This is a genomic window from uncultured Actinomyces sp., assembly GCF_963542285.1.
Lineage (GTDB): Bacteria > Actinomycetota > Actinomycetes > Actinomycetales > Actinomycetaceae > Pauljensenia.
Window position 1 is genome coordinate 1 of sequence record NZ_CAUTWQ010000002.1, and the last position, 57,671, is coordinate 57,671.

Annotated in this window: 52 protein-coding genes and 4 tRNA genes (1 of these 56 running past the window's edge); 9 read left to right on the forward strand and 47 right to left on the reverse strand. The window is 57.6% G+C overall.

Annotated elements, in window-relative coordinates; all coding sequences use genetic code 11:
- Nucleotides 1–97: 97 nt before the first annotated feature.
- From RW023_RS01175 to RW023_RS01200, 6 genes are all read right to left on the reverse strand, one after another.
- A complete protein-coding gene (locus RW023_RS01175; protein ID WP_315579507.1) occupies nucleotides 98–697 on the reverse strand; it encodes an MptD family putative ECF transporter S component in 600 nt (199 codons plus the stop codon).
- A 201-nt stretch (nucleotides 698–898) separates the two neighbouring features.
- The gene (gene rplA, locus RW023_RS01180) at nucleotides 899–1,615 is read right to left on the reverse strand and encodes a 50S ribosomal protein L1 (RefSeq protein WP_009408635.1); all 717 of its coding nucleotides are present in this window, start codon (nucleotides 1,613–1,615) and stop codon (nucleotides 899–901) included.
- A 65-nt stretch (nucleotides 1,616–1,680) separates the two neighbouring features.
- On the reverse strand, nucleotides 1,681–2,115 hold the full coding sequence (gene rplK / locus RW023_RS01185) for a 50S ribosomal protein L11 (RefSeq protein WP_009408634.1): 435 nt from the start codon (nucleotides 2,113–2,115) through the stop codon (nucleotides 1,681–1,683).
- 234 nt (nucleotides 2,116–2,349) lie between these two features.
- The gene (gene nusG / locus RW023_RS01190; RefSeq protein ID WP_315579508.1) at nucleotides 2,350–3,162 is read right to left on the reverse strand and encodes a transcription termination/antitermination protein NusG; all 813 of its coding nucleotides are present in this window, start codon (nucleotides 3,160–3,162) and stop codon (nucleotides 2,350–2,352) included.
- 91 nt (nucleotides 3,163–3,253) lie between these two features.
- Nucleotides 3,254–3,556 (reverse strand): preprotein translocase subunit SecE, encoded by a 303-nt coding sequence (secE, locus tag RW023_RS01195; RefSeq protein ID WP_315579509.1) that lies wholly within the window; start codon nucleotides 3,554–3,556, stop codon nucleotides 3,254–3,256.
- Between the two features lie 27 nt (nucleotides 3,557–3,583).
- Nucleotides 3,584–3,659: transfer RNA gene (locus RW023_RS01200), tRNA-Trp, on the reverse strand.
- Between the two features lie 144 nt (nucleotides 3,660–3,803).
- Between RW023_RS01200 and RW023_RS01205 the strand changes: the two genes are divergently transcribed.
- The 5 genes from RW023_RS01205 to RW023_RS01225 all read left to right on the forward strand — a co-directional run bounded on the left by RW023_RS01205 (nucleotide 3,804) and on the right by RW023_RS01225 (nucleotide 7,963).
- Nucleotides 3,804–5,018, forward strand: coding sequence for a pyridoxal phosphate-dependent aminotransferase (locus RW023_RS01205; protein WP_315579510.1), 1,215 nt, complete (start codon nucleotides 3,804–3,806; stop codon nucleotides 5,016–5,018).
- A 133-nt stretch (nucleotides 5,019–5,151) separates the two neighbouring features.
- Nucleotides 5,152–5,961 carry a lysophospholipase gene (locus RW023_RS01210; RefSeq protein ID WP_315579511.1) on the forward strand — a complete coding sequence of 270 codons (810 nt, stop codon included), beginning with the start codon at nucleotides 5,152–5,154 and terminating at the stop codon, nucleotides 5,959–5,961.
- On the forward strand, nucleotides 5,961–7,052 hold the full coding sequence (locus RW023_RS01215) for an adenosine deaminase (protein ID WP_315579512.1): 1,092 nt from the start codon (nucleotides 5,961–5,963) through the stop codon (nucleotides 7,050–7,052). Before RW023_RS01210 ends, RW023_RS01215 begins: the two co-directional genes overlap by 1 nt.
- Before the next feature lie 45 nt (nucleotides 7,053–7,097).
- A complete protein-coding gene (locus RW023_RS01220; protein ID WP_315579657.1) occupies nucleotides 7,098–7,568 on the forward strand; it encodes a helix-turn-helix domain-containing protein in 471 nt (156 codons plus the stop codon).
- Nucleotides 7,565–7,963, forward strand: a complete 399-nt coding sequence (locus tag RW023_RS01225; protein WP_315579513.1) for an antitoxin — start codon at nucleotides 7,565–7,567, stop codon at nucleotides 7,961–7,963. The genes RW023_RS01220 and RW023_RS01225 overlap by 4 nt, the downstream gene beginning before the upstream one ends.
- A 52-nt stretch (nucleotides 7,964–8,015) precedes the next feature.
- Here RW023_RS01225 and RW023_RS01230 read toward each other — a convergent pair whose 3' ends face one another.
- From RW023_RS01230 to RW023_RS01295, 14 genes are all read right to left on the reverse strand, one after another.
- On the reverse strand, nucleotides 8,016–9,104 hold the full coding sequence (locus RW023_RS01230) for a UDP-N-acetylmuramate dehydrogenase (RefSeq protein WP_315579514.1): 1,089 nt from the start codon (nucleotides 9,102–9,104) through the stop codon (nucleotides 8,016–8,018).
- A gap of 9 nt (nucleotides 9,105–9,113) precedes the next feature.
- Nucleotides 9,114–10,382, reverse strand: coding sequence for an MFS transporter (locus RW023_RS01235; RefSeq protein WP_315579515.1), 1,269 nt, complete (start codon nucleotides 10,380–10,382; stop codon nucleotides 9,114–9,116).
- Between the two features lie 106 nt (nucleotides 10,383–10,488).
- Entirely contained in the window at nucleotides 10,489–11,163 is a 675-nt protein-coding gene (locus tag RW023_RS01240) for an N-acetylmannosamine-6-phosphate 2-epimerase (protein WP_315579516.1), read from the reverse strand.
- A 9-nt stretch (nucleotides 11,164–11,172) separates the two neighbouring features.
- The gene (locus RW023_RS01245) at nucleotides 11,173–12,093 is read right to left on the reverse strand and encodes an ROK family protein (RefSeq protein ID WP_315579517.1); all 921 of its coding nucleotides are present in this window, start codon (nucleotides 12,091–12,093) and stop codon (nucleotides 11,173–11,175) included.
- A 105-nt stretch (nucleotides 12,094–12,198) separates the two neighbouring features.
- Nucleotides 12,199–13,116 carry a dihydrodipicolinate synthase family protein gene (locus tag RW023_RS01250; RefSeq protein ID WP_315579518.1) on the reverse strand — a complete coding sequence of 306 codons (918 nt, stop codon included), beginning with the start codon at nucleotides 13,114–13,116 and terminating at the stop codon, nucleotides 12,199–12,201.
- A complete protein-coding gene (locus tag RW023_RS01255; protein WP_315579519.1) occupies nucleotides 13,116–13,934 on the reverse strand; it encodes an ABC transporter ATP-binding protein in 819 nt (272 codons plus the stop codon). Before RW023_RS01255 ends, RW023_RS01250 begins: the two co-directional genes overlap by 1 nt.
- On the reverse strand, nucleotides 13,934–15,988 hold the full coding sequence (locus tag RW023_RS01260; RefSeq protein ID WP_315579520.1) for a dipeptide/oligopeptide/nickel ABC transporter permease/ATP-binding protein: 2,055 nt from the start codon (nucleotides 15,986–15,988) through the stop codon (nucleotides 13,934–13,936). The genes RW023_RS01255 and RW023_RS01260 overlap by 1 nt, the downstream gene beginning before the upstream one ends.
- 3 nt (nucleotides 15,989–15,991) lie before the next feature.
- Nucleotides 15,992–16,945 (reverse strand): ABC transporter permease, encoded by a 954-nt coding sequence (locus RW023_RS01265; RefSeq protein ID WP_315579521.1) that lies wholly within the window; start codon nucleotides 16,943–16,945, stop codon nucleotides 15,992–15,994.
- A gap of 118 nt (nucleotides 16,946–17,063) precedes the next feature.
- Nucleotides 17,064–18,635: an ABC transporter substrate-binding protein gene (locus RW023_RS01270; protein ID WP_315579522.1), complete on the reverse strand. Its 1,572-nt coding sequence runs from the start codon at nucleotides 18,633–18,635 to the stop codon at nucleotides 17,064–17,066.
- 150 nt (nucleotides 18,636–18,785) lie between these two features.
- Entirely contained in the window at nucleotides 18,786–19,835 is a 1,050-nt protein-coding gene (locus tag RW023_RS01275; RefSeq protein ID WP_315579523.1) for a sialidase family protein, read from the reverse strand.
- An 82-nt stretch (nucleotides 19,836–19,917) separates the two neighbouring features.
- The gene (gene rpmG, locus RW023_RS01280; RefSeq protein WP_019126956.1) at nucleotides 19,918–20,088 is read right to left on the reverse strand and encodes a 50S ribosomal protein L33; all 171 of its coding nucleotides are present in this window, start codon (nucleotides 20,086–20,088) and stop codon (nucleotides 19,918–19,920) included.
- A 54-nt stretch (nucleotides 20,089–20,142) separates the two neighbouring features.
- Nucleotides 20,143–20,219, reverse strand: a tRNA-Met gene (locus RW023_RS01285).
- A gap of 29 nt (nucleotides 20,220–20,248) precedes the next feature.
- Nucleotides 20,249–20,321: transfer RNA gene (locus RW023_RS01290), tRNA-Thr, on the reverse strand.
- An 85-nt stretch (nucleotides 20,322–20,406) separates the two neighbouring features.
- A tRNA-Tyr gene (locus RW023_RS01295) sits at nucleotides 20,407–20,488 on the reverse strand.
- A 103-nt stretch (nucleotides 20,489–20,591) separates the two neighbouring features.
- On the opposite strand from RW023_RS01295, the gene RW023_RS01300 reads away from it, so the two are divergent.
- A complete protein-coding gene (locus tag RW023_RS01300; RefSeq protein WP_026066683.1) occupies nucleotides 20,592–21,095 on the forward strand; it encodes a YajQ family cyclic di-GMP-binding protein in 504 nt (167 codons plus the stop codon).
- Between the two features lie 136 nt (nucleotides 21,096–21,231).
- Here the strand turns inward: RW023_RS01300 and htpX are convergent, their stop codons facing one another.
- The 22 genes from htpX to RW023_RS01410 form a co-directional block, all read right to left on the reverse strand.
- Nucleotides 21,232–22,113 carry a zinc metalloprotease HtpX gene (gene htpX, locus RW023_RS01305; RefSeq protein ID WP_315579524.1) on the reverse strand — a complete coding sequence of 294 codons (882 nt, stop codon included), beginning with the start codon at nucleotides 22,111–22,113 and terminating at the stop codon, nucleotides 21,232–21,234.
- A gap of 21 nt (nucleotides 22,114–22,134) precedes the next feature.
- Nucleotides 22,135–23,637 carry an FAD-dependent oxidoreductase gene (locus RW023_RS01310; protein ID WP_315579525.1) on the reverse strand — a complete coding sequence of 501 codons (1,503 nt, stop codon included), beginning with the start codon at nucleotides 23,635–23,637 and terminating at the stop codon, nucleotides 22,135–22,137.
- 121 nt (nucleotides 23,638–23,758) lie between these two features.
- Nucleotides 23,759–24,769, reverse strand: coding sequence for a polyprenyl synthetase family protein (locus RW023_RS01315; RefSeq protein WP_315579526.1), 1,011 nt, complete (start codon nucleotides 24,767–24,769; stop codon nucleotides 23,759–23,761).
- Nucleotides 24,766–26,337, reverse strand: a complete 1,572-nt coding sequence (nuoN, locus tag RW023_RS01320) for an NADH-quinone oxidoreductase subunit NuoN (RefSeq protein WP_315579527.1) — start codon at nucleotides 26,335–26,337, stop codon at nucleotides 24,766–24,768. Before nuoN ends, RW023_RS01315 begins: the two co-directional genes overlap by 4 nt.
- On the reverse strand, nucleotides 26,334–27,872 hold the full coding sequence (locus tag RW023_RS01325; RefSeq protein ID WP_315579658.1) for an NADH-quinone oxidoreductase subunit M: 1,539 nt from the start codon (nucleotides 27,870–27,872) through the stop codon (nucleotides 26,334–26,336). The genes nuoN and RW023_RS01325 overlap by 4 nt, the downstream gene beginning before the upstream one ends.
- A 29-nt stretch (nucleotides 27,873–27,901) precedes the next feature.
- A complete protein-coding gene (gene nuoL / locus RW023_RS01330; protein ID WP_315579528.1) occupies nucleotides 27,902–29,878 on the reverse strand; it encodes an NADH-quinone oxidoreductase subunit L in 1,977 nt (658 codons plus the stop codon).
- Nucleotides 29,879–29,891: 13 nt separating this feature from the next.
- A complete protein-coding gene (nuoK, locus tag RW023_RS01335) occupies nucleotides 29,892–30,191 on the reverse strand; it encodes an NADH-quinone oxidoreductase subunit NuoK (protein ID WP_009408608.1) in 300 nt (99 codons plus the stop codon).
- A complete protein-coding gene (locus RW023_RS01340) occupies nucleotides 30,188–31,135 on the reverse strand; it encodes an NADH-quinone oxidoreductase subunit J (protein WP_315579529.1) in 948 nt (315 codons plus the stop codon). The genes nuoK and RW023_RS01340 overlap by 4 nt, the downstream gene beginning before the upstream one ends.
- Entirely contained in the window at nucleotides 31,132–31,791 is a 660-nt protein-coding gene (gene nuoI, locus RW023_RS01345) for an NADH-quinone oxidoreductase subunit NuoI (RefSeq protein WP_178706034.1), read from the reverse strand. Before nuoI ends, RW023_RS01340 begins: the two co-directional genes overlap by 4 nt.
- Nucleotides 31,784–33,106: an NADH-quinone oxidoreductase subunit NuoH gene (gene nuoH, locus RW023_RS01350; protein ID WP_315579530.1), complete on the reverse strand. Its 1,323-nt coding sequence runs from the start codon at nucleotides 33,104–33,106 to the stop codon at nucleotides 31,784–31,786. The genes nuoI and nuoH overlap by 8 nt, the downstream gene beginning before the upstream one ends.
- On the reverse strand, nucleotides 33,103–35,667 hold the full coding sequence (locus RW023_RS01355) for an NADH-quinone oxidoreductase subunit G (protein WP_315579531.1): 2,565 nt from the start codon (nucleotides 35,665–35,667) through the stop codon (nucleotides 33,103–33,105). Before RW023_RS01355 ends, nuoH begins: the two co-directional genes overlap by 4 nt.
- Nucleotides 35,664–36,959, reverse strand: coding sequence for an NADH-quinone oxidoreductase subunit NuoF (gene nuoF / locus RW023_RS01360; protein WP_315579532.1), 1,296 nt, complete (start codon nucleotides 36,957–36,959; stop codon nucleotides 35,664–35,666). Before nuoF ends, RW023_RS01355 begins: the two co-directional genes overlap by 4 nt.
- Nucleotides 36,952–37,650: an NADH-quinone oxidoreductase subunit NuoE gene (gene nuoE, locus RW023_RS01365; RefSeq protein WP_315579533.1), complete on the reverse strand. Its 699-nt coding sequence runs from the start codon at nucleotides 37,648–37,650 to the stop codon at nucleotides 36,952–36,954. The genes nuoF and nuoE overlap by 8 nt, the downstream gene beginning before the upstream one ends.
- Nucleotides 37,647–38,996 carry an NADH-quinone oxidoreductase subunit D gene (locus RW023_RS01370; RefSeq protein WP_315579534.1) on the reverse strand — a complete coding sequence of 450 codons (1,350 nt, stop codon included), beginning with the start codon at nucleotides 38,994–38,996 and terminating at the stop codon, nucleotides 37,647–37,649. Before RW023_RS01370 ends, nuoE begins: the two co-directional genes overlap by 4 nt.
- Nucleotides 38,996–39,691 (reverse strand): NADH-quinone oxidoreductase subunit C, encoded by a 696-nt coding sequence (locus tag RW023_RS01375; protein WP_315579535.1) that lies wholly within the window; start codon nucleotides 39,689–39,691, stop codon nucleotides 38,996–38,998. The genes RW023_RS01370 and RW023_RS01375 overlap by 1 nt, the downstream gene beginning before the upstream one ends.
- The gene (locus RW023_RS01380) at nucleotides 39,688–40,242 is read right to left on the reverse strand and encodes an NADH-quinone oxidoreductase subunit B family protein (protein WP_315579536.1); all 555 of its coding nucleotides are present in this window, start codon (nucleotides 40,240–40,242) and stop codon (nucleotides 39,688–39,690) included. Before RW023_RS01380 ends, RW023_RS01375 begins: the two co-directional genes overlap by 4 nt.
- 15 nt (nucleotides 40,243–40,257) lie before the next feature.
- Nucleotides 40,258–40,617: an NADH-quinone oxidoreductase subunit A gene (gene ndhC, locus RW023_RS01385; protein ID WP_315579537.1), complete on the reverse strand. Its 360-nt coding sequence runs from the start codon at nucleotides 40,615–40,617 to the stop codon at nucleotides 40,258–40,260.
- A 34-nt stretch (nucleotides 40,618–40,651) separates the two neighbouring features.
- On the reverse strand, nucleotides 40,652–41,950 hold the full coding sequence (locus tag RW023_RS01390) for a geranylgeranyl reductase family protein (RefSeq protein ID WP_315579538.1): 1,299 nt from the start codon (nucleotides 41,948–41,950) through the stop codon (nucleotides 40,652–40,654).
- 167 nt (nucleotides 41,951–42,117) lie between these two features.
- On the reverse strand, nucleotides 42,118–43,614 hold the full coding sequence (locus tag RW023_RS01395) for an alpha-galactosidase (protein ID WP_315579539.1): 1,497 nt from the start codon (nucleotides 43,612–43,614) through the stop codon (nucleotides 42,118–42,120).
- Between the two features lie 130 nt (nucleotides 43,615–43,744).
- The gene (locus tag RW023_RS01400; protein WP_315579540.1) at nucleotides 43,745–45,100 is read right to left on the reverse strand and encodes a sugar ABC transporter substrate-binding protein; all 1,356 of its coding nucleotides are present in this window, start codon (nucleotides 45,098–45,100) and stop codon (nucleotides 43,745–43,747) included.
- Between the two features lie 31 nt (nucleotides 45,101–45,131).
- Complete coding sequence (locus RW023_RS01405; RefSeq protein WP_315579541.1) at nucleotides 45,132–46,010, reverse strand: carbohydrate ABC transporter permease; 879 nt, start codon at nucleotides 46,008–46,010, stop codon at nucleotides 45,132–45,134.
- 11 nt (nucleotides 46,011–46,021) lie between these two features.
- Nucleotides 46,022–47,029: a sugar ABC transporter permease gene (locus tag RW023_RS01410; RefSeq protein ID WP_315579542.1), complete on the reverse strand. Its 1,008-nt coding sequence runs from the start codon at nucleotides 47,027–47,029 to the stop codon at nucleotides 46,022–46,024.
- Nucleotides 47,030–47,176: 147 nt separating this feature from the next.
- On the opposite strand from RW023_RS01410, the gene RW023_RS01415 reads away from it, so the two are divergent.
- Both RW023_RS01415 and RW023_RS01420 read left to right on the forward strand, forming a co-directional pair.
- Entirely contained in the window at nucleotides 47,177–48,874 is a 1,698-nt protein-coding gene (locus RW023_RS01415; protein ID WP_315579543.1) for a DUF4832 domain-containing protein, read from the forward strand.
- A 116-nt stretch (nucleotides 48,875–48,990) separates the two neighbouring features.
- Nucleotides 48,991–50,151 carry an ROK family transcriptional regulator gene (locus tag RW023_RS01420; protein WP_315579544.1) on the forward strand — a complete coding sequence of 387 codons (1,161 nt, stop codon included), beginning with the start codon at nucleotides 48,991–48,993 and terminating at the stop codon, nucleotides 50,149–50,151.
- A 60-nt stretch (nucleotides 50,152–50,211) separates the two neighbouring features.
- Here the strand turns inward: RW023_RS01420 and RW023_RS01425 are convergent, their stop codons facing one another.
- Together RW023_RS01425 and RW023_RS01430 are read right to left on the reverse strand one after the other, a co-directional pair.
- Complete coding sequence (locus RW023_RS01425) at nucleotides 50,212–51,393, reverse strand: Gfo/Idh/MocA family oxidoreductase (protein WP_315579545.1); 1,182 nt, start codon at nucleotides 51,391–51,393, stop codon at nucleotides 50,212–50,214.
- Between the two features lie 131 nt (nucleotides 51,394–51,524).
- The gene (locus RW023_RS01430; protein ID WP_315579546.1) at nucleotides 51,525–52,241 is read right to left on the reverse strand and encodes a class I SAM-dependent methyltransferase; all 717 of its coding nucleotides are present in this window, start codon (nucleotides 52,239–52,241) and stop codon (nucleotides 51,525–51,527) included.
- A 74-nt stretch (nucleotides 52,242–52,315) separates the two neighbouring features.
- Between RW023_RS01430 and RW023_RS01435 the strand changes: the two genes are divergently transcribed.
- Nucleotides 52,316–53,608, forward strand: coding sequence for an isochorismate synthase (locus tag RW023_RS01435; RefSeq protein ID WP_315579547.1), 1,293 nt, complete (start codon nucleotides 52,316–52,318; stop codon nucleotides 53,606–53,608).
- A 1-nt stretch (nucleotide 53,609) separates the two neighbouring features.
- On the opposite strand, the gene RW023_RS01440 is transcribed toward RW023_RS01435, so the two are convergent.
- The 3 genes in view from RW023_RS01440 to RW023_RS01450 are tightly spaced (at most 44 nt apart) and all read right to left on the reverse strand, a layout consistent with a single transcriptional unit that may run on beyond the window.
- Nucleotides 53,610–55,043, reverse strand: coding sequence for a trypsin-like peptidase domain-containing protein (locus tag RW023_RS01440; protein WP_315579548.1), 1,434 nt, complete (start codon nucleotides 55,041–55,043; stop codon nucleotides 53,610–53,612).
- A gap of 44 nt (nucleotides 55,044–55,087) precedes the next feature.
- Complete coding sequence (gene menD, locus RW023_RS01445; RefSeq protein WP_315579549.1) at nucleotides 55,088–56,812, reverse strand: 2-succinyl-5-enolpyruvyl-6-hydroxy-3-cyclohexene-1-carboxylic-acid synthase; 1,725 nt, start codon at nucleotides 56,810–56,812, stop codon at nucleotides 55,088–55,090.
- 23 nt (nucleotides 56,813–56,835) lie between these two features.
- Nucleotides 56,836–57,671 carry the 3' portion of an o-succinylbenzoate synthase gene (locus tag RW023_RS01450; protein ID WP_315579550.1) on the reverse strand. Its footprint extends 226 nt past the window's final position, so only the last 836 of its 1,062 coding nucleotides appear in the window; the start codon falls outside the window, past its right edge; it ends in the stop codon at nucleotides 56,836–56,838.

Genomic DNA, 57,671 nt, shown 5'->3' on the forward strand with positions numbered 1-57,671 from the left:
CATAACGAGTGCATTGAGGATGAGGAGGGCTAGAAGCTTTGTGCGCGGGTCCAGCTTGCTTGCTGACTCGCCTGGGTTGGCCTCGACCAGCGAGATCTCAGGCAACGCCGGCCTTCGAGAAATGCTTGCGCAGCAAGAAACGACCAATAAGCCCGCCGAGGCACGCAAAGATCATCGCAACGACAACCCACCCGCTGATGACTGCGGGGCTAAAGAGCGCTCGCATGCCGTCAGCGTAGTCCTGCCCCATCTGGGACGCGACATCCGCGTAGTAGGAGTCAGGGGCAAAGAAAATTGGAGCGAGCGGGCCGATCATCCACAGGGAGAAGATCATGTATGCTGCGATGTTTCGAGGAGCACTCAGATAGCCACCACTGCGGGCGATAAGGTCAGCCAGGAAACCGAGAACAAAAGCGACCGGTACGGTCACCCACGAATGTCCGGTGACGACCATCAGGAAGGCAACGACGCCCGCCATGATCGTCATGGTCCCAAACATGCGCGAGCGCACCATCATGAGCATGACGACCGGCCCATTGAGGATCAGACCAACAATCCAACCGACGAACATGAACGCGGGGCCGAAGAAGCCGAGCATTCCCGAGCACCACATGAGAATGAAATAGACAGCAGTAAACGCGCCAATGGTGACAGCCGAGCGTGCCTTTGTTACACCCGAGCCTGAACCCTGAGTCATAATCGTGGCCTTTCACGATATAAGGTTTATTGAACAAAGCTAAGGTTAGCCTATCTTTTAAGATTATCGAAAGACTTTATACCCAGTGCGACGTGCGCTTTCTCGCAGAATGTGAAGAAACTGATAAAGCAAGTGGGTCCCCACGAGCAGCGCTCGTGGGGACCCACTTGAAACGACTATCTGCCGTTAACCTCTAGTGCTTCAGGAAGCGTCCTCGGAGGTCAGGGCGCGAGTCTTGGTGGCATCCAGCGGAATACCAGGGCCCATGGTCGTGGCGACCGTAGCCTTGAGGATGTAACGGCCCTTTGCGGAAGCCGGCTTCAGGCGCAGGATTTCTTCCAAGACGACAGCGTAGTTCTCGACCAGCTGCTCGGCGGTGAAGGAAGCCTTACCGACAATGAAAGCCAGGTTTGCGTGCTTGTCGACACGGAACTCGATACGACCGCCCTTGATTTCCTTAACGGCCTTGGCGACGTCCATGGTGACGGTGCCGGTCTTGGGGTTCGGCATGAGGCCACGGGGACCAAGCACGCGGCCCAGACGGCCAACCTTGCCCATGAGGTCGGGGGTTGCAACGGCGACATCGAAGTCGGTGTAGCCCTTAGCAACCTTCTCGATCAGCTCGTCGCCACCGACTTCGTCGGCTCCGGCGTCGATTGCTTCCTGTGCGCGCTCGCCAACGGCGAAGACCAAGACCCGGGAGGTCTTACCGGTGCCGTGCGGCAGGGAAACGGTGCCTCGGACCATCTGATCGGCCTTACGGGGATCAACACCCAGTCGCATAACAACCTCAACGGTTGAATCGAACTTGGTGACCGAGGTTTCCTTGGCCAAACGCATTGCGGCCAGGGGGCTGTACAGTTCGCCAGCGTGGATCTTCTCCGCCGCTGCGCGGTAGCTCTTAGAGCGCTTCGTCATTCTGCTTCTTCTCCTTGCAGGTGTGGGTGTCGGGCAGCGCCTGCCCTACCACGGAAATTAAAGGGTCAGTCCTGAACAGTGATGCCCATGGAACGTGCGGTGCCCGCGACGATCTTGGATGCAGCATCAATGTCGTTGGCGTTGAGGTCAACCATCTTGGCCTGGGCGATTTCGCGCACCTGATCCATGGTGATCGATCCAACCTTGGCGGTGTTCGGGGTGCCCGAACCCTTTGCAACACCTGCAGCCTTCTTGATCATCTCGGAGGCCGGAGGGGTCTTCAGAACGAAGGTGAAGGAACGATCTTCGTAAACGGTGATTTCAACCGGGACGATCGAACCGCGCTGCGACTCAGTTGCAGCGTTGTATGCCTTCGTGAATTCAACGATGTTAACGCCGTGCTGGCCCAGTGCAGGACCAACGGGCGGAGCCGGGGTCGCGGCGCCTGCAGCGATCTGCAGCTTGATGAGGCCGGTGACCTTCTTCTTCTTCGGTGCCATATTTCGGGTCTTTCTATTTCTTACTCATCCGCGGAGACTACCGCGGCATACGTCCACGTGGGATCTACAGGAAGAGCAACCTGTAGACAAAGTCCACCCAGACGCACGAATCTACATGATAACGCGATGTGGGTGACTCCCCAAGTCTAGGTGCTGCAGCTCACGCCGATCGAGAGATCAGCTGGCATTCACTGCACCAGCAGAAAGGGAGCACCCACTTGCGTTTCAGCGAATTTACTCTTCGATCTTCTCGACCTGATCGAAGGTGAGTTCCATGGGGGTCTCACGCTCGAAAATGGTCAGGAGGACCTTCAGACGCTGAGTTTCAGGCATGATCTCAGAGATCACTGCGCTCATGGAGGCGAATGCACCATCGGTAACGGTGACGACCTCGCCAACCTCGAACTGAGTGCGAACTTCCTGAACGGGAGCAGGAGCGCTCTTTTCCTCAGCGGCAGCAGCCTCGAGTACGTTCGGGGTCAGCAGCATAACGACCTCGTCGATCGACAGCGGCACGGGATTATGCTGATCACCAACGAAGCCGGTAACCGCGGGCGTTTCCTTCACCACGCGGTAGGAATCTTCGTTGAAGTCCATGCACACGATGACATATCCGGGGATGCGCACGCGACGAACGCGCTTCTTTGCGTTTCCGCGGTACTCCATCACATACTCATCGGGAACCTCGACCTGGAAAATCGAGTCTTCCATGTTCTGGTTGGTAATACGCTGCTCGAGGTTTGCCTTCACCTTGCGCTCGTGGCCGGAGTAGGTGTGGATGACGTACCAGTCGCCGGGAGACATGTAGAGCTCACGGCGCAGCTTTTCGATGGGATCATCCTCGCTCGAGGCCGCTTCCGCAGCTGCTTCCTCGACGCCAGCAATCGCTTCGCCTTCCTCAAGAGCTTCCTTGCGCTCTTCGGGGGCGTCTTCAAGGCGCTCTTCGCGCTCATCCTCGCGCTGTGCAGCGGTTTCCAGCTCACCTTCGGGGGCGATTCCACCGTCAAAAGTATCGGGTTCCTGGCCCTCGATCTTGTCCTGGCTCACGGGTTTTCCTCCTGTGGTTACCGCTTGCGCGGTGCTTCACGGCCGAGCCGTAGAAGAAACCCGCCTGCATTCCTGCGGGCGGGTCACGGTTTCAGCCAAATACGATGGAACTTAGTCTACCGAATAGGAAATCAAGAATTCCAGTGAAAGCCATAACTGCGGTAACAAACACAATCACGACAACGAAGTAGGTCCACGTCTCTGATCCGCTGGGATAAACAACTTTCTTCATCTCAGCGACAACCTGAGAGACGAAGATCACCATGCGCTTGAAGATATTTGGACGCTTTTCCTGGGTCTTCTCAGAGGAGGAGGCTTTACGAGAGCGCGTTGCACCGCTCTTTGTACGATCCGCCTTGGGCGATTCGTCACGGCGAGCCTGGGATTCGCTCATCGTTCCTCCAATAGTTCTGCACCTAAGTGGCAGGGCAGGCGGGACTCGAACCCACAACCGCCGGTTTTGGAGACCGGTGCGCTACCAATTGCGCCACTGCCCTACTGCAACTCTATAAAAAGTGTTGCCTGGTTGAGTTTAGGGGAGAACGCGTCCCATGTCCAACTCATCCGTGTAGCAATCCCACACAGAAGCTCAAATTGTGACTCAGACCAATAAATCACTGCGACCATGTCACAATACTGATGTGGACACTCAATCAGCTTCGCGTATCTCAACACGCTTCGCCAATATCACCCCATCTGCAACCCTTGCCGTCGACGCTAAGGCTAAAGCACTGAAGGCTCAGGGGCGCCCCGTCGTTGGTTTCGGTGCGGGCGAACCTGATTTCGCAACCCCTGATTACATTGTCGAGGCGGCGCTCGAAGCAGCACGCACCCCCGCAATGTACCGTTACACTCCGGCATCGGGTCTTCCTGCACTCAAGGAAGCAATCGCACACAAAACTCTGCGTGATTCAGGTTACGAGGTCAGCCCCGACCAAGTTTTGGTGACTAACGGTGGAAAGCAGGCGGTTTTTCAGGCATTCGCCTCGCTACTGAACCCCGGAGACGAGGCCATCCTCCCCACCCCCTACTGGACCACCTACCCCGAGGTGATCAAGCTCGCGGGCGCAACCCCGGTAGAAGTTTTCGCAGGCGCCGACCAGGACTACAAGGTCACCGTTGACCAGCTCGAGGCCGCGCGCACCCCTCGCACAAAGCTTCTTCTTCTATGCTCACCCTCGAACCCAACGGGTGCTGTTTACACTCCCGCTGAGCTGACGACCATCGGTCAGTGGGCACTCAAGCACGGCGTGTGGGTGATCACCGATGAGATCTACGAGCACCTACTCTACGACGGTGCACAAAGCGCACACATCGTCAAGCTTGTCCCCGAACTTGCCGACCAGACCATCGTGTTGAACGGTGTCGCAAAGACCTATGCGATGACCGGTTGGCGTGTGGGTTGGATGATCGGTCCCCGCGACGTGATCCGTGCAGCAACCTCCTTCCAATCGCACCTGACATCGAATGTCAACAACATTGCTCAGTGTGCAGCAATCGCCGCTCTCAATGGGCCACTGGATGTCGTTGAACATATGCGTCAGGCATTCGATCGGCGTCGCCAGACCATGGTGAAGATGCTTCGCGAAATCGACGGACTTCAGGTTCCCACACCGAGGGGTGCCTTCTACGCCTATCCGGCGGTCAAGGATCTTCTTGGGCGAGAGATTCGCGGGAAGGTCCCAACCACTTCCGCCGAATTGGCCGACCTGATCTTGGATGAGGTCGAGGTCGCAGTCGTTCCCGGCGAGGCCTTCGGCCCCTCTGGTTTCATTCGCCTGTCGTATGCCTTGGCAGACGAGGACCTCGTTGAGGGCGTGGGACGAATTCAGGAACTTCTGGCAGAAGCTCACTGACACACCTGAATCAAAATTTCAATACACCCGGGCGGTAGCGCCGCAGTGCCACCGCCCGGGTTTTCTTACTCCGCGTCAATAAATACCCCAATAGCGCTATCCAAAATGGAGCTTGAGCTGTCACAATTGACATATGGACCTTTCGACGCTGAGAACACACCTCGACCAACCCAATGGACACGTCCTTGTCGCCCACGGTTATGGTGAGCATTCGGGACGTTTTGAAGGGCTGGTCAATGCGCTTCTTCAGGCTGGCTACGATGTGTCAACCTACGACCACTACGGTCATGGCACTTCTCCCGGCCCTCGCGCCCAGGTCGATGTCGGTCTGCTAATCAAGGACCACATCAGTGCCCGTCAAGAGGCTCTTCACGATTCACGCTGCGATGAATTGATCCTCTTTGGGCACTCGATGGGTGGTTTAATTACCGCTGCCTCTGCACTGATCTACCGCAAGGATCTGCGCTGCATGGTCCTCACTGGGCCTGCTTTTATTCCACTCCCCCAGCTTCCTATGCCTGTGGTTGGCGGCCTCGGGAAACTGGCTCGCTATCTGCCGGGAGTACAGGTTCCAGCGGCACAGTCCACGCCCGAACACTCCTTGCTTTCGCGTGATCCCAGCGTCCAAGAAGCTTTCGACGCCGATCCCCTCAACTACCACGGCGCTCCCCCGCTTCTGACCGCCTCAACCATGGTGATTCAGGGCAAGAAGGCACTTGATCATGCGGATCGCCTGAGCTGCCCCACGCTAATTTTCCACGGCAGCGCCGATGAGCTGACCTCGCCGGAGGGCTCTGCAGAGTTTGTTACGCGCGTGCTTGAGGCTCACCCCGATGCCGATATTCACCTGCGGATCATCGATGGGGCCTGCCACGAAGTCTTAAATGAGCCTGAGAAGGATATGGTCCTACATGACCTGCTCCTGTGGGTCGAGAGGCACTGATGGCGTCGACGTCTATTCCTCGCCAGCCATCTCTGACCGTTCCAGCGCCGACTCCCCCTGGGCGACGACCGCTGTCCACACTCCCCAAAGCGCATCTTCACCTGCACTTCACAGGTGCGATGCGCCCACAGACGCTGGTGGATATGGCGCAGGAAAAAGGCACACGCCTTCCCCCGCACCTGTTGGACTTGGATCCCTTAATCGTGCCCGCAGACGCCCGCGGATGGTTCCGTTTCCAGCGTTCCTACGACGCGGCGCGCGCTTTGGTGCGTTCCGAAGCCGCGATGCGGCGGATCGTTGCCGAGGCCGCGGAAGATGATGCGGTCGAGGGCTCGCGTCGCCTCGAAATGCAGGTCGACCCCACCTCTTACGCGCCCTGGGTTGGCGGGATTACCCCCGCTTTGGAGATCATCATTGACGAGGCCATCGCTGCGGGGAAGCGCACGGGCGTTGAAGTTGCATTGATCGTTGCAGCCTCGCGAATTCGCCATCCTCTTGACGCACGCACGCTTGCGCGTCTGGCGGTTCAGTATGCCGGCGATGGCCCCGGACAGGTTGTGGGTTTTGGTCTGTCCAATGATGAGCGCGTTGGCGATACCTCAGCTTTTGCTCCTGCCTTCCGCATTGCCCGTGATGGCGGTTTAGCCTCGGTTCCTCACGGCGGGGAGCTTTTGGGCCCAGAGTCTGTGAAGAATGTTGTTTCAGCCCTGCACCCAACACGTTTAGGTCACGGCGTGCGCACCAGTGAAGATCCCGATTTGATGCGGCGTTTGATTGACGCGGATATTTCTTTCGAAGTCTGTCCGACCTCGAATATTCACCTGGGGGTCTTCCCAGATTTTGCATCTGTTCCACTCATGCGCTTTATCGAGGCCGGCGCGCGCGTTGCTCTTTCGGCTGACGACCCCTTGTTGTTCCATTCGCGTGTGGTTGCCCAGTACGAGGCCGCGCGTGATGTTTTTGGGCTTTCTGACGCACAGCTGGCAGATCTGGCCCGTCAATCGATTGATGCTTCCTTGGCCAGCGAGGCATCGAAACGCGTGTGGAAAGCGGAAATCGATCAGTGGCTTGCAACCCCGCCCGCAGCCTAAGTATTTCTCTTCACCAATAGTGCATCCGTGCACTATCATGCCCTTATGACGCGTTTTAATCGGGAGCACGCACCATTGCTTGTGCGCGAAGCGCGCACTGATGCTTCGCTTACACAGGCTGAACTAGCGGGGATGACCGGGATGAGCCAGTCAACCCTTGCACAAATCGAAGCTGGGAAACGTGCGGTATCCGCCGAGCTTTTAGAAAAAATTCTTCGCGCTGCCGACTATCGCCCTTCCGTCCCTTTATCCCGTTACGCCCCCACTATCAGCCGCTATGCCACGGAACAAGGACTAGAATCCCTCCGAGTCTTTGGCTCCATCGCTCAGGGGACGGACGGTTTTGAATCGGATATCGATCTGATCGGTACACCCACCCGCGAGCTGTCACTGTTCGAGCTGGCAGATATCGCCTCGTTTACAAGCGAACTCACGGGATTTCCTACCGAAGTCCACGCGGATACTCACGTACCCGAAGATCTGCGGGACATCATCGACGAGGCGGTACCACTGTGAGCGACCCTGCGTCTTTCACGCCTCGGCCACGCGCGGCAAAGAGACAAACACCTTGCTTCGACGTTGATAACTTCTTACGTGAACTTGACGTTATCACCCGACGCATCGAGCGGGTTGCTGGGGTCCCCGCCGAGACCTTCAACAGCGATTGCCCCGAATATGACTCCGCGTGCATGGTGATCATCCGACTGGCCGGTTTCCTGGAGCGTGAGAAATACGCGCCATACATGGATGCCCTCAGCTCAGTCGAGAAGCGCGCGCTGCGGACGACTCGGGACATCGCGGCGCATTCGGGGTACCAAAGCATGGATGACAAACTTCTGTGGACGGCCGTTACCCGCAATGTTCCCGATATGATCGAACGCCTGCGCAGTGCAGTTCAAGCAGATAGATGACAGCCTCTCGGGCAAACTATTAGCCTGCTCGCAAAGTTGACGAAGGTCCGCGTTACCACTCAATACCGATGGCAACAGGCTCAGGCACAAGAGTCACGCCATAGGCGTCAAACACGCGCCCGCGCACAGCACGCGCCAAGGCCTCGATGTCTGCGCCGCTTGCGCCCCCACGGTTTGTCAGTGCGAGCACGTGCTTGGTGGACAAGGATGCACGAGGCGGATTTCCGGCCTCGGGAAGATGGAAGCCCTTGGGGCAGCCCGCGTGGTCAATGAGCCAGGCGGCACTGGTTTTCACCAGTCCCTCCCCCGCGGGGAAACGAGGCGCCTCTTCAGGGAGTGCGGCTGCCACGGCCTCGGGAAGGATAGGGTTGGTGAAGAAAGATCCCGCGCTCCACGTATCGTGGTCCTCGGGATTTAAGACCATTCCCTTCCCCGTGCGCAGCTCAAGCACGGTCGAGCGGACCAGGGATGCCTCGGCACGCTCCCCAGCGTCCACTCCGAGGCGCCGCGCGAGTTCGGAGTACATGACGGGGGCGCTCAGGGATGAGCGTTCAAGCCGGAAGTCGACGCTCAACACGACCCAACGTCCCGTCGGCCCCCACACGCGGCCGGGAAGACCGGGCTGACCGATGCTGTGCTTGATCGCGGAGGAACGGTAGGCAAAACCTAGCTCTGTGGGAAGCAAGCGGACGATGCGCTGCTCGAGGCGGTCGTAGGCCTCGACGCTATGAATTGTTTCAGCGACCTCATGTCCGTAGGCGCCCACGTTCTGTACCGGGGATGCCCCCGCGCTTCCGGGGATCCCCGACAAGGCCTCGATACCGGACAAGTGTTCGTCGACGCTCCACGCAACAAAGTCATCCCAGATCGTGCCGGCCCACACGCGGACGATCACCGAGTCAGCCCCGTCCTCTTCAATGACGCGAGCGATTTGTGCAGCCGGACGCACAGCGATGACGGTTCCATCAAATGGAGCATCGGATGCAAGCAGATTCGATCCGCCACCCAAAACTAGAAGCTGGCGCTGCTCCTCATCGGCCGCGCGCACGGCAGCAAGCAATTCCTCACTGGAAGCCGCGCGAACAAGGCGAGAAACCTCTCCGCCCACGCGAAAGGTCGTCAATTCAGCAAGAGTCGTCATGACTCAAGATTAATCGCCAAGGGGTGCAACGGCTCGCACGCGCCCCCGCTGGTCCGGAACCTGTCCGGCCAAGACGATGGCCAGAAGCACAGGAAAAACGACGAAGGCAAGAGCGCGGTGGTAACCGACATGATCGGCGATCAAGCCCAAAACCGGCGGCCCAATGAGCGCCGAACCATAATTCACCGTCGAGAGCACCGAGACGCGAGCCGGAGTCATCACGGGATCAACGCTGAGTGCGGAAATACCCAGAGGGAAGACCAAAGAAGCCCCAATACCCCACAATGCAACGCCAAGGATCGCCAAAATATGATGCGGAGCAAAAGCAACAAGCAGTAGGCCGATGATCGCGCATCCCATGGTGAATCGCAGCAAATGCGGCGCACCAAAACGCCTTTCCAAACGCGGCGAAGCAAAACGCATCAGCGTCATCATGAGCAAGAAGAATGCGAAGATCGCCGACGCGCTCGAGGTGGCAAAACCATAACCGTCGACCATCGACAGGTTCAGCCAGTCATTAGCAGCGCCTTCCATCAAGCCACCACTCATCACCATGAGCGCAATCAGGACCGTGCGACGCTCGCGCCACGCCAGGCGGGTCAGTCCCTTCTTCACATTGTTTCCCGAGGCCTCGTCGTTTCCCGAGGCCTCCTCCCCTTCGCCCAGGGAACTTTCCTTCGCGGATTCAAGAGTGGCGACCTCATCTTGACTGAGGTAGAAACCGACAGCGATGCCACAGACCATGAGCTCAAGTGCGGCCAAGCCGAAAAGGTGAGCCGCAACAGGAAGTCCCGCGCGTGCGGCAAGCGCGCCTACAAGCGCACCGCCAAGCATACCCACGGCATACATCGCCTGAATGACGGGAACAACCAATCGCCGCACAGCAGCTTGTACAAGGCCTGCCTCGATGTTCATGCTCGAGCCCCACAGACCCGTTCCCGCAGACATCAACACCAAAGATGCCGTGAAGACAGGAAGGGATTCCATCAGGGTTCCACTTGCTGCACCGGCAATGCCTATTGCCCAAATGAATACGCCGATTCGTCCAGCCCACCGTGCACCGATCTTCATGACGATCGGGCCGGAAGTGGGAAGAGTCAACAAAGATCCCAAGGAGGCGATCAGCAGCATCATGCCGATTGTGCCCGGGGTCAGTCCCAGATGATCACGCACATCTGGTAGACGTGACAGCCATGCTGAGGTTGCGAAACCTAGGCCTGCATAGACCACGAAGGTCGCACGAAGAGCACTGTGAGCACGGGATGGGGGAATAGACATGGTTCGAAATTTTACTCGCTGAAAGGTCCGTGGTTAAAGGCCCAAAAAAAGAGGTGTCCGTGTGAAATAGCTCCACACGGACACCGATTGAAATTCGGGAATAACGCTAGTTTTCGACTGCGGCCTTAAACCAACCAGTTACCGACGTTGGGTGAGTAATTGCGGTACCCACGATCACTGCGAAGGCACCGAGCTTCATGGCAGCTGCGGCATGCTCCGGAGTGTGAATACGCCCCTCACAGATCACGGGAACATTCGGGAATGCCTGAACCGTCTGCTTGAGAAGTTCCAAATCCGGGCCATCGGTCTTCGGACGATCACCGGTGTAGCCGGCAAGGGTGGTCGAGACGATATCGACACCGGCATCAACAGCGCGCTGCGCATCTTCAAAAGATCCGCAGTCAGCCATAACCAGAGTCTCTTCTTCGCGAAGAGCTGCAACGGTTTCGGCAAAACTACGACCATCAAGGCGCGGACGACCCGTCGCATCAAGAGCCACGATATCGGCACCGGCCATCACGCAGGCGCGCGCGTGACGAAGCGAGGGAGTGATGTAGACGCCTTCGTGGCCTTCCTTCCACAAACCAATGACGGGTACATCCACGCGTCCCTTGATTGCGGAAATATCAGACAACCCTTGGCAGCGAATTGCCGCGGCTCCACCGATTTCGGCAGCGCGCGCGATCTGCGCCATGGTTTCGGGGTGCCGCATGGGCTCTCCTGGGTAAGCCTGAACGGAAACAATGAGCTTCCCCTTCAGGCCGGCAATAAGCGAATGCATGGTGAACTCCTATGCGTTGAGGAAGAAAGAAACAGCCCCGAGCAGCGGCGCATCGCCGCCCAGGGAACCAATAAGGATCGGTGTATCAGCAACGGGAGTCATCGCGCTGGCCGCGAAACCTTCACGCAGACCATCCCACCAGATATCCCCCGAGCGAGTCATCGAACCGGAGATAATGACCGCTGCCGGGTCCACGCAGTTGACCAGCGAGGCCGTAGCCTCACCCAGTGCGTACGCAGAGCGCGAGAAGCAGGCGCAAGCCAGCGGGTCACCCGCATCGGCGAGTTCTTGCAGCGCGCGACCGCCATCGACTTCGGGAGCATCTTGAGGACGCAGCGAGTTGTACCAGGTCGTAATTCCTGACCCTGAACAGAATGCCTCGATGTGACCAAGTCGGCCGCAGGAACAGACCATATCGGGGGCGAAGTGGTGGTGGATGTGACCGACATGCCCAGCGATCCCGCGGGAGCCAAAAGTGACATGGCCGTCTTCGACCAGAGCACCACCAATTCCGGTCCCTACTGCGATCGAAAGTACTGAGGAATAGGGGCGTCCGGCTCCCAAGGTTGCTTCGCCCAAACCGTGTGCGTGGACGTCGTTAAGGACGCGCACAGGAAGTCCCGTGCGCTGCGCAACGAGCTCCCCCAGAGGGGTTCCTCCCCACCCGGGCATGATGTCAGTCGCAGAGACAATCTTTCCTTCAACGGGGTCGACGACCCCAGCAGAAGCAATTGCGACACCCGAGGCCTCGGGGTGAGCTTCTTTGAGAGACGAGGCCAGCGAGCAGATTCGCTCGGCAACGTCGGCGCCCCCACGGGAAGCCTCGGTGGGAATTGAGCCCCGCTCAACAACCGTGTAGTTTTCTCCAACTTCGACGATGCCCCAACCGACTTTGGTTCCGCCGATATCAAGGGCGAGGAGCGTAGTCATGAAAGTTCTCCACTAAAGAACGAATGAAAATGGTAATCAGCGAGGCCAAGGCGGGCGCACGCTCGCGCGTACGCGAGAGGAGGACCACCTCGGCCTCGCTGATGATCAGGAGAGCAAGCCAGCTTCGCGCAGGACGGAAGCAACGTGCTCGACGTTGTCACCTTCGAGGGCAGCAACAGGACGCGGCATCTCGTTGGAATCAAAGACACCCAGAAGCTGCAGAGCAGTCTTGAAGGCACCAACGCCAGCGCCGAAGCCCTGAACGCCCTTCACCAGAACGATGCGCATGAGGTCCGCAAGGCGGTCCTGCTCGGCGCGCACGGCTTCCCAGTCACCGCGCTCGAAAGCCTGCCACTGACGGACGTAGCCATCGGGGTCAACATTGGCCAGGCCGGGGACCGAGCCATCTGCACCCGACATGTAAGCACCGTCGACAACCACTTCGTGGCCGGTCAGCAGCTGAAGCGGGTGGCCAGCGGCCTCGTTCGCACGGGACAGCCAGCGGAAGCCCACATCGTCACCGGAAGAATCCTTCACGCCGTCAAGAATGCCTTCCTTACCCAAGCGAAGAACAAGATCGTTCTGCAGCTTCGTGTGGACGCAGACGGGAATGTCGTAAGCCCACAGCTCAAGATTGGTGTTTTCCTTGAGGATGCGGAAGTGCTTTTCGATCTCTGCCTGGCCGCCCAGCGCATAGAAAGGAGCGGTTGCAACGACGCCCAGAGCTCCACCGATTTCCTCGACGGCCTTGATGTTCTCAATGACACGCTCAGTTTCGGTATCGATCACACCGACCAGCAGCGGAACGCGACCGTCGACAATGCGAACAACCTCGCGCTGGATCTGCTGACGACGCTCGGAGGTCGAGAATGCAACCTCACCGGTCGAGCCGGAGACGAAGAGGCCGTTCAGCCCCGCACCAATCATGCGGTTGATGTGGCGCTCCAGCGAGGCAACGTCCAGCTCGCCGTTCTTCAGCGGGATAGCCAACGGCGGGACAACGCCGCGAATCTGTGAACTCATTAGTTCTCTCCTCCGAGAGTTGGATGCAGCAGCGAGGGTGCAGCCCCCAGGAGCTTGCGGGTGTAGGGATCCTTCGGGGATGCCAGCAATTCAGCTGCCGGTCCCTCTTCAACGACCTTTCCGCCATTCATCACAGCGATCCGGTCAGAAACGTAGCGAACAGTTTGAATATCGTGCGAGATGAAGACCATCGCCAAGCCCAGTTCACTCTTGAGGTCCGTGAGCAGGTTGAGGATCTGAGCGCGAACCGAGACGTCCAGAGCACTGGTCGGTTCGTCAGCGATGATCGCATCGGGGCCGATGGACAGGGCTCGGGCGATTGCCACACGTTGACGCTGACCGCCGGAGAGCTGGCCCGGAAGCGCGTCCAAGGCGCTCGAGGGCAAGCCCACGAAGGAGATCAGTTCGCGAACGCGCTTGACTCGCGAGGCCTCGTCACCAATCTTGTGCACACGCAGCGGATCAGCAAGCTGATCAGCAACGTGCATACGTGGGTTGAGAGCAGTTGCCGGGTCCTGGAAGACCACCGAGACGACGCGTCCGATGCGCCTACGTGCATCTGCGCCACGCTTTGTGACTTCCTCACCGTTGAAGAACACCTTGCCCTTCGTCGCCATCTGCAGGCCGCACATGACGTTCGCGGTCGTGGACTTGCCACAGCCCGATTCGCCGACGATACCGAGCGTCTGTCCGCGCTCAATGCGCATGTTGACACCGCGAACCGCGTGCACCTTGTTGGGGCGGAACAGTGAGCCAGTGCGGGAGTTGAAGGTCACCTCAACGTCTTTGAGCTCGATGATCGGAGTTTCAGTACTCATCAGTTTTCCTCCTGACCTTCTTCAATGACGACGGATTCGCTTACGACAAGGACCTCTTCGCGAGGCGGCAGCGCCGCATACACGTGCTCGGGGCCCACCTCGGTGAGGACCGGGCGAATGTCGAGGCCGTAGTCGGGGTGCGAGGAACGCGGGGCGAAGCGGTCGCCGATCGGGAAGTCCCGAGGCGAAGGCACGGTCCCGGGGACCTGGTGCAGACGTCCGGAGCCGGACTCGATGGAAAGGACTGCGCCCAGCAAGCCGCGGGTGTACTCGTGGGTCGGGTGAGTGAGCAGTTCCTGAGTGGGAGCTTGCTCGATGACCTGACCGGCGTACATAACGGTGATGTTGTGGGCAACCTCTGCGACAAGAGCCAGGTCGTGGGACACGAAGATCATTGCGAATCCCAGCTTCTCACGCAGCTCGTTGAGCAGGTCGATGACCTGCTTCTGAACGGTAACGTCCAGTGCGGTGGTCGGTTCATCGGCAATGATGAGCTTCGGGTCACGAGTCAGTGCCATTGCAATCAGAACTCGCTGACGCTGGCCACCGGAGAGTTCGTGCGGGTAGGACTCCAGGGTGCGCTTGGGGTCCAAGCCCACCAGCTCAAGGAGTTCTTCTGCGCTGCGAGTGCCTCCACGCTTGGTCAACTGCTTCATCTGTGCCTTGATGAGCATGGCGGGGTTGAGTGAGGAGAGAGCATCCTGGTAGATCATTGCCATCTCGTGGCCCAGAAGTGCACGACGCTCTTCAGGCTTCATCTCCAGCAGGTTCTTGCCTTCGTAGAGGATCTCGCCGGTGATCTCTGCCTTCGGGTCAATGAGGCCCATGATGGTCAGTGCCGTAATTGACTTACCACATCCGGACTCACCGACGAGGCCCATGGTCTCGCCGGGACGCACCTTGAAGGACACGTGATCGACGACATTGACATCGCCGTGGCGCTCGAACTTGATGCACAGGTCCTTGACCTCGAGCAGAGGTGCTTCTTTCGAAGTGGCAACGAAACGATCGTGACGCTTGCCTTCGACAGATTCCAGATCGTCCAGGCGTTGCTGCAAGGACTCGGCCTGCTCGGCGTAGGCGAGGCGAGGATCGAGAAGGATGCGGTCGGCTTCGCGGTCAGAGTTCTTATCGACCTGGGCAACGGCTGCCATCGAAGGAGCCGCAACCATAGCATCGGTGATGCCCTCGGAGAGGATGTTCAAGCACAAGACGGTGATCATGATGAACAAACCGGGGAAGAAGGCGGTCCACCAGTAGCCCAGCAGGATCGAGAGGTTGGACGAAGCCTCGGACAAGATATTGCCCCAGGTGGGGACCATGGTTGCGGGAAGGCCTGAACCGATGAAGGTCAGCGAGGCCTCGAGGATGATCGCATCTGCGACCAAGACCGTGGCGAAGACCAAAACCGGAGCAGCAGTGTTACGCATCACGTGCTTGACGAGGATCCACGGTGCACGGGCACCGGAGACGATCACTGCACGCACGTAGTCTTCACCGTATGCGGCCATCACGTTTGCGCGAACAATACGTGCCAGCTGCGGGATGTAGACGAAGGCGATCGAGAAGACAATCACCATCACCAGCCCGAACTTATTGCCCGATTGGGAAAGCGTACGACCAAAGACCAGAACCGTAACAGCCGCCATTGCGATACCGGGGACAGCCATGATGATGTCTAGGATGCGCATGATGGTCTCGGAGATGGCCTTGCGCGTCACGGCTGCGATCGATCCGATGATTGCGCCGAAGAAGAGCGCGATCACGGTTGAGCACAGGCCGATGAGCAGCGAGTAGCGACCACCGAAGAGGACGCGAGAAAGAATGTCTCGACCCGCGTAGTCAGTACCGAAGGGGTGAGCCGAAGACGGCCCCTGCGACGCCGTATCGATGAATTCGGGCGAATAGGGTGCCACGAAGGGCGCGAGGATTGATACAAGAACGATCAGTGCCAAAACACCGATTGCGATCTTGGATCCCAAAGACATCGCGCCGATACGCGAAAAACGCACGCCCTTTCGGGTAACTTTTTCGAGTTTTGCTTTCTGGTTCATGACTCACACCGACCTAATACGCGGGTTGATGAGCAGGTAGAGCATGTCAACGATGATGTTGACGATGATGAAGGCAATTGCGACGACCAAGGCGCCACCCTGCACCAGGGCGACAGAGTTGTCTTGGATGCCCTTCAGGAGCACGATCTTGCCCATACCATCAATGGCGAAGATGATTTCAATAACGACCGCACCGCCCATGAGGTAGCCAATGCGAAGACCAAGGACGGTCACGGGGGTGATCAGCGCATTACGCAGAACGTTACGCGCGACAACAACGGTCTTTGGAATACCCGAACCGATTGCAGTTCGGACGTAGTCACGGTCCAATTCTTCAACCATCGAGGTACGAACGACACGTGTCATCTGACCGATGACGGGAACCGCCAATGCGATAGCCGGAAGAATCATCCGAAGGAACCAACCCGATGGGTCATCGCTGAAAGCAGGAACTTCACCCGACACGGGGATGGAAGTACCGACGAATTGCAGGACCAGCAACGCTGCCAGCCAGAAGGAGGGGGTGCCAATCGAGACGACCGAGATCACGCGGATCAGCTGATCGGGCCAACGATCACGGTAGAGCGCGGCGATGACGCCGAGGGGGAAGGAAATGAGAACGGCAATGATCAGACCGAGGAATGTCAGCTGCAAGGTGAGAGGAAGTGCCTTGGCAATCTCATCGCTGACGCGATACTGGGAGACACCGAATGTTCCAAGGTCACCGTGGAGCATCCCCAACAGATAGAGGCGGAATTGATCGAAGAAGGGCTCGTTGAGGTGGTGCTGAATGCGGTAGGCCTCAAGAGCTTCAGGGGCTGCGGTCTCACCGAGCGCCGAGTAGGCGGGATCAATGGGAGACAGCCACATAATTGAGAAGACCAGGAAGGATACGCCGACCACCATGATCGGCAACCACACTAGTCGTCGCGCAAGAAGACGCAGAAGGGTATTCACTGCTAGACCTCCATGTCAAGCGGAATTGGGCAAAGAAAGGGAGGGGTGGGGTCCCACTGTGGCTAGAGCCTCAGGGCGAGCATCCCACCCCTCCTTTCTGTGAAGAGCCTCGAAGGGCTTACTTTGCGCTCACTCCAAGCAGCTGCAGGCCGGTGGAGGAAATTGCCTTGAAGCCATCGACCTTCTTGGGGTTAGATGCGGTAATCATGTTGCGGAAGGCCAGCGGGTAGAGCACGCTCTGCTCGGCGAGCAGATCCTGAGCCTCGCCCCACTTCGCCTTGGCGGCGTCACCGTCAAGCTGAACGGCCTCTTCCATGATCGACTGCAGCTTGTTGAAGGACTCGGGATCCGAGACCTGCCAGCCGTTACGCTTCTTCGTCCAGACGTTGTCGCCGTTCCACCAGGAGATGATGATGCCGGGGTCGGTGCCGAAGACCGAGGGGTCGCCGGGGGCCAGCACGATGTCGTAGGTGGGGTTGTCAACGTCGGTGACGGTCGAGTACAGAGCCGAAGAAGCCATCTGCTGGTGGTTGACCTTCAGGCCCAGTGCTTCAAGATCAGACTTGATCTGAGGAACCAGCGCCAAGACCCACGGGTGGTCCGTGGTGACAAGGTTAATTTCCTTACCGGAAACTCCGGCTTCGTCAAGTGCCTTCTTTGCCGCATCCTTGTCGTAGGACAGGTCGGTTGCAGGCTTCTTGTAGGCCGAGTTTACTTCGGGCAGGAAGGACTTGGCTTCCACAGCCTGACCACGCAGAGCGGAAGAAACGAGCTTCTCCTTGTCGATGGCCTTGAGGAATGCGCGACGCACCTCGGGCTTATCGAAGGGAGCCTTCTGAGTGTTGAACATCATGAAGGGGTTTCCGTAACCGGCCTTGGAATCAACAGTCCAGCTCGCAGCCTTGAGCTTATCCGCTGCATCTGCAGGAACTGCTTCCATGATGTCGATGCTGTTGCCCAGTGCAGCGGCGAGGCGTGCCGAATCGTCCTTGAGGACGCTCCACTTGAGGGTGGCTGCCTTTGCGGGCATGTTGCCGTTGTAGTGTTCGTTGGGAACAGCGGTGACCTCGGTGGCCGAAATATTATCGTACTTGTAGGGGCCAGAGCCGATCGGCTTAGACTTCAGTTCGTCTTCGCTCATGCTTGAAGGAACGACGCGAACGTTAACGAAACGTTCCTTCAGTGCAGCGAAGGGGTGCTTCAGCGTGATGGTGACGGTCTTGTCATCCTTCGCTTCGACAGAATCGACGAAGGTGAAGAACTGACGGTAGATCGACTTTTCATCGGTGGTGCGCTTATAGGAGCTCACGACGTCTGCAGCCTTGACATCCGTACCGTCGGAGAACTTTGCTCCGTCACGCAGGGTGACTTCGTACTTGGTGTCGGAAACCTTGACGGGATCTCCGGCAGCAAGTGCGGGGCTGACCGAGTAGTCGGACATATCGAAGCGGTACAGGCCTTCAAGGACCTGCCAGTTCGCACCGATACCCAGCGCCGAGGTGGTGATCGGGCCGTAGTCAGTGGTCTCGTAGGCGGAACCTGCGGTGATGGTGCCCTTGGGTGCGCCTGAATCTGAACTACTGCTGCTGGTTGATGTTGAAGTGGACGATCCGCCGCCGCATGCGGTCAGGACCATGGTTGCCGCTGCTGCCATTGCAGCACCGGTTGCGAAGTGCTTGCGCATACGCATATTCTCGCTCCTCATCTTCGAGAAATGGGATGTGCGGGCCGTTTATCACGTCCGCTGAAGCAAGCATATGTTGTCTGACAAATTCTCGCAAGATATTCAGATAACAATTTCATACACCCCTTGAGATCTGCCCCACAGAGCACAGAAACTCTAGGACACAAGCTCACTCATAGAAAGCACCGACTCCCACAGGCCACGGTCCCGTTCAAACACAACAACAACCTCGTCACCATGGACGCAGACGTCGCTATACCCAAACTCTCCCCCACCCAAGGCGGCAAGGGCCTCGGCGCGCACGTTTCCTTCCCAGGGAGGAGTCAAGCGCAGAACGCTACCCGCACGACGTGAACTGAGCGAATGCGGGTGAATAAAGAAGTCCGCAAGCTGTTTCGCATTGCACCCCGGGTCCTCACAATCCCACAACTGCCCGCCGTTCCAGCTGCGCCCATCCCCCCATGCAAGGTAACGAGCTCCCGAGCCTCGACCTTCAAATCCTTGCAGACGACAATTGGCAACAAGTCGCCCACCCCAAAGCGCCAGCGTTGTCTCATCAAGAAGAATGCCTTGAGGACCAACTAGGGGATCAGAAAGCCACTGAATCTCACCACCACGCACCGCGACCACCTGCACATGAGTGCGATCACCCACTCGCACAACGTAGGGAAGAAGAACTGCTCCCTGCCATGTCACAGTCGAACCAGAAGTCGCAAAGAGCGCATCAGCGCCGGTGCGAGAGTAGAGCTCATCCGCCAGATCGCGCACTTGCAGGTCCTCCGGGCCACTCCCCCACGCAAGGATCGCTTGAAGGCGCTCACCATCGGCACGCGAATCCATATATCCCACTTGCCCCTGCGTTGAGGCGCAAGCCAGGTGAAGAAGACCGTCACCATCGATCCCCACACACGCATCGGAGGTAATCGCAGGAAGAGCAGGAGGAAGATCGCGCGGAGTACTCCACCTTGGCGCGTTGTCACCTTCGTCTGAGAACGTGCGCTCCACCCAACGAATTCGATTCGGGTTGGGAAGGTCTGAGGCCATCGTCAGCCCATTAAAGTCCGATCCTTTTCCCGAGGCCGGGGCTGGCCGCTCGTCATAAAAGAGAAGCATGCGTCCATTGGGAAGCACCGTGAGGGCAGGAATGCGGGCCTCGCCCCCTTCAAGCGGAGCGACAATCTGACGGCAATCCATGCGGGCATTCATGGGGGCCACCCTACCGGAAAAGTGGATACAGATAAAAAAATCCCCGAGGACCTTGCGTTCCTCGGGGTTTAGCGCGACGCCGTCAGCGGGTCTCGCGGTGAAGCGTAGACTTGCGGCAACGCGGGCAGTACTTCTGCAGTTCAAGACGATCCGGCGTGTTACGACGGTTCTTCTTGGTGATGTAGTTGCGCTCCTTGCACTCCGAGCAGGCCAGAGTGATCTTGGGGCGAACGTCCTGAGACTTGCTTGCCACGGTTGTTTCCCTCGCTTAGTTTTGTCGCTCGCGCGACCTGTCGGATCAAAGAATTGGTAGCGGGGGCGGGGCTCGAACCCGCGACCTCACGATTATGAGTCGTGCGCTCTGACCAGCTGAGCTACCCCGCCGCAGCGGCTGCGGTCGAAACCGCGACCTGAGCCCCGAAAGGGAATCGAACCCTTGACCTTCTCCTTACCATGGAGACGCTCTGCCGACTGAGCTATCGGGGCAACGCCGAGAAGCCTAACTCATAACCGAACTGCGAAGCAATTCCTGTCAGTGAGAATGACATCACAACGAGTCTCTACGAGACTGTGGCAGGTGAGGGATTCGAACCCCCGAAGCACGAAGCGTCTGATTTACAGTCAGATCCATTTGGCCGCTCTGGAAACCTGCCATGCGTCGAAAAAATCGGTGCTGTGGAAGAATAGCAGAATGAATGGGTCGCGCGCCAATCAGAGCGACCCAAGTGCGCCATAGAGCACAAAGAGAGGATGGTCATGGCCGATTCATCATTTGACATTGTTTCCAAATTGGACCGCCAAGAAGTCGATAATGCGGTCAATCAAGCCGCCAAAGAAGTATCAACGCGCTACGACTTCCGCGGCGTCGACGCCTCGATCCGCCTGAGCGGAGACGCAATCGAGATGGAAGCTAATACTCCCGAACGCGTCATGGCCATCGTCGATGTTCTACAGACCAAGCTCATTCGCCGAGGAGTATCCCTAAAAGCTCTTGATCTCAAGGATCGCGAGCCGAAGGCATCGGGCAAGATCTACCGCCTGGTTGCGCCCCTACGCGAAGGAATCGAACAAGACGTTGCGAAGAAGATCACAAAACTGATCCGCGATGAAGGACCCAAGGGAGTCAAAGCCCAGATCCAGGGTGATGAAATTCGCGTCTCTTCAAAGTCTCGTGATGATCTCCAGGCAGTAATCGCACTACTCAAGGGCCCCTCGGGAGAAAAACTCGAGGTCGCACTTCAGTTTGTGAACTACCGCTGATAAAGATCGGCTGACAGCAACACTGTGGGGGCATCTAGCGCTGCTAGATGCCCCCACAGGTAATTCATGACTTGAAGGTGATCGCGTTTTGCCTCGAGGCACTCACAGGACACTACCCTTAAAAGTCAGCCACTTTCTAGTAGCCCGCAATGTGTTCGAGGCGCGCAATACGCTGATCCATCGGAGGGTGAGTCGAGAAGAGGTTCCGCAAGCCCTGTCCCCTGAAGGGATTTGCAATCATCATCGCGGAGACATTCTGCGTCTGTGGCGTCACCGGAAGAGGATCCTGCGCATTTCCCGACTCGAGCTTTTTCAGTGCCGAGGCCAAGGCCAGCGGATCTTCAGTCAGGTAGGCACCATCCTCGTCCGCATCGTATTCGCGGGTCCTCGAAAGAGAGAACTGGATCAGTGTGGCTGCAAAAGGAGCGAGAAGCGCCAGCAGGATTCCGCCAATTGCCGAAAGAAGTCCGCCCTCGCGATTATCACGACTTCCACCACCAAAGAACATGATGAATTGGGCAACCGAAGTCACGATACTCGCCATTGCCGCAGCAACGGAGGATGTCAGGATATCGCGGTTGTAGACGTGCATGAGCTCGTGGCCAAGGACTCCGCGAAGTTCACGCTCATTGAGCAGCTGCAAAATACCCTCGGTGCAGCACACCGCCGCGTGCGATGGGTTACGACCGGTTGCAAAAGCATTCGGCGTCATTGTGGGAGCCACCCAAAGCGTAGGCATTGGCTGACCTGCTTTTTGTGACAGCTCGCAAACAATCCGATACATCGCAGGCTGCTGCGCTTCGGTCACCTGATAGGCATTCATTGAACGCAGCGCCATAGTCGCAGAGTTCCAATAGGACCAAACGATTTGGATAAGTCCGATCCCGGCGAAGATGAAAATCCACATGGACTGTCTGGTTCCAAGGGCAATGGCATAGCCAATTGCCAGGAGCAGAGCCCACATTCCACCCAAAAGCACGGTGGTCTTCAAACCATTGTGATAGCGACGCGTATGCATAACGCCTCCTTAGCAACCGTCTCAGGCGCGGGCCGGCCCCGAGTAGTCCTCAAAACGCTCTGGGGCAGAAGGAACACCCATCTCCCCCATTTCACCGATCAGGTCCTCGTGAACCTCATCCTTGCCCTGGGATATATCAGTCATCGCGCGACGTGACACGACCTTCACGCGCTCACGTGTTCCGCGGCCACCGGGAAGCTCACCGAATTGCTCGCCCAGCGCGGCCTCGTACGCATCAAGAAGCTCCCAACCCTCCCAGGTCGTGAACTCAATGCCACGTTCACGCAGCAGCGCAACCATGGCCTCGTGACCAACGTCGGAAGAAGTCGCATGCAGGCGACCGGCCTCGGCGTCCTCAACCAAGTGGGAAATCGTCTGCTGAGCATCGGACTTCGTCGAGCCAATAAGGCCAACGGGACCGCGCTTAATCCAACCGGTTGCATAGATACCCGGAATCACCGGAGCATCTTCATTCTTCGTCGTATCGGAATCGATCACGCGACCCTCGACATTGGGAACAACACCAGCGCTCTTATCGAAGGGCAGCCCGGGGACCGGCGACGAGTAGTAGCCGATTGCACGGTAGACAGCTTGGACGGGCCAGGTGGTCATGACACCGGTTCCGCGTACGGATCCATCGCCTGTCAGCTCGGTGCGCTCAGTGCGGATTGCGCTGACATTGCCATTTTCATCGGAAAGGATCTCAACCGGAGATTGGAAAAGGTGGATATGGATGCGACGCGAAGCCGTGTGAGACTCGGGATCCTCCATCGCGTAGTTCGTCAGGGTTTTGACAACCTGGCGCTGCTGATTGGAGGCATGCAGGGCTTCTTCTGAGCCCTCATCGAAGTCAAAGTCATCCTCGGAAACAATGATGTCGACATCGGGAACATGCCCCAGCTCGCGCAGTTCCAACGGCGTGAACTTCACCTGGGCGGGGCCACGACGACCAAAGACGTGAACGTCAGTAATCGGATTTTCAGCAAGACCCTGTGCAACGTTTTCCGGGATCTCGGTCACGAGCATGTCTTCTGCATGCTTCGCCAAGACACGTGAAACATCCAAAGCAACATTTCCCACGCCCAAAACGGCCACGGACTTCGCTTCAAGAGGCCACGTACGGGGGTAGTCCGGATGCCCGTCGTACCAGGAGACGAAGTCGGCAGCACCGTAGGACTGGGGCAGATCAACACCGGGGATATTCAGCGGGGCATCGCGGTCAGCACCGGTTGCGATGATGATCGCATCGTAGTGCGCATGCAAGTCTTCAATCGTGACGTCGCGGCCAATCTCAACATTGCCTAAAAGACGAATATCACCGCGTTGAAGGATCTTGTACAAGGCGACAATGATCTGCTTGATTCGCGGGTGATCGGGAGCGACACCGTAACGGACCAGGCCATAGGGGGCGGGAAGGCGTTCAAACAGGTCGATATTCACGTCCAAACCGGACTTGGACAAGATATCCGATGCATAGATGCCAGCAGGTCCAGCGCCGATAACGGCCACGTTGTAGGTGCTCACTCGTATCCTCTTCTCTGGCCGCCAAGGAAGGCGACCCTAATCCTGTCCCAATCCTACAATTAGACGACCTGCAGGGCAGCTGAGAAGGCCGAGGCAGACCTCAAGAGGGCGCCGGCCGCACTCAGGCGACGCGGTCCACCATCAGGTGGGCAAAAGAGATCAAAGCTTGCTTGGCTTCCCCGTCGGGCAGGCCTGCAATGCATTCAAGAGAGCTATCGCACCACTGACGAGCAAGCTCCCGCGTCTGCGATACAACATCATGCTCACGCAGGCGTTCAACCAACGCAGCCAAAGCCTGGTCGGAGGAAAGATCCCCATCCAGCATGGACAAAATCTTTTGACCCTCGGGGTCCAGATTGCCATTTGACTGCGCACGGCGAAGAAGAAGCACGGGAAGAGTATCCACGCCTTCGCGAAGATCAGTTCCCGGGGTCTTCCCCGAAGCACCGGCCTCGGGCCCCAAATCAATGACATCGTCAGCGATCTGGAAAGCGACTCCCAAACGCTCCCCAAACTGGGTGAGAGCATCAATCGTCGCCTGATCCGCACCCGCATGCATCGCACCGAATGCCGCGGCAGATGCCACCAAAGAACCGGTCTTATCAGCCAGAACCTGGATGTAGAACTTCAGCGGGTCATCCCCCTCCTGGGGGCCGAAAGTTTCATTAAGCTGCCCCATGCACAGGCGTTCGAAGGTAACGGCGTGCTGACGGACCGTTTCATCACCCAAAGTGGCAATCATGGCCGAGGCACGTGCAAAGAGAATGTCTCCTGCAAGAATCGCGCGGTTATTCCCCCACAGGCGTTGAGCGGAGGGAACTCCGCGACGAGTCGGAGCAGAATCCATGACATCGTCGTGGTAGAGCGATGCCAAGTGCGTCAATTCGATACCCGTTGCTGCTGTGAGGACTTCGTTACTCAGCGCACGCTCGGGATCACCAAACTGCGCGGCAACCAAGGTCAGCAGAGGGCGCATACGCTTGCCACCGGCCTGGGCCAAGTGAGACATCAATTCTGTAACCAGGTCCCGAGAGTGGGACACGGCCTGGTGCAAACGGTCCTCAACGGCCTCGAGGCCCGGAAGAATTCGGGCCTCGAGATCAGGAACGTGTAAGTCGATTACGGCGCTCACGGGAGAAGCACAACCACCTGATTGAGTAGAGACAGAACCGGACTCGGGAAGAGTCCCAGTGCAATCGTACCCACAGCACACACGGTAATGGCAACACCTGTGAAACCTTCGGAGCGAACAACCGCAACGTCTTCACGCGGTTCCGAGAAGAACATCACGCGAACCAGACGGAAGTAGTAGAAGGCGGTCACCGCCGAGCATGCCAGCGCAAGCGCAACAAGCCATGCATTTCCAGCCGCGAAAGCATCAGAGAAAACGACGAACTTCGCAATGAAACCGCCGGTGAAGGGGATGCCCGCGAAAGACAGCAGGAAGATCAGCATTGCCGAGGCCAGGGCCGGGTTGGTCTTTCCAAGTCCCGCCCAGCGACGCAGGTCCGTTACTTCCCCGCCGATGGTGTCCTGATCGTCGCGCGAACGCACCAGGGTAATCACCCCGAAAGCACCGATGGTTGCAACCGCATAGGCAAGAACGTAGAAGAGAACGTGTCCCGCGGAGTAGCGGAGCAGCGAGATCACACCCATAAGGATGAAACCCGCGTGCGCGATCGAGGAGTAGGCAAGCATGCGCTTGACATCCATCTGGACGACACCGGCGAAGGTACCCACCAGCATGGTCAAGACGATGACGACGATCATGATCGGGATGAGGCTCCACTGCAGGGGGGCTGCCACGACCTGGAAGAAACGAAGCATTGCGCCGAAGGCTGCGAGCTTAACCGCGGCGGCCATGAAGCCCGTCACGGGAGTCGGGGCACCGGTGTAAACATCGGGAGTCCACGCGTGGAAGGGAGCGGCGCCGACCTTGAAGAGCAAGCCGACCATCACCATGACAGTGCCCATCAGCAAGAGTATGTGCATTCCAGCGGTCTGCGGAGTCGCAGTAGCTGCATCAGAGATGATGAGCGAACCGGAATAACCGTAGAGGAAAGCAGAACCCATGAGCATGAAGCCCGAGGAGAACGCACCAAGAATGAAGTACTTCAGCGCAGCTTCCTGCGAGAGCTGACGACGACGACGTGCCGTTGCGGCCAAGATGTACAGCGGCAAAGACATGACTTCCAAAGCGACGAAGAGCGCGATATAGGAGTTCGCCGCGGGGAAGATCATCATGCCTCCGGTGGAGAAGAGCACCAGAGCAAACATCTCTGAACGCTGGTAACCCTGTGAATCGGATCGCTCCTCATCGGAGGAACCGGGACGATCCGAAGGCTGGCCGGCAAAAGCACCATCTCTGGCCTCGGAACGATCAGCAATAACCAGAACAGCGAAGAAGGCGATCAGTACCAGGATTCCTTGAGCTGCAACCGTCAAAGGATCTTCAATGTACTCCCCCAGAGACTGAGGAGATCCAAGAACGGCAGCCCAACGCATAACCAGAGCGACTGCGGAAGCGATCAGCGCGACGACGGCAATTCCGAAGACCGAGGCACGGCGCGCACGTACCGGCACGAAGGACTCAGCCAGTACCGCAAGGATCCCTCCGCAAAGAACGCACAGAACCGGCGCAAGCGCGGCCCACGAAATCTCGGGGACCGTAAAGTTAACGGCCGTTGCAACAGAATTCACTGTGCGCTCCCTTCACTCAGAGTTGCGGTCGCTGCGGTGAGGAGATGTGAACCCTCATCGGCGATGGGTGCCAGAGCAGAAACAAGAGGCGCCGCCCAAATACCCAGAACAAGCATTGCAATGACCAGCGGGGCCATAACGGTCTTTTCACGTCCGTTCAGATCAGCAATATGCTTCTTGTCCTCTCGCGGAGGGCCGGTGAAGACTCGCTGGTAGGGCATGAGCATGTACAGCGCGGCCAAGACCACTCCCAGCACTGCAAAGAGTGCGAGAAGTGTCGAAACCTTCCACGTGCCCATGAGCACCAAGTACTCGGGGACGAAACCCGAGAGGCCCGGAAGGGCGATCGAGGCCAAGCCAGAGAAGAGCCACAGGCCAGCTAAGACGGGGCTCACGCGCTGCATACCGCCGTATTGACGCATGTCTTGGGTTCCGCCTCGCCTTGATAGCCAGCCGGACAGCAGGAACATCGCGGCGATTGAGACACCGTGAGCGACCATGTAGACCATGGCACCGGTCAGCGCGATCTGCGAACCGATGAAAATACCCAGAACCATGAAACCAAAGTGCGAAACCGAGGTGTAGGAAACCAAGCGCATAATGTCGTTTTGGCCGATAGCAGCCAAACCACCCCAGAGGATTGACAGGACAGCGAATCCGCAGATCCACCACTGCAGGCTTGCGGCTCCCAGCGGGAACAGGCGCAGGCACAGGGTGATCATTCCGAAGGTACCGACCTTATCCAGGATGCCAACAAGCAGCACCGAAGTGCCCGGACGCGCATTTTCAGCGGTGTCAGGCAGCCATGTGTGAAGGGGGACCATTGGCGCCTTAATCGCAAAGGCGATGAAGAAGGTCGCGAAAAGAGCAACCTGGATTCCAACGGGAAGACCAACGGTTCCGGAGGACAGAGTATCGATCATGAAGAGCGTGTCGCCACGGCGAGCAGCCAGGGCCCAAATAGCGACCAAACCGCCGAGCATGACCAGACCACCAGCCAGCGAGAAGAGCAAGAACTTCATTGCTGCACGCTGACGCGCCTTCTTTTCACCAACTCCGTAACGGCCAATCATCACAAAGAGCGGAACCAGCATTCCTTCGAATGCCAGGTAGAAGAGCAGGACATCCGAAGCAGCGAAGATCAGTACCATAAAGGATTCCAAGAACAGAACCCAACCGAGGTAAGCACCCGTACGAGCCGGATCCTCGTCCTCATTCCATCCGGCCACAACGACCAGGGGAACCAGGGCGACGGCCAGAAGGATCATCACTAGGCCAAGAGCATTCACGGCCAGCGCCCAACTCAGGCCAATCTGAGGAATCCAGGAATAGGCCTCGGAAAGCTGGTAGGTGGAGGAAGCCGACCAGTCGAATGCAACCGCGGCGACGATGGCGAGGACCAGCTCACACAGCGAAAGAACGAGCGCGAAGGCACGCCCCGCTTGCCGCAGGGACGGAATCGCCAGAAGAAGCACAGCACCCAGTGCGGGAAGTGCAACAAGAATCGACAGCCACGGTAGTGGCGCGCTGAGCATTTGAGACATCTGCATAGATCCTTACTTCCTCACAGCGAAAATGCCAGGACAGCGGCAAGGGCACACACGACCCCGCCAAGAATGTAAGAGGCGTAGGTACGCACGCGACCGGACTGAGTGAATCCAACCGCTCGGCCAGTACCGGTGGATGCCGCTTCAACCAAGTGGACAACACCGTCGATCGCCTTATTATCACCAAGGGTGGCGGTCTTCACCAGGGCGATGCCCGGGGTCATGAAGAGCGCTTCATTAACGGTGTCTTGGTACAGGTCAACGCGGGCAGCACGCGTGAGTGCATTGCCTGCCGGGATGGCGGTGGGAACCTCACGGCGACCGTACATGACCCAGGCAATTGCTGCTCCGGCAAGCACCAGAAGCAAAGTGACAATCTGGATGGCCATTTCGGGAGCAACCGGGTGAGCGTGCTCAGCAACTCCAAGCGAAGGCTCAAGCCACGTCGTGAAGACATCACCAATTGAGAGGAGGCCACCGACCACAGCGGCGCAGATCGCCAAGATCACCATCGGGATAGTCATCAGCGGACCTGACTCATGCGGGTGGACACCATTGCCTTCGGCCTCGGTGGTCCAGCGAGCAGTGCCGTGGAAGGTCATGAAGAACAGTCGCGACATGTAGAAGGCGGTAATGCCAGCGCCAACCATGGTGACGATACCGAAGACCCAACCTGCCCAGACGGCCTCGTGACCGGCGAAGGAGGTCGCGCCGAATGCTGCCTCGATGATCTTGTCCTTGGAGAAGAATCCCGAGAAGGGCGGGATACCAAGGATTGCCAACCAGCCGCAGGCGAAGGTCAGCCAGGTGACCTTCATGGCGGTTCGCAGGGCACCAAAGCGACGCATATTGACCTGATCATTCATTCCGTGCATGACGGAACCTGCACCAAGGAACATGAGCGCCTTGAAGAAACCGTGAGTAAAGAGGTGGAAAATCGCGAAGACCCAACCGATGGGTCCAAGTCCTGCGCCCAGCATCATGTAACCGATCTGGCTCATGGTCGAGGCGGCAAGCACCTTCTTCATATCGTCCTTGGCGCAACCGACAATCGCGCCGAAGAGCAGCGTGATCGCACCAACGATGACAACCGCAGTGGCCGCAATCGGTGATGCCTGGAAGATCGCACCCGAACGAACAATCAGGTAGACGCCGGCGGTGACCATCGTTGCCGCGTGAATGAGCGCGGACACCGGGGTCGGACCGGCCATTGCGTCACCCAACCAAGCCTGCAGGGGGAACTGCGCGGACTTACCGCAAGCGCCCACCAACAGGAAGAAACCAATGATGGTTGCTTGAACGGGAGAAACCGTTGCGGCAGCTGCATTCACTTCCTCGATGTTGACGCTCGAGAAGTTAGCGACCATCGCCATCATCGCAATAAGCAGACCCATGTCACCGACGCGGTTCATGACGAACGCCTTCTTCGCGGCAACTGCATTGGCGGGAACGTAGTTCCAGAAACCGATGAGCAGGTACGAGGCCAAGCCCACACCTTCCCATCCGACGAAGAGACCCGCATAGGAGTCCGCAAGCACCAAAATGAGCATGGCGGCGATGAAGAGGTTGAGGTAGGCGAAGAAACGGCGACGCGCATCGTCATGAGCCATGTAGGCGATGGCGTAGACGTGGATGAGCGAACCAACGAAGGTGACCAGCATGACGAAGGTCATCGACAGGGGGTCGATCATCAAGCCGAAGTTCACCGAAAACTCGCCCGCGGGAATCCACGAAAAAAGTGGGAGTTCAAAGCGGCGTGTATCGGGGGCTGCGGAAAGCATGGCGATAATGACGCCGAGTCCAACAGCGAAGGACGCCCACGATGCCAAAGTGGCCAGAAGGTGACCCCAGCGATCGGAGCGGCGTCCGCATACAAGGAGAAGCGCACTGGAAACGGCGGGGATCGCAATCATGAGCCATGCCAAGGAAATGATTCCCGTGGGCTGGCCAGGAGCTGCGACCTGCGCCGCGGTGCTGAAAAGTGTCAATGTCATTCCGGCTTACTCCTCAGTTCTTCAGCAGATCGAGGTCGTCAACGTTTGTAGTGACGCGTGACTTAAAGATGGACACGACGATTGCCAGGCCGACAACAACTTCCGCGGCAGCAACGACCATGACGAAGAAGGCCATGATTTCGCCACTAACATTTCCGTGGATTCGTGCGAAGGTCACGAAGGCAAGGTTGGCGGAGTTGAGCATGAGCTCGACTCCCATAAGGGAAATCACCGCACTGCGACGGACCAGAACGATGGCTGCTCCGATCGCGAAGAGGATCCCCGAGAGCACCAAGTAGGCTGCAAGGCTCATTCTTCTTCCTTCCCTTCTTCAGTGGCCTGGGGCGCCTGCGGCTGCTTCAGACCAGTGGGAGCTGCACCGCCCGGCATACCCCATGCCTGAGAACGCTCGTGAGAGCTGGGGTGAGCCGGATCGAAGATCGTGTGGTCGAGAGAACCGCCCTTGGCCAGTGCCAGCGACTGTGCAACCTCAGGTTCAACCTGGCCAACAACGCGATCCAAGCCACGCACACGCAGAACCCTGGGAACCGAGTCTTCGATAGGTTCGTGGGTTTCACCCGAAAGTGCGGGAACATCGACCGCGTTGGAGTGGGCGTACACGCCGGGGGCCGGGAGCTGTCCAATTCGACGTCTAGAGGCCTTGAAGGCGCGCATCTTCGCTTCTGCTGTCGTGCGCTGCGTAAGTACCGGACCAAGCTGATCAGAGTGAGTGAGAAGCATCGCAGCGATTGCTGCGGTAATTAGCAGAATTCCCGCGAGCTCCATTGAGAACCAGTAGCGCGAGAATAGCGTTGTCGCCAAGTCGGTGATCGGTGCGTTCGAGTAGGGATCATCACTGAGCGAGGCCGAGCTTCCCGCGGTGCGCGAGCGAGCAATTGCTCCGATGAGGATTGCACCCAAACCAAGTGCCATCAGCACCGAGGTGAGGATGCGTCCATGCGATTGACGCGCGTAGTTATCAGAGGCACTCAAGCCGATCATCATGATGACGAAGAGGAAGAGGACCATGATTGCACCGGTGTAGACGACAACCTGGACCATGCCCAAGAATGCTGCCCCGTGCATGAGGTACAAAATCGCAAGGCCGAGCATGACTCCAACCATGCAGATCGCACAGTAAGCGGCCTTCTTGAAAAAGAGAACGCCCAGGGCACATGCGACCATGAAGACCGCCACGCAGCCAAAGAGGATCGCCTCTCCCGTTGATGCCATTTCAGGCCAATTCATTAAGGTCATGCCTGACGCGCCTCCTCATTGACGGGACGGGCAGTTGCAAGGGAGGGATCATCTGGACGATGCTCGCGTACCCAATCAATCTGAGTTTGTGTGGGGCCCTGTACCGCGCCGCGGTAGTAGTCACCATCGCTCAAGCCTTCCACCTGCGGGTGAGGAGGCTGAAGCATTCCCTCTGAGAGCGGAACCAGAAGCTGGTCCTTCTCATAGATGTCATCAGCGCGGCGATACTCAGCCAACTCGAAATCGTGCCCCATGGTCAGGGCGCGAGTCGGGCAGGCCTCGATGCAGAATCCGCAGAAAATGCAGCGCAGATAGTTGATCTGGTAGACGCGACCGTAGCGCTCACCGGGGCTGTACTGTTCCTCGGGAGTATTCGATGCGGCCTCGACATAGATGGCGTCCGCGGGGCATGCCCACGCACAAAGTTCACAACCCACGCACTTTTCCAAGCCATCCGCGTAGCGGTTGAGCTGGTGACGCCCATGGAAACGAGGCTCGACAAAGGGACCCTCGAAGGGGTACTGCTCGGTCACGGTCGGGCGGAAGAAGGAAGACAGGGTCACTCCATAGCCCGCGAAGGGAGCAAAGAACTGACCGATCGGCCCCTTCGGATCCTGCTCGTAACGCAGATTCTGGCTGTCGTTCTGATCAGTCATTCGTCTCCTCCAATGCGGCAGCAGTGACCACGCGGTTTGCGCGCGGCGAGGGCGGTAGCTGTTGTCCCGGAAGCGGAGGTACCGGGAAGCCATCCGCCATGGGATCAAAGTTCGCGAAGCGTTCTTGCTTCTCAGCTTGCGCAAGGGCTTCCTTACGAGCATCACGCGAATCGGCGAACCACATGACGATCAATGCAATAACGAAGATTCCAGCAACGCCACCGATCAGCTGCGGCAGGGTCAAAGACACCCACTGGGTGATTGCCCGAATAATGGCAACCATGACCAGCCAAGCCAGCGAGATCGGGATGAGTCGCCTCCAGCCCAGCTGCATGAACTGGTCGTAACGGAAACGCAGCAGGGTGCTTCGGGTCCAGATCATGAGAAGCATGAAGAACCACATCTTGAGGAAGAACCACAGTATTCCGAACCAGCCGCCATTGAGAAACTCAATGTGCGAGAGGGGCCAGGGGGCGTGCCAGCCGCCGAAGAACATGGTCGTCGCCACCGCTGAAACGTTGAACATATTGACGTATTCAGACAGGTAGAACCAACCGAATTTCATCGAGGAGTACTCGGTCATGTGACCGGCGACCAACTCGCCTTCGGCCTCGGGAAGGTCGAAGGGAAGACGGTTGACTTCACCGACCATGGAAATCAGGTAGATCACAAAGGCTGGCGCCAAGGGCAGGAACCACCAAGTCTGCGCCTGCGAGGCCACGATCTGCGAGGTCGACATCGAGCCGGCCATCAAGAAGACCGCAACCAGCGACATTCCCATGGACAGCTCATAGGAGATCACCTGCGCCGACGAACGAACCGCACCGTAGAGCGGAAGCGTCGAGGACGCGGACCAACCACCCAAAACGATGCCGTACAGGCCCAGCGAAGAAATCGCAAGGATGTACAGGGCAGCGACCGGCATATCTGCCAGCTGCAGCGGTGTGGAGTGCCCGAAGATCGAAACATTCGGTCCCATCGGGATCACAGCGAAGATGCTGAAGGCTGCAAATGCCGAGATCGAGGGTGCAAGCAGATAAATGAACTTATCGGCCTTACGCGTCCACATGTCTTCCTTGAAGAGCAGCTTCACGGCGTCAGCGATTGCTTGGAACAAGCCGAAGGGACCGGCAACATTCGGGCCGGGCCTGGTCTGCATGCGTCCGATCGTTCGACGTTCAACCCACAGGGCAAGCAGAACATTGAGAATCAGAAAAACGATGATGAAAACGGCCTTGAGGACTGTCAACCACCAGGTTTCCTGCGTAAAGTCCGCAGCGGTGTACGTGGGAACATCCAGGGGGATCAGGTTCATCGGGCCACCTCCCCCTTTGCGCTCAAGGTGACAGAAGAACCGAAGTTCCCCAACGATTCGTGGACGATAGATCCCTGGGAGCACTCGGGTACCCAGACAACCCCGTCGGGAAGATCAGCAAATTGCAGGGGAAGCGTAATGCTTCCGCGCTGGGTACTGAGCGTGAGTTCCTCGCCCTCGTCAATGCCGAGGCCCGCAACAGTTGCGCGCGAGGCGAAGACGACTGGACGTCGTGCGCTTCCCGCCAGCATGGTTGCACCGTCTTGCAGACGACCTGCGTCGAGCATCGGCTTGTGGGTGGCAAGAAGTGCCTCGCCCTGGCCGACCTCAACCAAGTCCGAGGCCGTCGCCGGAAGGAATTCTTCACGCTGGCCGTTCCACTGCATGAGCGGATTCACTTGGTCATACAGACCCACGAGGTCGTGCAGACCGAGATCCACGCCAAACTCGCTGGCAAGCGCATCGAAAACCAGTCGATCGGTCTGTGAACGTGAGGCGATCGCCTGGCCGAAGGGGCGCAAACGGCCTTCCCAGTTGATGAAGGTTCCGTTCTTTTCCAGCGGAGGTGCGACCGGCAAGATCACATCTGCACGATCGGTCACTTCACTGCGACGAACCTCAAGGCTCACCAAGAAATCAACCTGATCAAGTGCCTTTCGCGCGGCAGCCGGATCATCGAAGTCACGAAGGTCAACGCCACCGACGACAAGCGCCTTCAGGCGGCCATCAGCTGCAGCTTCCAACATCTGTGAAGCATCAAGACCACGCTGAGAGGGAATCTCTCCCCATGCCAGAGACTCGCGAGCCTCTTGGGAGGCAAGCGGACGGCCGAAAGGCAGAAGACCGGGAAGAAGGCCGGCTTCCACTCCACCGCGCTCACCGGCGCGGCGGGGGACCCACTGAATACGGCAGTGAGTGCGTTCTGCCAGTCGAACAACTTCACTGAGCAGGCCCGGCGTGCGGCTTGCGCGCTCGCCAACCAGGATCACTCCCCCGTCAAGACGCGAGGCGAGATCAGCGAACTCACCACCCTCACAGATCTCAGCGGCAACCTCAACCTCGGTACCGGGGGCGCAGCGCAGCAGCTCTCCAGAGAGCTTGGCGAGGCCTCGGGAAGTCATGGGAGCCAAAGAAGCAACGCGGAGCTTGCCCTTGCGAGTGGCCTTGCGCATCCGCAGGAAGATCGCACCGCACTCATCCTCGGGCTCGAGTCCGACCAGGAGGACCTGACCGGCACTCTCAAGCTGCGAGTAGGTGACGCCCAAACCACTGCCTGCCACGTGGGCGGCAAGGAATGAACGCTCTTCTTCACTATGGCTGCGTGAACGCATATCGATGGAATCGGATCCAACAACGGAACGCGCGAACTTCGACCATGCCCAAGCATCTTCGAAGCTCAGGCGGCCACCGGGGAGGAAACCAACCTGGTCACCGGAAAGGCCGGCAAGCGCGCGGTGGACACGGTCCAAGGCATCCGACCATGAGGTCGGGACAAACTGACCGTTCTCGCGAACAAAAGGAGTATTAAGGCGCTGAACACCGGACCACTTAAATGCGAAGCGATCCTTGTCAGTGATCCACTCTTCGTTGACCTCGGGATCGTTTCCGGCCAGACGGCGCAGAACCTCACCGCGGCGAATATCCACGCGAATCGCACTACCGGAAGCATCGTGCTCGGTCACCGAAGCGGTAGATACCAAGTCGAAGGGGCGTGCGCGGAAGCGGTAATCATTCGAGGTCAGAGCACCAACCGGGCAGATCTGGATGATATTTCCCGAGAAGTACGAGGCGAATGCGCGGCCCGAAACATCACGATCGTTGGGGGCAAGATCGCCTCCATTGAAGGAACCGATAATGCCCTCTTGACCATAAGGTCCGGAAATACCTGCCTTGACATTGTCCTTTGCCTGCGGGTTGAAGTAATCCAAGACCGCTGTATCAAAGGATCCGACCTGCTCACCCATGAAGTGATGGTGCTCGGTCGGCGCGGTGCCACCGCCTCGTCCCTGAAGATCAAGGAAGGGGTCGCCCGCAATTTCCTTACCGAAGCGCACGCAGCGCTGGCACAGGATGCAACGCTCGCGGTCCAGCAGAATCTGCGAGGTGAGCTTCAAAGGCTTGCGATACGTGCGCTTTGCATCAATGAAGCGCGAGCTCTCGCGGCCTTCGCTCATTGCTTGGTTCTGCAGGGGGCATTCGCCGCCCTTGTCGCAGATTGGGCAATCCAGAGGGTGGTTGATCAGCAGGAATTCCATCACGCCTTCCTGGGCGCGACGGGCAACCTCAGAGGTGTGCTGAGTCTTGACCACCATACCGGGGGTGACAGTCTGAGCACATGAAGGTTGGGGCTTGGGCATGAAACGCAGCTCGCCGGTGTTACGATCGGGCATTCCGACCTCAACAAGACACTGGCGGCATGCGGCGACAGGCTCAAGCAGCGGGTGATCACAGAAACGCGGGATACGGATTCCGGCCTTCTCGGCCGCACGGATCACCAGGGTGCCTGCGGGAACATCCAATTCGACGTCGTCGATCGTGACCTTTACTAGGTTCTCGCTCATCGAACTCCTCCCTTGGCAAAGTTGCTCGAGGCCTCGTAGGGGAACAATTCGCGCGCGGGCGTGGTCAGCCCTGCCTCGAATTCTTCGCGGAACTTCTTAATTCCCGACATGATCGGGGTTGCCGCCGCATCGCCCAGAGCACAGAAGCTTCGGCCAAAAATATTGTGTGCGATCTCGTCCAACAGATCGATATCGCCTTCCTGGCCCTTACCTGCTTCCAGGCGGAGCATGATCTGCTTAAGCCAGTAGGTTCCTTCACGGCAGGGCGTGCACTTACCGCAGGATTCGTGCTGGTAGAACTCGATCCAGCGGGTGATCACACGAACCACAGAGGTCGTTTCATCGAAGACCTGCAGGGCTCGGGTACCCAGCATCGAACCGGCAGCGCCGACGGACTCGTAATCAAGAGGCGTGTCAAGTTCTGCTTCGGTGAAGATCGGGGTCGAGGAACCACCGGGAGTCCAGAACTTCAGCTGATGACCTTCGCGAATACCGCCGGCAAGCTCGATAAGCTCGCGCATGGTGATTCCGAAGGGCGCCTCGAATTGGCCCGGGTTCTTCACGTGACCTGAGATTGAGAACAGACCGTGTCCCTTGGACTTTTCAGTTCCCATCGAGGCGTACCACTGTGCGGAGTACTGGAAGATTCCCGTCACCTGGCTAATCGACTCGACGTTATTAATAACGGTCGGACGCGCATACAAACCTGCGACAGCAGGGAACGGAGGCTTTAGACGCGGGTGGCCTCGGTAACCTTCCAAAGAATCCAGAAGAGCAGTTTCTTCACCACAGATGTACGCACCTGCGCCCGCGTGAGCGGTGATGCGAAGATCACCCAGCAGGCCGGCCTCGGTTGCTTCCTTAACTGCAGCCATCAGGCGGCGGTAGACGTGAACAACCTCGCCGCGAAGGTAGACAAATGCGTGGTGGCAATTGATAGCGCGCGAGGTGATCGCAATACCTTCAATCAAGACGTGGGGATTTGCCATAATCATCGGGATATCTTTACAGGTTCCCGGTTCCGATTCATCGGCATTCACCACCAGATAACGAGGAAGTCCGTCATCGGGCGGAAGGAAGGACCACTTCAGTCCCGTGGGGAATCCAGCACCACCACGGCCTCGCAAACCAGAGGCCTTAACGGTCTCAACGATCTCGGCGGGCTCCATGGTGTTGGCCTTTTTGAGTCCCTGATAGCCTCCTCGGCTCAGGTAGGACTCCAAAGTCCACGAGCGATCGCTCCCCCATCCGCGGGTCAGAATCGGGGTAAGGGCCACGGTTGTTTCACTCACCGTCCTTCTCCTTTCCTTCTTCCGCGGGAACGTCAGCTGGAGCGCTCCAGCCGCGTTCTTCGGCGATCCTGAGTCCCAGTGTCGAGGCCTGGCCTGCGCTGGGTCCTTCGTGTTCGTGTCCGTCAAGGAAGCCGGCAAGAACGTGCTCGGTTTCCTTGAAGGTCGGCAACACAGCGCTTCCGCGCGTGGGATGCAGAGGCTTGCCGGCCTCAATGTCGTCAATGAGAGCGCATGCCGACTCGGGGGTCTGATTGTCGAAGAATTCCCAGTTCACCATGACGACGGGAGCATAATCGCAGGCCGCATTACATTCGAGGCGCTCAAGAGTGATAGTTCCGGCCTCGTTGGTTTCGTCGGTTCCGACACCAACCTTTTCGCTGACGGCCTCCCAGATTTCGTCGCCGCCCATAACAGCGCACAGGGCATTGGTGCACACACCCACGAGGTACTCGCCGGTGGGGTGACGCTTGTACTGGGTGTAGAAGGTCGCAACTGCCGAAACTTCTGCGCGGGTGATACCCAGAAGTTCAGCGCACAGTGCGATTCCGTTTGCGCTCACGTAGCCGTCTTCAGACTGGACTAGGTGAAGCATGGGAAGCAGTGCGGAGCGGGAGTGTCCCTGCGGGTAGCGCGCGATGATTTCGCGCGCCTCACCTGCAAGGCGCTCATAGGTTTCCACGGGATAGCTCATCGATCAACGCCTCCCAGAACGGGGTCGAGAGTGGCCAGTGAGACGACGACATCGGCCAACTGGCCGCCTTCCGTCATCATGGCCAGAGACTGCAAATTTGCGAATGAAGGGTCACGGAAGTGCGCGCGGAAGGGGCGAGTTCCACCGTCTGAAACCAGGTGGACACCCAAGATGCCCTTCGCGTGCTCAACGGTCTGGTAGACCTGGCCGGCGGGGACCCTAAATCCTTCGGTGACCAGCTTGAAATGGTGGATCAGGGATTCCATTGAAGTTCCCATGACCTTCGCAATGTGTTCGGCGGAGTTACCCTGGCCGTCCGTTGCAACCGAAAGCTGTGCGGGCCACTTGATATGCGGGTCGGCAACCATGACGGGCTGACCTTCAGTTGCCTCCAAGCGGCGAAGGACCTGCTCGACGATACGCAGCGACTGGTAGCACTCATCGAAACGCACGCGAACACGGTTGTACGCATCATTCGAGTCATAGGTGGGAACGTCGAATTCGAAATTCTCGTAACCGCAGTAGGGCTGGTCCTTACGAAGGTCTTGGGGCAAGCCCGCGGCTCGCAGGGACGGACCGGTCAAGCCCAGGGCCATCATTGCTGACAGGGGCATGTAGCCAATGCCAATGAAGCGCTGCTTAAAGATTGGGTTTGCCAGAACCAAGTCCTGGAGCTCACCAATATCGTTTCGCACCTTCGGGAGCTTTTCGCGGATGTAAGGGACCATACCGCTGGGCAGATCCTGAACCACACCACCGGGACGGATGTATGCGTGGTTCATACGCAGACCGGTAATGCGCTCGAAGATTCGCAGAATCTCTTCGCGTCCCCTGAAGGCAATGGTCATCATGGTCGTCGCGCCAAGCTCATTACCGCCGGTACCGATGGCGACGATGTGAGAGGCGATGCGGTTGAGTTCCATCATCAGGATACGAATGAGGTTTGCGCGTTCCGGCACGTCATTCGTAATACCCAGAAGCTTCTCAACAGCCAGGCAGTAACCCACTTCCTGGAAGAAGGGAGCGACGTAATCCATGCGGGTGCACAGCGTGACGCCCTGTGTCCAGGTACGGTATTCCATGGTCTTTTCAATACCCGTGTGCAGGTATCCGGTATCGACGCGAGTTTCACGAACGGTTTCGCCGTCCAGCTCGAGGATCAAGCGAAGAACACCGTGGGTCGAGGGGTGAACGGGACCCATGTTGAGAACGATGCGCTCGTGGTTGATGCGCTCAATCTCGGCGATAACGTCGTTCCAGTCTCCGCCCTGGGCAAGAACCTCGGGAACCTCGTCAATGTCCAGGCCGGCACTTGATGCTGCAGCGTGAAGTGAAGGAGTAGTCATTAGTTGTACGACCTCCGGGTGTCGGCAGGGGCATTGACTGCACCCTTGAATTCCACGGGAATACCACCCAGGGGGTAATCCTTGCGTTGGGGGTGTCCTACCCATTCATCGGGAAGAGCGGTACGCGTCAGGGAGGGGTGTCCATCGAAGACGATGCCCATCAGATCCCAGGTTTCGCGCTCTTGCCAATCGTTCGCCGGGTAGATATCGACGATTGAGGGAATGTGCGGATCCGAATCCGGGCAGGTCACTTCCAAGCGAAGCATGCGATTGTGCGTAATCGACATGAAGGGGTAGATCGCGTGAAGCTCGCGACCGCGATCTTCGGGGTAGTTCACACCATTGGTTCCCAAGCACATTTCGAAACGTAGATCTTGGTCATCGCGCAGGTAGCTCGCAACGCGGCGAATGTGCTCGCGCGGAATGAAGATGCTGAGCTCGCCGTGCTCGATGACGACCTTCTCGATGACATCGGTAGCTGCCAGTCCGTCAGCTTCGATGAGTTCCTCGAGGATGTCAACAATCTGGTCGAAGTAGGAACCGTAGGGACGAGTGGCGGCAGGTGCGCTCAAAGCAACGGTTTCAAGCTCAGAAAAGCCCGTGGTATCACCCTGGTCTGCGACCCCGAACATTCCCTGACGACTCTTGATTACCGAGGGTTCTGCTGCGCCGAAACGGCTGATTTCTTCGCTCATGCCAGCAATCCCTTCATCTCGTGAGTGGGGGTTGCAGCAAGCGCTGCCGCTTCAGCCTTGCGAGCAATTTCGCGGCGATGCGCCCCCAGGGGCTCGCTACCAATCTGCTCACGCAGGGTGAGGATTGCGTGAATCAGCGCCTCGGGACGAGGCGGGCAACCGGGAAGGTACACATCGACGGGAACGATGTGGTCGCATCCCTGGACGACGGCGTAGTTATTGAACATGCCGCCCGAAGATGCGCAAGCTCCCATGGAGATCACCCACTTGGGGTCAGCCATCGAGTCGTAGACACGGCGAATAACCGGGGCCATCTTGTGGGAGACTCGTCCGGAGACGATCATGAGGTCGGAGTGACGCGGTGAGGCGCGAAAAACTTCCAGGCCGAAACGCGACATGTCGAAACGGGGAGTTCCGGCTGCCATCATTTCAATTGCACAGCACGCCAAGCCCATGGTGACTGGCCACTGACTGTGCTTTCGAGCAAGACCGAGGATCTTCTCCATGCTTGCTAGGGCAACGCCTGCAGGCAGGCTCTCTTCAATTCCCATTGTTTTCCTCTTACCTCAGTAGTCCAGTCCGCCGCGGCGCCATTCGTAGATATAGGGGACGGTGATCACCGCGATGAAGGTCAGCATGGCGGCCAATCCGAAGAGTCCCAGCTGGTTGAAGCTGACGGCCCACGGGTACATGAATACGACTTCAATGTCGAAGATAATGAAGGTCATGGCTACCAGGAAGTAGCGCACAGGGAAGCGCCCGCGCTCCAAGTGCTGCTCCGTGGGGTCGATTCCGCTTTCGTAGTTATCGGCCTTCGTGCGGTTCTTGCTCTTCGGTCCCAGAATTGCGGATGCGCCCAGCCCGCCCAGCGCCAAGACCATGGCGGCTGCAGCCATGATCAGCAGCGGAACATAGGGATTTGTCATCGTTCCTCCCACATCGGGTGTACCTTCGTGGCCATCATGCTGATGGCACCAGCTTGGATAGGGTCGTAATCAGTCGGTCGTCGAAGTCGCCGCCTTGGCGTTCGAATCCATCCGACAGAAGTTTGTGAACTAGGGTCATCAGGCGCGGGATGGGCAGACCGTAGGTCGTGCACAGGCGCATGATTCGTGGATTTTCAATGAGACGAACAAAGATGCGTCCCAACTGGTAGTAGCCACCGTATTCGTCGCGGATCCGTTGGGGATAGGCACTCATCGCTCGGTCAATGCCAGCGCGGTGCGTACGAGCAAGAGCCTGGGCCATGGCCTCCGCCGCGTAGCGTCCAGCCTTCATCGCGGGCGCGATTCCTTCTCCGTTAAAGGGAGAAACCATTCCGCCGGCATCGCCGACAATGACGAATCCATTGGTGTAGTGAGGCTGACGATTCAAGCTCATCGGCAAAGCTGCACTGCGAAGCTCGCCGATTTGGTTCTCGGGGGTAAATCCCCATTCCTCGGGGAGGTTGGCCATCCACTGTTCGAAAACCTGACGATAGGGCAGGTTCGTCGCACTTGCCGTCGAGGCCACAGAGCCCAGTCCGACGTTGACGACGCCATCTCCCATAGGGAAAATCCAGCCGTATCCGGGAAGTAGATCTGAGTGCCCGGGCTCGCCCGCCCACAACTCGAGGTGCGATTCCATCCATTCTTCGTTACCACGAGGGGAACGGAAGTAAGTGCGCGCCGCAACGCCCATGGGACGCTTGGGATTCTTTTCAATTCCGAGGCGGGTAGAAACCTTTGCAGAGACGCCACCGGCATCCACAACCAGCTTGGCGCGGATCGTCACATCCTGGGCATTCTTGCCGCGGCCTCGGCGCGCGCGAACACCACAGACGCGGTGCGCGCAGTCTTGGAGGGCCTCGGTAACGGTGAGTTCTTCTTCGAGGCGAGCTCCCGCACTCTGTGCACGCTGAACCAGTGCGTGGTCAAGATCCATGCGCGCGCGAGTCATTCCGTATCCCGGAAGTGAAGCCTGATCGGGCCACTCCATGTGAATAGTGTGACCGCCTCCGATCACCGTCAAACCGCGGTTTCGTGCCCAACCAGAAGTGTCAACACCCATGAGGATGAGCTCTTGAACGGCGGCGGGAGTAAGACCATCACCGCAGATCTTGTCGCGCGGGAAACGTGCTTTATCGACAAGAAGGACGTCAACACCAAGGGTCGCCAGATGATAGGCGGTAGATGCACCACCTGGGCCAGCGCCGACAATAACGACATCAGCGGTCATGTCTTGGGCCTGTTGGCTCACTACGCCTCCTTCACGCTCCATGCAACGACGAACCTATATCGGGTCCAGTTCAGACCATAGTCACCGGTATACGAAGCCGCGAAAGCACGCCAAAAAGTCCGTGAGAACAACACTTTAGGGGCGTGAGCGAGCACACACCCGTATTCAATTTGCACATATGTTTGTTACGTTAATCCCCGCGGAAATCCTTAGGAAACCGGGTAGCAGTGCTCCGGCTCCGCCAAACCGGGACCGAAGTCAACCTCACGACCGTCCAAAGACCAGACATTTCGCGAAATCCGCTGGACGTCCTCGCGGCGAGCAAGCCACTGGCTCAGCTCTGCCTGTTCCTGCTCCGTTAGCCATACCAAGGGATCGGAAGATGACTTGAATCCGGCGACCGCGGCAACGTCCTGAAGCCACCCGATCTGCTGATCATTGAGCAGGTTTTTCATGTGACGGAAGAAGATGACATCGGGATCAACGTCGATGAGCTCACGCAGCCACAGACGCGATACAGACCCCATAAAAGCATTGCGCGCTTCTGCGTCGGAACGATCATCAGTCGCGTAGTTCTTCCAAATGGGCGCGACATCGCAGCCCACTCGAATTCCATCGTAGAGGCCAATCGCGGGGATGATCAGAGCGCCAGAGCCCAGCAGGTAAGTATCCTCCCCCGCTGCCTCGCGCAAAATCTGCGAACCCAAAATAAATGCGTCATCGGGGCTTGCTTCACGATCAAAGCGCACACCTTCAATGGCGGCTGCGTTAATAAAATCGGTCTTGATGTAGCGGATTCCCGCGTCAAGCAGATATCCGATGGTGTCGCGCAGATATTCCTGCGCTAAGGGATGCGTCGTATCGAGCGCATAGTAGGGGCCACCCCAGTTATATCCGGCGATAGCCAGCTCCCCGTCCTCCGTATGAACGAAAGCTTCGGGGTGCGCTTGAAGGAAAGGAGTCCCTTCGCGAGCAATGAAGGGCGCGATCCACAGACCGGGAGTCACGCCGAGGTCAGAGATATAGCGAGCACAGGCAGCAAGATCATGTCCAAACTTCGCATTCGGACGCCAATCGCCCACGTTCAGCTGCCACCCATCATCAATTTGCAAGGCGGTAAAACCAAGTTTTGCAAGTCCGGGAAGCTGCCCTGCAAGAACATCCCAGGAAACATTTTCGTAGTAGGAATACCAGGAACACCACACGCGCGGGGCCTGACCGAGGCTGCGACGTCGAGGGCGCAGCTGCTCCACATAGGCCTCGAAAATCTCCGCTTCACTCCCCCAGCTCACAAACCAGCGCGCCGGGCGGATCACATCAAAGCCAACAAATACGTCTTCATCAGCGCGCACCTTCGGGTGCCCACCCGCGAGCGCACCAATGAGGAAACCCGCGCCGCCCTCTTCTTCAACAACCGCGCCCATCCACGAACCGTGGTGACGGACGGTGTCATCTGCCCCCGGATCATCGGCGGTTGTCCGACGTTCATCAGAGGGAACACGCAGCGGCGCATCGCTCAGCGAATTCCAGCCCGAGGGCGACCATGAGTTGTGCCCGCTGCGGTAGTACTGGCCACTTTCCATTCCGTGGAGCAGCGCGACACGGCTAGCCTCAATGATCGCGAAGTTGTCGCCCTGCTCGACAAGCTGAGCATCAGCTGACGCACTCAAAGTAGCGTTGGGAAGGGAAAGTACCAGACGTTGCATGATCGTTCTTTCATTGACGAGGCCGCGGGAAGCGGAGCTGAAGGAAAGGAAAGTATGGGTGTGGGTGCAGAAAGCGGGTCCCGCTGACCTGCGATTTGGGGAATCACGGGGGCGGGACCCGCTCAGTTGCTTACTTGAGCAGGGCGTTTGCCTTCTCGTTGGCCGCGGTCATGGTCGCCTGAGGATCAGCACCACCAGCGACCTCCTGGATTGCGTCCTGGATCAGAGCGTTGACCTCGTCACCGTGTGCGAAGACGGGAACCGAGAAGGTCTCCTTGTTCTCAACGACGGTGGTGAATGCGGAGTTGTCCTGCCCCTTTGCCTCGCGTGCCTTCAGGGACGCTTCGGTGCCCTTGATGCTGGCGGGGAAGATGACGCCGGACTCGCCGACCTTAACCTGGCACTTGTCGGAAGCCATGTAAGCGATCCACTTGAATGCCTCATCGGGGTGCTTCGAGCCACTCCACACGACATCGTGCAGGCCGTTCATTGGGCTACGACGTCCGACGGGGCCGATCGGAACAGGCGCGTAGGCGAACTTCTTCTGCGCATCTGCACCTAGGTAGGAAGAGGCGGTGAAGGAACCGGCGATGGTCGATGTGGCGATACCGGCGTTCATTGTTGCCTCGGTGCCCAGCGAGGACTGCTTATCGAACTTGGGGGCGTAGCCCTTCTCGATGAGCTGACGTAACCAAGCGAGGGTGTCAACCAGGCTCTTATCCGAGAAGTTGAGCTTGGTCGGGTCCACGGTCCTGTCGCCGTAGGTGAAGCCGTTGGAAGCGGCGAATACGCCCCAACCGTTCTGGCCGATTGCGCCGTCTGCCCACTCGGGGTAGTAGCCGTAACGCTTGACGTTGTTCTTATCGAAGGCCGGGTCAAGTCCGTTGTGGCCATTGGCATCAACGGTTGTCTTTGCGATGAATTCCTGGAAGGTACCGCCATCGGTGGGGTTCCAGGTCAGCTTGGCCATGTCTTCCTTGGTGTAGCCAGCTTCCTTTGCGACTTCGGTGTCGTAGAGCAGACCCATGGTGTCCCAGTCCTTGGGCAGGCCGTAACGCTTGCCCTCGAACTTCGACAGGTCAGCAAGTCCGGGCTGGTAGATGGAATCATCGATTCCAGCTTCCTTTGCCTTGTCGGTGATGTCCATGATTTGCTTCGAATCAATGAACTGGAGAAGACGCGTAGAGTGATTAACGAAGGTATCGGGGGCGTTCGATGCTGCCAGCTGAGTGGTCAGCGTATCCCAGTATTGACCCCATGCGGTCTGGGTGATCTTGACGGTGATGTTCGGGTTTTCTGCGTGGAAGTCGTCAGCGCACTGCTGGTACAGAGGAGCTTGACGGTCATCCCACAGCCAGTAGCTGATGGTGACACCATCGCCCGATGCCGAGGAACTCGAGGTGCTCGAGGAGTTGGCGTTGCACGCGCCCAGGGACAGCGCCATTGCTGCGACAATCCCCGCTGAGACTACGGTACGAGTTTTCATGTGTGGTTCTTTCTCTTCAGGCACTTTCGTGCTATTTGATTCCAGAGAAGTTCAGGGACTCAACCAGCTTGCGTCCCATGAGAATCAGGAGGATCAGGACCGGGATGACGCTGAGCGTTGACCCTGCCATGAGTCCGGTCCAGTCGGGTGCCCTATTGGGCGATTGCTGCTGGAAAATTCCCAGAGCAACGGTGAGGAGCTGAGCGCCTTCGCGCCCGGTAAGCAGCGGCCAGAGGAAGTCTTTCCACATGCCGATGATCGTAATGAGGGTCATCGTCATAATTGGTCCTGCGGACATGGGGATGGTTACTTTGAAGAAACGGCGGACGGGTCCCAATCCGTCAAGCATTGCCGCTTCCTCTACTTCCCGAGGCAGGGAGAGGAAGAACTGCCTCAGGAAGAAGATTGAGAAGGGTGCCATGAAAAGTGCGGGAAGCATCATGCCCTGCATCGTGTTCAGCCAGCCAAGTTGCTTAATCAACACGTAGTTCGGCAGGAGCGAGAAGATCCCGGGGATCATGAGCGCACCGATGACGCACGCAAAGAGCGCGTTTTTGAAGGGGAACTTCAAACGGGCGAAAGCGTAGGCCGCGCACGAAGCGAAGAAGGTCTGAATGATGGCAATACCGCCCGCGTAAATCAGCGAGTTCGTTGTTGCAATAGCGAAGTTGATCGTTGCTCCACTACCACCGGCTGCCATGGCTTCTTCAACGGAAACCAGGCCGAGAATGCGCTTGAAGTTAATCAGTGTCGGGTGTGAAGGCCACAGCCTCGTTGATTCAGCAATGATATCGGCCTGCGGAGTGATCGCGGTGCGGATCATCCAATAGAAGGGGAAAACCGTCACAAGAACTGCGATCGCGATAATTGCCCACGCGACAACTTTGGAAGCTTGGAATTTCTTGAGCATGATTGGTCCCCTTAGGCCAGATCCGATGAGCCGGCGCGCATGAGGCGCAATTGGACTGCGGTAAAGATTGCCAGGACGACAACCAAGAGCATTGCGACGGCAGAGGCATAGCCCATCTTCAGGAAGGTGAAGCCCTGCTGGTAGATGTAGTAGTAAATGACGCGAACTGCGGGAATTGGGTGTCCGGCGTAACCGATCTGAACCGTATCGAAGATCTGGAAGGATCCAATCAGACCCATGACGAGGACCAGAACTAAGACAGGACGCAGAAGCGGAAGCGTAATTCCGAAGAACATTCGCGTCTCACCAGCGCCATCTAGCGATGCACTTTCATAGAGTTCACCGGGGATCTGCAGCATGCCTGCGTATAAAAGCAGTGCGGTGTATCCGGTGTAGGCCCAGATGTTAATTCCAGCGACGATCGGCATTGCTGCGTTGGCGTTGTAGAAAGTCACGCCATCAACACCAACCATTGAAAGTAGGTGAGTAACAAAACCGATATTTGAATCGAGGAGCCATCCCCAGATCAGCGCGATGGCGACATTGGGAACCAGCCACGGCAAGAGCAAGAGCGAGCGGACCCAGGTTGCGCGAGCAAATCGCTGCATGAGCGCCGCAAGAAGCAATCCGAGGAAAGTCTGTCCCACGATGTTGTACAGCGCGTAAGCAATGGTGACTTTAAAGGCGTTCCAGACTTCCTTATCGGCAATCGCCTTGCTGTAGTTGTCCAGGCCCACCCAGTTGGCCTCACCGATCAGATTGAAGTCTGTGAACGAATACCACAGGCCCCGAAGTGCGGGGTAGACGTAGAAGATGAAGAAACCGATGAAGGTCGGAATGAGAAAGATTGCAGCCGCCCGGCGATCATCACGACGCTTGAGCGTACGAGTTCCAGCGGCATCTGCGCGTGAGTGCAGACCCTGCTTCTTGTCTGCCAGCTGCGCTCCCTGTTGCGCGCTGGTTTTCTGCGAATCAGAACCGGTTCCTGACCGATCTTCCGCAAGTGTGGGGCTCTTCATTGAGTACACCTCCATTGCTGTGACAGGCACTAATTAAACACCTTTAACAAAGTTTGTCAAGACCATTGACAAAGCTGATCCTGCTCTGCTTCACTACTTGTTACGAGCTCAATGACAGAGCTCAATCGCCCGAAAGGACTCTCAAGGATGAGAAAAACACCAGCTTTTCTTCTCTCAGGCGCACTCGTAACGGCACTGACGATTGCCGCTCTGCCGGCCACGGCCTCGGACGCAGGAAATGGGGAATGGACGCAACTCAAGAGCGCCCCAGCCCCAATTTCAAACCCTCTCAAGGGTTTCTTCCCCTTCGCGCCCGATGACGGAAGTGAGTTACCTGCTGCAGAAGGCTCACTCCCCTACACGATGGAATGGACCTACTTCCCCGTCAGTGACGTCGTCACCGCAAAGGGAGTCTACGACTGGAGCAAAGTCGACAAGATGCTCGACGCCATTGCCTCCCGCGGCCACCAGGCAGTGTTCCGTTTCTACCTTGACTACCCCACCAGGAAGTCCGGAGTTCCGCAGTATCTCATCGATGAAGGAATCGACACCTCCCGCACCTACACGGTCTTTGATAACAATCGCGTATCATTCTCGCCTGACTACAACGATCCCCGCGTTCAAGAAATGATGCTTGACTTCGTCAAGGCACTGGGCGAAAAGTATGACGGCGATGCACGCGTGGGTTATCTGACCGCCGGCCTCATCGGTTTCTGGGGAGAAGACCACACCTGGCCCATGAACGGTGAAGTGAGCACCGACAACCCCAAGGGCGAAAACTGGATGCCCAGCGACGAATTCCGCGCCAAGTTGGTTGCCGCATGGGACAGCGCGTTCAACGACACCCACATTCTTTACCGCCTCCCCACCGAGGCAACGAAGGCCCACCACATGGGCTACCACGATGACTCTTTCGCCTACTCAACCCTTGACAATGTTGACTGGCACTTCATGGCGCACATGAAGAATCAGGGCGAAGACAAGGCATGGCAGAACGTTCCGATCGGTGGCGAGGTCTACCCACCATTGCAGACCTGTATTTTCTCCCAACCTTTGAACTGCCCGGGCGCAGAAGCAGAAAAGGCGCAGGGTCGCAATTTCGACATGATTGAGTCCATCAAGGCTACTCACGTCACCTGGCTCATCAACCACAAGGCTTTCATCGTCGGATACAAGGGCGCAGACCTAGAGCGAGCAAAGGAAGCAAACGCTCTGATGGGCTACACCCTGAGCGCGAAGAAAGCCCGGATAACCGCGAAGGATTCCTCCGTCACCGTCGAAGCTGAGATTGCCAACACCGGCCTCGCACCCTTCTATGCGAATTGGCCGATTGAGGTCGCTCTGGTCAACAGCAAGGGCGAGAAGGTCGCTTCTAAGACCATTGAGTCCCCGCTTCCCTCCGTTGAGCCCGGATCGTCAACGATTGTCGAGGCCACGCTAGACCTGAGCAGCGGCGCCGGAGAACGTGGCGCCGAGGCAGCTACCGCCCCCGTCAGCGGAGATCTCAGTGCAGTCCTCAGGGTTGTCAATCCGCTGCCCAATGGTGCACCCGTGGCCTTTGCAAACGAAGCGATGGGCACAACCCTTCCTGGCTACCTGAGCTTGGGAACGGTCTCTTTGGGCACCTCGCTTCCGGCTCAGCCTTCCACGCCGAAGAGCAATGAGGCGAGCACACCCGGCGGTTCCACTGAAGCCAAGGCAGCTGCTGTCTCTACTGAAAAGCAGAGTGCACAGGCCCCCAAGACGAAGCTGGCACGTACCGGCACCATCGGCGGCTCTGTCCTCGCAATCGCAGCGGGCGCGCTTGGGCTTGGAGCCCTTCTGATTCGCCGCACGCGCGCCTGATAGGCGCTGCCACACTGTCGAGTATTCAGAATTATTCGACTCGCCTATCAGCGTAGGCTCAGGATTTCCTTCCTGGGCCTACGCTGAATTGGTCTCATCCCAACGAAGAGAGAGCCATGACTCAGACCTACGGCCCCGACCGCATCAGGGAAATGAACTCCCTCGCGGTGCTCGCACACCTGCGCGCTATTGAGGACACAACTTCCTCTCAAATTGCTGCCGCAACGGGCCTCTCACGCACTTCGGTCAATGCAACGATCACAGATCTTGAGCGTTTGGGATGGGTCCAATCCCTGCCACCGGCTTCACCTCCCACTGGGCGCCCTGCAAAGCGCTACCGTTTCCGCTCAGAGTCGGGTTTTGTCTTGGGTATCGATATTGGGGCAAACCGAATCGCAACATCCTTGACCGATCTGCGCGGTGAAGAAAAGTGCGCAGAAGAAACTGAACTGGCCCCCTCTTCGGCTGCACCCAAGCGAATGGAAGCTGTTCAACACACCATTTCCCACACCCTTGAGAAAAACCCCTCCTACCGCGACGGTTTGGCACTGATTTCCGTCGCAGTTACCGGACCCGTTGACGAGGCCGGAAGAATGCCTTTCGGCGGCCCTCTTCCCGGTTGGGAGAGCGTGCCCGTGGTTCAAGAACTTCAGGCACGCTACAAACGCCCCGTTACCGTTGAAAATGACTGTAAGTGCGCTCTGGATGCAGAGTCGCACCTCGGTCAGGCGCAAGATGTTTCTTCTGCCGTCTACATCATGGCCGGCGCACGAATTGGTGCATCTTTCATGATCGATGGGAAGGTCTGCCGCGGTTCAGCCGGTGCGGCCGGAGAAATCGGCGCACTCCCCCACCTCAATTGGTACAAGACACCCACACACTTCTTTACGCACTCTCAGCTTCCTGCTGACCTTTCTCATCGCGCAGCAGCGCGGTGGGTGTGCGACCGAATGAGGGATGGCGATGCAGAAGCAACGCGGATTGTCAAAGAATTCGCACGAGACCTTGCCCTTGGAGCAGCGGCGTTGATTCTGACGATCGACCCGGAAGTTCTCATCCTTGGTGGAGGTATTTCAGCATCCGCGGATCTATGGAAAGAAGAGTTTTCTTCACGCCTCGAAGAACTCACGATCCACATGCCCGAAATCCGCGTCTCTCAGCTGGGCGGGCGCGGGGTGGTTCAAGGCGCTGTGTGCCGCGGAATCGACCAAATTACCGCCCACGCGTGCGGAGAGCAATTGCTTCCCGCATCAGAAGTTATTCAGATCGTCTCCTAAACAGATCGCGTCCTAAAAGAGTGGGGGTGGCCGCAGCCACCCCCACTCTTCTTCTCACTCTCAGGCTCCTCGATCCTGGTTATTCTCGAAGTAGCTACTCAATTCAGGACTGACTCGCGGGACGTCAAAAGGAACAGACCCCTCACGCAGCGACTTGGTGGCCAACACTCCCGCAGCGACGGCCTCGCGAGCCCCCAGTGGCGTTGTATCGGTCCGATCGCCTTTGGCAACAAAGCGCAGGAACTCATCCATCGTTGCAACATCGGCATCATCGTGTCCGCCAGCATCTCCCTTAATGGGGATCTCAATATCGCCAGTGGGCTCCCATCCGCTGCGGTGTTTCCATACGCGCACGACCCCGCCTTCACCATCACCAAAGTTTTCCGCTCGTCCTTCGGTTCCAATCACGGTGTAGTTACGCCAGTAGTCGGGGGTGAAGTGACACTGTTCGTAGGAAATCAAAGTGCCAGAAGCCTGTCTCATCATGAGCATGGACACATCCTCGACATCAATCACGGGATTAAGACCGGTAAGAGACGCAGGCGGCCAGTTATCGAAAGAGAACCAGTCACTCATGACCACATCAGACTTCTGCCCACTGCGATCAGTGAGCTTTCCGTAGAGCATGAGATCCCCCATGCCAACAACACGCTCGGGGACGGAATCAGACAGCCAGTTCATGACATCAATGTCATGGGCAGCTTTCTGAAGCAGCAACCCAGTTGTTCGACTGCGATCTGCATGCCAATCCTTGAAGTAATAGTCACCACCATTGCCCACAAAGTGACGGCACCAAATGGCTCGGACCTCACCGATCAGACCATCTTGTACAACTTGACGCAGAATGCGCACAACCGCCATGTGTCGCATGTTGTGACCCACATAGAGGGGAGTCTTAGTCCTATATGCGGTTTCAAGAACGCGATCAGAACCCTCAATAGTGATCGCAATTGGCTTTTCCAGATAGACCGCAACCCCAGCTTCCAAGAGCGCGCAGGTGATGTCTTCGTGAGTGTCATCAGGGCTGGTAACAATTGCGCAATCAATGCCCAATTCCAGCAGCTCATCAAGGGTTTCAAACCACGGGTAATCGCCCAAAACTTCTGTCGCGCGCTGACGCATCGCAGGATTGGGATCGCATCCTCCAACCAGTTCTGCAGGAATCGTGGCTTTGTGGCAATTTTCGGCAATGACGCACCGTGCGCCCAAACCAATCACGCCAACACGTAGGGGTGCAGACATTTTTAGCTCCATTCAGGGGTCATCTTTGACACCCCTATTATGCGCCCTCTACCCCCACTTATGCAAAGGTCTTGACAAAGTCCCCAAGTATGAAGCTCCGGCTCCTTACTTGAGCAAAAACCTGCGGAACTTCAGTGCTTCACAGCGCGATGAAGAGCCACGATCCCACCCGTCAGGTAACGGTATTGGACGTCACTCCACCCGGCCTCGGCAATCACGCGTGCAACTTCGGGAGCATCGGGCCACTCGCGAATCGACTCCGCCAAGTAGTCATAGGCAACGTCATCGGAAGAAGCCAGGCGCGCAACCAGCGGCATCACATACTGAAGGTGCAGTGAATAACCCGCACGCAGCGGCGCAGAGGTCGGCGTGGAAAATTCGCAGACAACCAGTCGCCCGCCCGGGCGCACAACGCGAGCCATTTCCTCCAGAGCACGCTTGGGATCTGGAACATTTCGCAGACCGTAGGAAATGGTGACCGCATCGAAAGACTGATCTTCAAAAGGAAGATCCATCGCATCGCCTTGGACGAATTCAATATCGGGGTGACGATTGCGCCCGACCTCGATCATGCCTGCGGAAAGATCACAGGCAACAACGCGCGCACCACTGCGCGCGATTTGCGCAGATGAGGCCCCCGTACCCGCTGCAAGGTCCAAAATCCGATCCGAGGGCTTCGGCGCCAGCGCATTCGTCAAAGCCTTCAGCCAAATAAAATTCATCCCGCCGCTGAGCAGCGCATTCATCACGTCGTAACGCGAAGAGACATCATCAAACATTGCGGCCACTTGATCTTGAGACTTGCCAAGATCTGCTCGACGCTGCTGGGAGGCGGTCTGTTCATTCATATGCATATTTTCCCATTTACACGCAACATCGGCACGCTTAAGTGGAAGCGCACGCAAGGCACTAGCATGGAAACATGCCCTCCGGACGATTTTCCCCGATCCCCACCCTGTACTGCTGGGTTGAGCGCATCGATCCTTCCTCCCCTCAGGGGCATCTTCCATTAACTTCTTTCCTCCCCACCTCTGAACTTTGCGCGTGGATTCGCGACGAGGCCATGGTTGGCTGGGGGCAGGCGTGGCGTTGGCAGCGGGGGAAGGACCGCCCTCCCCTTGTCGAGGCCGGCCAGAACGCTGCAATTACCGAAGCGGCGCGAGTGTGGGATTTAGTTCGAGAGAAAGCACAGATCCACTGGGCTGAAGGCACGCGCGACGCCTGGGGTTCTGATTCACCCGTCCTTCCGATTGCTTTTGCATCCTGCGCTTTTGAGGACGACGGGGAACGTGTTTTAGTTGTACCAACTTTCCTCATCATCACCCGCGGTTCGACACGTTTCTTGGTGACGAGCTCAATCGATTCGCGCGACAAGCCTGTACTTCACACTGAGATAATCGATCACCAACTCCCGCCTGCCGAAACGCTGAGTATTGGGCCAGGTGCTATGAGCGAGGAGGAATGGCGCGGCGCGGTTGATGAAATCATCAATGCTCTTCGCAATGAAGAGGCCGGAAAAGTTGTCATGGCCCGCGACATGACAATCATTTCTGACTTATCTTTCGACCAGGCTGCCTTGGTTGAGCATCTACATCTGCGTTACCCCCAAACCTGGACCTTCGCCGTTGAAGGATTAATTGGTGCGACTCCAGAAATACTGGTCTCCCTTCACCAGGGAAAGCTCCATTCGCGCGTCCTTGCAGGAAGCAGCAAACCCGAGGATGCGGATTCGCTCCCACTGTCACTCAAAGATCGTTCTGAACATCTCTTTGCAGTCGAATCCGTCGTGGCCGCACTCCTTTCTGTGGCGCAGGATGTCCAAGCACCTGTACGTCCCGATGTACTGATTCTTCCTAATATTGCCCACCTCAGCTCTGATGTATATGCAACTTTCCCGCAGGGAAGCGTTCTTGATGCGGTGGCACAACTGCATCCCACTGCCGCAGTGTGTGGAACTCCAACTGATGACGCGCTGGATCTCATCCGCGCCTACGAACGCACGGAACGCAAACGTTATTCAGGCCCGGTTGGCTGGATTGATGGTGCGGGAAATGGGGAATTCGGCATTGCCCTACGTTGCGGCCAATTAGAGAACAACGACCGCACCTTGAGAATCTTCGCCGGCTGCGGAATCATGCCAGATTCATCATCCCGCAGCGAATTGGAGGAGACTCAGACCAAGATGCGGCCGTTGCTCGAGGTTTTAAACCTTTAACTCAGTTCTCTGACTGAAGCGTGACCTTTACAGTGTTTTCTGCGCCATCACGCACGTAAGTGACGCTCACCTCTTGACCACCCGTGTAGCGACGAACATAACCGATCAAGGACTGCGCCGAGGTAACAGCGTTCCCATCGATCTTGGTGATGACGTCCCCAGCCTTCAACCCTGCAGCTTCAGCTCCAGACCCCTGGCTCACACCAGAAATCTGCGCGCCCGCACGGGTGTCGCTGCCTACTCGCGCGGCACCGGTACTGACAGTAACGCCCAATCGAGCATGATCAACTGTTCCGTTTTGAATGAGCTGATTGACAACCGAAACGACCAAGTCAGAAGGAATCGCGAATCCCAGACCGATCGATCCCGCTTCAGAGTTCGATGATGAGGAGAGCGATGCAATTGACGAGTTAATACCGATCACTTGGCCATATTCATTAAATAGCGGCCCACCGGAGTTACCGGGGTTGATCGAGGCATCAACCTGGATGGCATTCGTTGTGATCGCTTGACTCTGACTACCCTGCTGCTGAAGCTGACCGAAGGGATCCCTTGAGTTGTCCTGGTTTTGCGATTCCGAGGCCTGCACCTGAACAGGACGATTGAGAGCAGAGATAATACCTGTTGTCACCGTATTCGAGAGCCCAAGCGGCGAACCAATGGCCATAACGGGCTGACCAACCTTGAGATCAGAGGACTGCCCGAACTGGGCAGCAACAAGATCCGAAGGCGGATTCACCAAACGGATCACCGCAAGGTCAGTGCTCACATCTGTACCAACAGTCTTTGCTTCGAAGATCCTGCCATCGTTGAGGGTGACTTGAATCCTTCCGCTTCCATCAACAACCGAGGAAATGACGTGGTAGTTGGTGACGATATTTCCAGAGGAATCAACGATCGCACCCGAGCCAACTCCCGAGGAATTCTGAGCCGAAACAGAAATAGTGACGACAGCGGGAGACACGGTTTGTGCAACGTTCTCCCAATCAACTGCGGTTCCATCGGAATTACCCTGAGCTGGTGCGGAGGTCTGACTGACCAGCGGGGTTGTCACCGAAGAATGCAGGTTTTGTCCAATGACCAGGGTGCCTCCGACGGCCAGGCCTGCCGTGCAGGCCATTGCCAGCACAAGCGCTCCCCAGCCGGGTCCGCGTCGAGGGCTGCGCGTCTCAAGAAGTGTGGGGGCCGGACCTGCTGGAACTCCAGTTGGAGTTTCACCTTCTGCCGAGGCCTCGGGTGCAGGGGGCTGAGCAGAAGCAGGAGTATATGCTGCTTCAGTTTGAGAAGCGGAGGGAGTTACTGCAGGGAGCGGCGTAGTTTCGTGCTGCATCGGCGCAGACGCGCCGCCCTCTTGCGAGGCCGATTGCTGGGCAGGTTCTTGCGCGTCAGGCTGAAAGCGCGCATCACCTTGAGGAGTGGTTTCTTCCGTATTCATGACCAACCCATCTCATTTCGTTATCAAACCGTTACATTAGCATCCTACAACGAGCGCAAAAATGCAATATCTTCAGTCGGTCGAGAGATAGAGAGGTGCAACACCTCCAAACCATCAGCCTCTGTATTCAAAATCGCTCGAAGCTCAGACATTGAATTCACGCGACGAATCTTCGCCCCATATGCCGCCGCAAGTGCAACGATATCAGTACGCTGAGCGACTCCGAAATAGCGTTCATACACCGTCTCTGAAGCATGCTGACCATGCTCCAAACTCTTAAAAATCGAGCCGCCCTGATCATCCAAGACAATAATTCGACAGCGAGGGAATTCCTCTCCGAGAGGCATTCCCATCCCAGAGGCATCATGCAAGAAAGTTAAGTCCCCCATTACTGCATGAACCGTTGGCGGGCATTCATATGCTTCTTCCAATCGACGTGCCCAGCCAAGAGCAGTCGACACATTTCCATCAATTCCGGCAAGGCCTCGGCTCGACCACACCCGCTGGGGACCTCGGTGATCACTCGCTAAATCTCCCTGCGGATCGCAGCCTTGGCGTCCGGCAATAAGGTCCGCAACCCTGACGGGGTTCGATGCGCCAAGGAAAATATGAGAGCACTCTTGCCATACGGCATCAAGAACACCAATTTCACTGAGCTCATCACCATAGGAATTGATCAGTCCATCAACCCCGCGCGCCACCGATTGAGCACGCGCAGACAAGTCTTCACACAAAGAACTTTGGATGGCTGCATTCACGCGATCGGATCCGGTCAGGGACGAAACAACACAGCTTGCCTTGCCATACAGATCCGTCCAGGCTGCATAGGGAGAGACGATGATGACACGTTTATGAGAAGCCAGAAGCTTGTGGATCGGACGCGACAGTGTTGGACGGCCAGTGACAACAATTTGACCGATTCGCGCGACAACACCTGAATCCGCGCACAGAGTCTGCTGGAAGGGGATGAGGACTTCAGAGCTCACACCGGTAACCATGGGCTCGGCAAAAACCGGTACCCGCGAGCGCTCAGCCCAGCGCAATACCGAGTCCTGTGCGCCATGGCCGGCAATCACAACCGTTGCTAGATCGGGCTTGAGGACACTGCCCGCACTCGGTTCACGCACAATCTGGGACGGATAGACCTCGACTCCCCCGCCGCAATTTTCCCTCAGCTGAGCGCTTTGAGGAGCCTCGGCCTCGCCGCAGGGAGTAAGCGGATCGCGGAAAGCGCAGTTGAAGTGAATTGGACCTGGAGTACCGCAGGGATGACCAGCGGCAGCTGCAAGTGCACGCGCAACACGGCCAGGAACACTGGCCAATTCAGCGGTGTCCGACGAAAAATCCCATTCTTCGACGACGCGGCCTGAAAAAATTCCCTGCTGAGTCATGGTTTGGGAGGCGCCGACGCCATGCAATTCAGCGGGGCGATCCGCACTAATAGCGACAAGAGGAAGATGAGAGTAAAACGCCTCGCTCATCGCAGGATAAAGATGCGTGAGCGCACTTCCCGAGGTAGTAATCACGCAGGCACGCGCGGCGGGGGAAGCACTACCTTCCCCTAGCGTGAGCCCGAGGGCAAAAAACGCAGCCGAACGTTCATCTAGGCGAATGTGCACACGGATTGGGCTCTCATCCAAAGAGTCATACCGCGCAAGCGCATAGGCAAAGGGCGCATTTCGCGATCCGGGACAGTACACAAAATCGCGAATTCCACCGGCAATCAGGGAATCAATGATGCACTCAGCCAGAGCTTGTGAGGGGTACATGCTTCTACTTCTATTCTTAATCTTTAACGGTGGGATGCCATTGCATTCAGTCGATTCACCCAAGATTCACAGAGCTGAGAATCGAGTGCTGAGGGCGTGATCAGGCTTTCGTTCACGGCTAGATCAGTGGGAATCATATTTCCATCAACTACACGCACAGGCGAGAGCGCAGTATCGCCGCTCAATAGCGAGGCCGTGCCCAGACCACATGCGCGTGGTTCCTCATCTAAAGCGCAAGCCACCCGAGCCGCGTAATCCAAACCAAAACTGGTTTCCAAGGCGGAAGAGATCACCAAAGGCATGGGCAGTTCCTTGGCCAGCTGGAGGACTGCGGCCGCACCTCCCAGAGGTTCAACTTTGATAACGGCAACATCAGCCGCCTCAAGGCGAGCAACCTTGAGCGGGTCTTCCGCGCGGCGAATCGATTCATCAGCTGCGAGAGGCACCTCTTGTTTGCGCCGCAGCCACGCAAGGTCTTCAACGGCCATGCAAGGCTGTTCAACGTACTCCAGACCACCCACAGCTTGGGCTGCGCGGTTCAGACGCGCAATCCATGTCAGAGCAGTTTCTCTGCCCCAGGCACCGTTGGCATCAACACGCACCTTCGCAGACGACCCATGCAATTCAACCAGAGCCTCAGCGACGGCCTCGACACGTTGACAATCGCGCTCAAGGTCAGAACGTGTATCGGCAACCTTGACTTTTGCAGTCGCACAATCCGGATTATCGAATACTCGTCTGCGTGCATCTTCAGCCGAAATCACCGGAATTGTGACGTTGAGCGGCACTTTTTTGCGCCGAGGCCTCGGCGGAGCTACTCGGGCAGCTTCCAATGCGCTAGCAAGCCACGTAGAGGATT

Coding starts and splice junctions, on each gene's coding strand:
- RW023_RS01395 (WP_315579539.1), bottom strand. CDS start 43,614: ATGCAACGTCTGGTACTTTCCCTTCCCAACGCTACTTTGAGTGCGTCA.
- RW023_RS01380 (WP_315579536.1), bottom strand. CDS start 40,242: ATGGGAATTGAAGAGAGCCTGCCTGCAGGCGTTGCCCTAGCAAGCATG.
- RW023_RS01430 (WP_315579546.1), bottom strand. CDS start 52,241: ATGAATGAACAGACCGCCTCCCAGCAGCGTCGAGCAGATCTTGGCAAG.
- RW023_RS01435 (WP_315579547.1), top strand. CDS start 52,316: ATGCCCTCCGGACGATTTTCCCCGATCCCCACCCTGTACTGCTGGGTT.
- RW023_RS01415 (WP_315579543.1), top strand. CDS start 47,177: ATGAGAAAAACACCAGCTTTTCTTCTCTCAGGCGCACTCGTAACGGCA.
- RW023_RS01355 (WP_315579531.1), bottom strand. CDS start 35,667: ATGAGCGAGAACCTAGTAAAGGTCACGATCGACGACGTCGAATTGGAT.
- RW023_RS01270 (WP_315579522.1), bottom strand. CDS start 18,635: ATGCGTATGCGCAAGCACTTCGCAACCGGTGCTGCAATGGCAGCAGCG.
- RW023_RS01260 (WP_315579520.1), bottom strand. CDS start 15,988: ATGAACCAGAAAGCAAAACTCGAAAAAGTTACCCGAAAGGGCGTGCGT.
- nuoE (WP_315579533.1), bottom strand. CDS start 37,650: ATGAGCTATCCCGTGGAAACCTATGAGCGCCTTGCAGGTGAGGCGCGC.
- RW023_RS01245 (WP_315579517.1), bottom strand. CDS start 12,093: ATGACTACGCTCCTCGCCCTTGATATCGGCGGAACCAAAGTCGGTTGG.
- RW023_RS01325 (WP_315579658.1), bottom strand. CDS start 27,872: ATGCTCAGCGCGCCACTACCGTGGCTGTCGATTCTTGTTGCACTTCCC.
- menD (WP_315579549.1), bottom strand. CDS start 56,812: ATGTACCCCTCACAAGCTCTGGCTGAGTGCATCATTGATTCCCTGATT.
- RW023_RS01175 (WP_315579507.1), bottom strand. CDS start 697: ATGACTCAGGGTTCAGGCTCGGGTGTAACAAAGGCACGCTCGGCTGTC.
- nuoL (WP_315579528.1), bottom strand. CDS start 29,878: ATGACATTGACACTTTTCAGCACCGCGGCGCAGGTCGCAGCTCCTGGC.
- RW023_RS01210 (WP_315579511.1), top strand. CDS start 5,152: ATGGACCTTTCGACGCTGAGAACACACCTCGACCAACCCAATGGACAC.
- RW023_RS01405 (WP_315579541.1), bottom strand. CDS start 46,010: ATGCTCAAGAAATTCCAAGCTTCCAAAGTTGTCGCGTGGGCAATTATC.
- rplA (WP_009408635.1), bottom strand. CDS start 1,615: ATGACGAAGCGCTCTAAGAGCTACCGCGCAGCGGCGGAGAAGATCCAC.
- rplK (WP_009408634.1), bottom strand. CDS start 2,115: ATGGCACCGAAGAAGAAGAAGGTCACCGGCCTCATCAAGCTGCAGATC.
- ndhC (WP_315579537.1), bottom strand. CDS start 40,617: ATGACAAATCCCTATGTTCCGCTGCTGATCATGGCTGCAGCCGCCATG.
- RW023_RS01410 (WP_315579542.1), bottom strand. CDS start 47,029: ATGAAGAGCCCCACACTTGCGGAAGATCGGTCAGGAACCGGTTCTGAT.
- RW023_RS01275 (WP_315579523.1), bottom strand. CDS start 19,835: ATGAATGCCCGCATGGATTGCCGTCAGATTGTCGCTCCGCTTGAAGGG.
- RW023_RS01255 (WP_315579519.1), bottom strand. CDS start 13,934: ATGAGTACTGAAACTCCGATCATCGAGCTCAAAGACGTTGAGGTGACC.
- RW023_RS01375 (WP_315579535.1), bottom strand. CDS start 39,691: ATGAGCGAAGAAATCAGCCGTTTCGGCGCAGCAGAACCCTCGGTAATC.
- RW023_RS01220 (WP_315579657.1), top strand. CDS start 7,098: ATGACGCGTTTTAATCGGGAGCACGCACCATTGCTTGTGCGCGAAGCG.
- RW023_RS01370 (WP_315579534.1), bottom strand. CDS start 38,996: ATGACTACTCCTTCACTTCACGCTGCAGCATCAAGTGCCGGCCTGGAC.
- nuoK (WP_009408608.1), bottom strand. CDS start 30,191: ATGAGCCTTGCAGCCTACTTGGTGCTCTCGGGGATCCTCTTCGCGATC.
- RW023_RS01340 (WP_315579529.1), bottom strand. CDS start 31,135: ATGACCTTAATGAATTGGCCTGAAATGGCATCAACGGGAGAGGCGATC.
- nuoI (WP_178706034.1), bottom strand. CDS start 31,791: ATGACTGATCAGAACGACAGCCAGAATCTGCGTTACGAGCAGGATCCG.
- RW023_RS01420 (WP_315579544.1), top strand. CDS start 48,991: ATGACTCAGACCTACGGCCCCGACCGCATCAGGGAAATGAACTCCCTC.
- RW023_RS01425 (WP_315579545.1), bottom strand. CDS start 51,393: ATGTCTGCACCCCTACGTGTTGGCGTGATTGGTTTGGGCGCACGGTGC.
- RW023_RS01235 (WP_315579515.1), bottom strand. CDS start 10,382: ATGTCTATTCCCCCATCCCGTGCTCACAGTGCTCTTCGTGCGACCTTC.
- nuoH (WP_315579530.1), bottom strand. CDS start 33,106: ATGAACCTGATCCCCCTGGATGTTCCCACGTACACCGCTGCGGACTTT.
- RW023_RS01400 (WP_315579540.1), bottom strand. CDS start 45,100: ATGAAAACTCGTACCGTAGTCTCAGCGGGGATTGTCGCAGCAATGGCG.
- RW023_RS01230 (WP_315579514.1), bottom strand. CDS start 9,104: ATGACGACTCTTGCTGAATTGACGACCTTTCGCGTGGGCGGAGAGGTT.
- htpX (WP_315579524.1), bottom strand. CDS start 22,113: ATGCATACGCGTCGCTATCACAATGGTTTGAAGACCACCGTGCTTTTG.
- RW023_RS01215 (WP_315579512.1), top strand. CDS start 5,961: ATGGCGTCGACGTCTATTCCTCGCCAGCCATCTCTGACCGTTCCAGCG.
- RW023_RS01300 (WP_026066683.1), top strand. CDS start 20,592: ATGGCCGATTCATCATTTGACATTGTTTCCAAATTGGACCGCCAAGAA.
- RW023_RS01240 (WP_315579516.1), bottom strand. CDS start 11,163: ATGCATTCGCTTATTGCCGGCCTGAAGGGGAAGCTCATTGTTTCCGTT.
- RW023_RS01390 (WP_315579538.1), bottom strand. CDS start 41,950: ATGGAGCGTGAAGGAGGCGTAGTGAGCCAACAGGCCCAAGACATGACC.
- secE (WP_315579509.1), bottom strand. CDS start 3,556: ATGAGCGAATCCCAGGCTCGCCGTGACGAATCGCCCAAGGCGGATCGT.
- RW023_RS01440 (WP_315579548.1), bottom strand. CDS start 55,043: ATGAATACGGAAGAAACCACTCCTCAAGGTGATGCGCGCTTTCAGCCT.
- RW023_RS01250 (WP_315579518.1), bottom strand. CDS start 13,116: ATGAGTTCACAGATTCGCGGCGTTGTCCCGCCGTTGGCTATCCCGCTG.